The 56,029-nt window shown below is 67.8% G+C and carries 57 protein-coding genes and 2 pseudogenes (2 of these 59 cut by a window edge); 22 read left to right on the top strand and 37 right to left on the bottom strand.

Annotation, left to right across the window (positions count from 1 at the left end):
- The 3 genes in view from SROT_RS15800 to SROT_RS12885 are tightly spaced (at most 2 nt apart) and all read right to left on the bottom strand, a layout consistent with a single transcriptional unit that may run on beyond the window.
- Positions 1-552: the 5' end (the start) of an alpha/beta hydrolase gene (locus SROT_RS15800; RefSeq protein WP_013139461.1), read on the bottom strand. The gene continues 1,311 nt to the left of window position 1, outside the view; 552 of the gene's 1,863 nt are visible here — the first part of the coding sequence; the start codon lies at positions 550-552; the stop codon falls past the left edge of the window.
- Positions 549-842 carry a hypothetical protein gene (locus SROT_RS12880; RefSeq protein WP_041407329.1) on the bottom strand — a complete coding sequence of 98 codons (294 nt, stop codon included), beginning with the start codon at positions 840-842 and terminating at the stop codon, positions 549-551. The genes SROT_RS15800 and SROT_RS12880 overlap by 4 nt, the downstream gene beginning before the upstream one ends.
- A gap of 2 nt (positions 843-844) precedes the next feature.
- Positions 845-1,111, bottom strand: a complete 267-nt coding sequence (locus SROT_RS12885) for a hypothetical protein (protein WP_013139462.1) — start codon at positions 1,109-1,111, stop codon at positions 845-847.
- A gap of 198 nt (positions 1,112-1,309) precedes the next feature.
- Between SROT_RS12885 and SROT_RS12890 the strand changes: the two genes are divergently transcribed.
- The 3 genes and pseudogenes from SROT_RS12890 (at position 1,310) to SROT_RS17190 (ending at position 2,808) form a co-directional block, all read left to right on the top strand.
- A complete protein-coding gene (locus SROT_RS12890; protein WP_013139463.1) occupies positions 1,310-1,765 on the top strand; it encodes a helix-turn-helix transcriptional regulator in 456 nt (151 codons plus the stop codon).
- Positions 1,766-1,844: 79 nt separating this feature from the next.
- Positions 1,845-2,210, top strand: a pseudogene (locus tag SROT_RS17460) (DMT family transporter); the annotation flags it as partial.
- Between the two features lie 157 nt (positions 2,211-2,367).
- Positions 2,368-2,808, top strand: coding sequence for a DMT family transporter (locus tag SROT_RS17190; RefSeq protein ID WP_041407332.1), 441 nt, complete (start codon positions 2,368-2,370; stop codon positions 2,806-2,808).
- On the opposite strand, the gene SROT_RS12905 is transcribed toward SROT_RS17190, so the two are convergent.
- The 9 genes from SROT_RS12905 to SROT_RS12945 form a co-directional block, all read right to left on the bottom strand.
- Complete coding sequence (locus tag SROT_RS12905; protein WP_013139464.1) at positions 2,747-3,427, bottom strand: cell division protein FtsQ/DivIB; 681 nt, start codon at positions 3,425-3,427, stop codon at positions 2,747-2,749. The genes SROT_RS17190 and SROT_RS12905 overlap by 62 nt on opposite strands.
- A complete protein-coding gene (murC, locus tag SROT_RS12910) occupies positions 3,424-4,851 on the bottom strand; it encodes a UDP-N-acetylmuramate--L-alanine ligase (RefSeq protein WP_013139465.1) in 1,428 nt (475 codons plus the stop codon). The genes SROT_RS12905 and murC overlap by 4 nt, the downstream gene beginning before the upstream one ends.
- Entirely contained in the window at positions 4,844-5,971 is a 1,128-nt protein-coding gene (gene murG / locus SROT_RS12915) for an undecaprenyldiphospho-muramoylpentapeptide beta-N-acetylglucosaminyltransferase (RefSeq protein WP_013139466.1), read from the bottom strand. The genes murC and murG overlap by 8 nt, the downstream gene beginning before the upstream one ends.
- A complete protein-coding gene (gene ftsW, locus SROT_RS12920) occupies positions 5,968-7,449 on the bottom strand; it encodes a putative lipid II flippase FtsW (RefSeq protein WP_245535302.1) in 1,482 nt (493 codons plus the stop codon). The genes murG and ftsW overlap by 4 nt, the downstream gene beginning before the upstream one ends.
- Positions 7,446-8,786: a UDP-N-acetylmuramoyl-L-alanine--D-glutamate ligase gene (gene murD / locus SROT_RS12925; RefSeq protein WP_013139468.1), complete on the bottom strand. Its 1,341-nt coding sequence runs from the start codon at positions 8,784-8,786 to the stop codon at positions 7,446-7,448. The genes ftsW and murD overlap by 4 nt, the downstream gene beginning before the upstream one ends.
- A complete protein-coding gene (gene mraY / locus SROT_RS12930; protein WP_013139469.1) occupies positions 8,779-9,858 on the bottom strand; it encodes a phospho-N-acetylmuramoyl-pentapeptide-transferase in 1,080 nt (359 codons plus the stop codon). The genes murD and mraY overlap by 8 nt, the downstream gene beginning before the upstream one ends.
- A gap of 82 nt (positions 9,859-9,940) precedes the next feature.
- Positions 9,941-11,416: a UDP-N-acetylmuramoyl-tripeptide--D-alanyl-D-alanine ligase gene (locus SROT_RS12935; protein ID WP_013139470.1), complete on the bottom strand. Its 1,476-nt coding sequence runs from the start codon at positions 11,414-11,416 to the stop codon at positions 9,941-9,943.
- Positions 11,413-12,939: a UDP-N-acetylmuramoyl-L-alanyl-D-glutamate--2,6-diaminopimelate ligase gene (locus tag SROT_RS12940; protein WP_041407334.1), complete on the bottom strand. Its 1,527-nt coding sequence runs from the start codon at positions 12,937-12,939 to the stop codon at positions 11,413-11,415. Before SROT_RS12940 ends, SROT_RS12935 begins: the two co-directional genes overlap by 4 nt.
- Before the next feature lie 93 nt (positions 12,940-13,032).
- A complete protein-coding gene (locus tag SROT_RS12945) occupies positions 13,033-13,818 on the bottom strand; it encodes a DUF3298 domain-containing protein (protein WP_187288038.1) in 786 nt (261 codons plus the stop codon).
- Positions 13,819-13,893: 75 nt separating this feature from the next.
- On the opposite strand from SROT_RS12945, the gene SROT_RS12950 reads away from it, so the two are divergent.
- On the top strand, positions 13,894-15,312 hold the full coding sequence (locus SROT_RS12950) for a class II fumarate hydratase (RefSeq protein ID WP_013139473.1): 1,419 nt from the start codon (positions 13,894-13,896) through the stop codon (positions 15,310-15,312).
- Positions 15,313-15,405: 93 nt separating this feature from the next.
- On the opposite strand, the gene SROT_RS12955 is transcribed toward SROT_RS12950, so the two are convergent.
- The 4 genes from SROT_RS12955 to glyA are packed head-to-tail and all read right to left on the bottom strand — an operon-like array spanning position 15,406 to position 19,918.
- On the bottom strand, positions 15,406-16,209 hold the full coding sequence (locus SROT_RS12955) for a polysaccharide deacetylase family protein (protein WP_245535303.1): 804 nt from the start codon (positions 16,207-16,209) through the stop codon (positions 15,406-15,408).
- Positions 16,199-17,515, bottom strand: a complete 1,317-nt coding sequence (locus SROT_RS12960) for a PhoH family protein (protein WP_013139475.1) — start codon at positions 17,513-17,515, stop codon at positions 16,199-16,201. Before SROT_RS12960 ends, SROT_RS12955 begins: the two co-directional genes overlap by 11 nt.
- Before the next feature lie 52 nt (positions 17,516-17,567).
- On the bottom strand, positions 17,568-18,587 hold the full coding sequence (locus SROT_RS12965) for an acyl-ACP desaturase (protein WP_013139476.1): 1,020 nt from the start codon (positions 18,585-18,587) through the stop codon (positions 17,568-17,570).
- Positions 18,588-18,607: 20 nt separating this feature from the next.
- Positions 18,608-19,918, bottom strand: coding sequence for a serine hydroxymethyltransferase (gene glyA, locus SROT_RS12970; protein ID WP_013139477.1), 1,311 nt, complete (start codon positions 19,916-19,918; stop codon positions 18,608-18,610).
- 96 nt (positions 19,919-20,014) lie between these two features.
- On the opposite strand from glyA, the gene coaA reads away from it, so the two are divergent.
- Complete coding sequence (coaA, locus tag SROT_RS12975; protein ID WP_041408040.1) at positions 20,015-20,983, top strand: type I pantothenate kinase; 969 nt, start codon at positions 20,015-20,017, stop codon at positions 20,981-20,983.
- Positions 20,984-21,006: 23 nt separating this feature from the next.
- Here the strand turns inward: coaA and SROT_RS12980 are convergent, their stop codons facing one another.
- Positions 21,007-21,528 (bottom strand): hypothetical protein, encoded by a 522-nt coding sequence (locus SROT_RS12980; RefSeq protein WP_013139479.1) that lies wholly within the window; start codon positions 21,526-21,528, stop codon positions 21,007-21,009.
- 141 nt (positions 21,529-21,669) lie between these two features.
- The gene (locus SROT_RS12985) at positions 21,670-22,191 is read right to left on the bottom strand and encodes a hypothetical protein (protein WP_013139480.1); all 522 of its coding nucleotides are present in this window, start codon (positions 22,189-22,191) and stop codon (positions 21,670-21,672) included.
- A gap of 220 nt (positions 22,192-22,411) precedes the next feature.
- On the opposite strand from SROT_RS12985, the gene SROT_RS12990 reads away from it, so the two are divergent.
- Positions 22,412-23,656 carry an acyl-CoA dehydrogenase family protein gene (locus tag SROT_RS12990; RefSeq protein ID WP_041407336.1) on the top strand — a complete coding sequence of 415 codons (1,245 nt, stop codon included), beginning with the start codon at positions 22,412-22,414 and terminating at the stop codon, positions 23,654-23,656.
- The gene (locus tag SROT_RS12995) at positions 23,653-25,074 is read left to right on the top strand and encodes an LLM class flavin-dependent oxidoreductase (RefSeq protein ID WP_013139482.1); all 1,422 of its coding nucleotides are present in this window, start codon (positions 23,653-23,655) and stop codon (positions 25,072-25,074) included. The genes SROT_RS12990 and SROT_RS12995 overlap by 4 nt, the downstream gene beginning before the upstream one ends.
- Here SROT_RS12995 and SROT_RS13000 read toward each other — a convergent pair.
- The 3 genes and pseudogenes from SROT_RS13000 to SROT_RS16825 form a co-directional block, all read right to left on the bottom strand.
- Entirely contained in the window at positions 25,071-25,517 is a 447-nt protein-coding gene (locus SROT_RS13000) for a nitroreductase family deazaflavin-dependent oxidoreductase (RefSeq protein ID WP_041408043.1), read from the bottom strand. The genes SROT_RS12995 and SROT_RS13000 overlap by 4 nt on opposite strands.
- A gap of 108 nt (positions 25,518-25,625) precedes the next feature.
- A pseudogene (locus tag SROT_RS13005) lies at positions 25,626-25,859 on the bottom strand (MGMT family protein); the annotation flags it as partial.
- Positions 25,843-25,986 (bottom strand): hypothetical protein, encoded by a 144-nt coding sequence (locus SROT_RS16825; RefSeq protein ID WP_187288039.1) that lies wholly within the window; start codon positions 25,984-25,986, stop codon positions 25,843-25,845. The gene SROT_RS16825 and the pseudogene SROT_RS13005, both read right to left, overlap by 17 nt.
- A 40-nt stretch (positions 25,987-26,026) precedes the next feature.
- Here SROT_RS16825 and SROT_RS13010 point away from each other — a divergent pair, with 40 nt between their 5' ends.
- Positions 26,027-27,577, top strand: a complete 1,551-nt coding sequence (locus SROT_RS13010; protein WP_013139484.1) for an adenylate/guanylate cyclase domain-containing protein — start codon at positions 26,027-26,029, stop codon at positions 27,575-27,577.
- A 2-nt stretch (positions 27,578-27,579) separates the two neighbouring features.
- Here SROT_RS13010 and topA read toward each other — a convergent pair whose 3' ends face one another.
- The 10 genes from topA to ssd all read right to left on the bottom strand — a co-directional run bounded on the left by topA (position 27,580) and on the right by ssd (position 36,634).
- Positions 27,580-30,411 (bottom strand): type I DNA topoisomerase, encoded by a 2,832-nt coding sequence (gene topA / locus SROT_RS13015; protein ID WP_013139485.1) that lies wholly within the window; start codon positions 30,409-30,411, stop codon positions 27,580-27,582.
- Positions 30,412-30,532: 121 nt separating this feature from the next.
- Positions 30,533-30,766, bottom strand: coding sequence for a cold-shock protein (locus SROT_RS13020; protein WP_013139486.1), 234 nt, complete (start codon positions 30,764-30,766; stop codon positions 30,533-30,535).
- A gap of 160 nt (positions 30,767-30,926) precedes the next feature.
- Positions 30,927-31,922 (bottom strand): zinc-binding metallopeptidase family protein, encoded by a 996-nt coding sequence (locus SROT_RS13025; protein WP_013139487.1) that lies wholly within the window; start codon positions 31,920-31,922, stop codon positions 30,927-30,929.
- Between the two features lie 82 nt (positions 31,923-32,004).
- Positions 32,005-32,352, bottom strand: a complete 348-nt coding sequence (locus SROT_RS13030; protein ID WP_013139488.1) for an Rv3654c family TadE-like protein — start codon at positions 32,350-32,352, stop codon at positions 32,005-32,007.
- Positions 32,349-32,666, bottom strand: coding sequence for a TadE family type IV pilus minor pilin (locus tag SROT_RS13035; protein WP_013139489.1), 318 nt, complete (start codon positions 32,664-32,666; stop codon positions 32,349-32,351). Before SROT_RS13035 ends, SROT_RS13030 begins: the two co-directional genes overlap by 4 nt.
- A gap of 14 nt (positions 32,667-32,680) precedes the next feature.
- Positions 32,681-32,911, bottom strand: coding sequence for a DUF4244 domain-containing protein (locus SROT_RS13040; protein WP_013139490.1), 231 nt, complete (start codon positions 32,909-32,911; stop codon positions 32,681-32,683).
- Positions 32,912-32,959: 48 nt separating this feature from the next.
- Positions 32,960-33,538, bottom strand: a complete 579-nt coding sequence (locus SROT_RS13045) for a type II secretion system F family protein (protein ID WP_013139491.1) — start codon at positions 33,536-33,538, stop codon at positions 32,960-32,962.
- Positions 33,535-34,392 carry a type II secretion system F family protein gene (locus SROT_RS13050; protein ID WP_013139492.1) on the bottom strand — a complete coding sequence of 286 codons (858 nt, stop codon included), beginning with the start codon at positions 34,390-34,392 and terminating at the stop codon, positions 33,535-33,537. The genes SROT_RS13045 and SROT_RS13050 overlap by 4 nt, the downstream gene beginning before the upstream one ends.
- Positions 34,389-35,504 carry a TadA family conjugal transfer-associated ATPase gene (locus tag SROT_RS13055; RefSeq protein WP_013139493.1) on the bottom strand — a complete coding sequence of 372 codons (1,116 nt, stop codon included), beginning with the start codon at positions 35,502-35,504 and terminating at the stop codon, positions 34,389-34,391. Before SROT_RS13055 ends, SROT_RS13050 begins: the two co-directional genes overlap by 4 nt.
- Complete coding sequence (ssd, locus tag SROT_RS13060; RefSeq protein ID WP_187288042.1) at positions 35,501-36,634, bottom strand: septum site-determining protein Ssd; 1,134 nt, start codon at positions 36,632-36,634, stop codon at positions 35,501-35,503. The genes SROT_RS13055 and ssd overlap by 4 nt, the downstream gene beginning before the upstream one ends.
- 371 nt (positions 36,635-37,005) lie before the next feature.
- Between ssd and SROT_RS13065 the strand changes: the two genes are divergently transcribed.
- From SROT_RS13065 to SROT_RS13090, 6 genes are all read left to right on the top strand, one after another.
- A complete protein-coding gene (locus SROT_RS13065; protein ID WP_013139495.1) occupies positions 37,006-37,950 on the top strand; it encodes an ABC transporter substrate-binding protein in 945 nt (314 codons plus the stop codon).
- A gap of 34 nt (positions 37,951-37,984) precedes the next feature.
- Positions 37,985-39,154 carry an ABC transporter ATP-binding protein gene (locus SROT_RS13070; protein ID WP_013139496.1) on the top strand — a complete coding sequence of 390 codons (1,170 nt, stop codon included), beginning with the start codon at positions 37,985-37,987 and terminating at the stop codon, positions 39,152-39,154.
- Positions 39,155-39,161: 7 nt separating this feature from the next.
- On the top strand, positions 39,162-39,803 hold the full coding sequence (locus SROT_RS13075) for an ABC transporter permease (RefSeq protein ID WP_013139497.1): 642 nt from the start codon (positions 39,162-39,164) through the stop codon (positions 39,801-39,803).
- 4 nt (positions 39,804-39,807) lie between these two features.
- Entirely contained in the window at positions 39,808-40,485 is a 678-nt protein-coding gene (locus SROT_RS13080) for an ABC transporter permease (RefSeq protein ID WP_013139498.1), read from the top strand.
- A gap of 21 nt (positions 40,486-40,506) precedes the next feature.
- Positions 40,507-41,100 carry a putative glycolipid-binding domain-containing protein gene (locus tag SROT_RS13085; RefSeq protein ID WP_013139499.1) on the top strand — a complete coding sequence of 198 codons (594 nt, stop codon included), beginning with the start codon at positions 40,507-40,509 and terminating at the stop codon, positions 41,098-41,100.
- A gap of 105 nt (positions 41,101-41,205) precedes the next feature.
- Positions 41,206-41,571, top strand: coding sequence for a CD225/dispanin family protein (locus tag SROT_RS13090; protein WP_013139500.1), 366 nt, complete (start codon positions 41,206-41,208; stop codon positions 41,569-41,571).
- Between the two features lie 53 nt (positions 41,572-41,624).
- On the opposite strand, the gene SROT_RS13095 is transcribed toward SROT_RS13090, so the two are convergent.
- Positions 41,625-42,866: a mannosyltransferase family protein gene (locus tag SROT_RS13095; RefSeq protein ID WP_013139501.1), complete on the bottom strand. Its 1,242-nt coding sequence runs from the start codon at positions 42,864-42,866 to the stop codon at positions 41,625-41,627.
- Between the two features lie 18 nt (positions 42,867-42,884).
- Here SROT_RS13095 and SROT_RS13100 point away from each other — a divergent pair, with 18 nt between their 5' ends.
- The 3 genes from SROT_RS13100 (at position 42,885) to SROT_RS13110 (ending at position 46,441) form a co-directional block, all read left to right on the top strand.
- Complete coding sequence (locus tag SROT_RS13100; RefSeq protein WP_013139502.1) at positions 42,885-44,150, top strand: aspartate kinase; 1,266 nt, start codon at positions 42,885-42,887, stop codon at positions 44,148-44,150.
- Between the two features lie 138 nt (positions 44,151-44,288).
- Positions 44,289-45,314, top strand: coding sequence for a calpain family cysteine peptidase (locus SROT_RS13105; RefSeq protein WP_013139503.1), 1,026 nt, complete (start codon positions 44,289-44,291; stop codon positions 45,312-45,314).
- A 92-nt stretch (positions 45,315-45,406) separates the two neighbouring features.
- On the top strand, positions 45,407-46,441 hold the full coding sequence (locus SROT_RS13110) for an aspartate-semialdehyde dehydrogenase (RefSeq protein WP_013139504.1): 1,035 nt from the start codon (positions 45,407-45,409) through the stop codon (positions 46,439-46,441).
- A gap of 29 nt (positions 46,442-46,470) precedes the next feature.
- On the opposite strand, the gene SROT_RS13115 is transcribed toward SROT_RS13110, so the two are convergent.
- Together SROT_RS13115 and SROT_RS13120 are read right to left on the bottom strand one after the other, a co-directional pair.
- A complete protein-coding gene (locus SROT_RS13115) occupies positions 46,471-46,809 on the bottom strand; it encodes a DUF5313 family protein (protein ID WP_013139505.1) in 339 nt (112 codons plus the stop codon).
- Between the two features lie 55 nt (positions 46,810-46,864).
- Positions 46,865-47,620, bottom strand: a complete 756-nt coding sequence (locus SROT_RS13120; RefSeq protein ID WP_041407341.1) for a DUF2127 domain-containing protein — start codon at positions 47,618-47,620, stop codon at positions 46,865-46,867.
- Positions 47,621-47,774: 154 nt separating this feature from the next.
- On the opposite strand from SROT_RS13120, the gene SROT_RS13125 reads away from it, so the two are divergent.
- The 5 genes from SROT_RS13125 to SROT_RS13150 all read left to right on the top strand — a co-directional run bounded on the left by SROT_RS13125 (position 47,775) and on the right by SROT_RS13150 (position 52,634).
- Positions 47,775-48,203: a Fur family transcriptional regulator gene (locus SROT_RS13125; RefSeq protein ID WP_013139507.1), complete on the top strand. Its 429-nt coding sequence runs from the start codon at positions 47,775-47,777 to the stop codon at positions 48,201-48,203.
- An 89-nt stretch (positions 48,204-48,292) separates the two neighbouring features.
- Positions 48,293-49,753 carry a catalase gene (locus SROT_RS13130; RefSeq protein ID WP_013139508.1) on the top strand — a complete coding sequence of 487 codons (1,461 nt, stop codon included), beginning with the start codon at positions 48,293-48,295 and terminating at the stop codon, positions 49,751-49,753.
- A 36-nt stretch (positions 49,754-49,789) separates the two neighbouring features.
- Entirely contained in the window at positions 49,790-51,226 is a 1,437-nt protein-coding gene (locus SROT_RS17195; protein ID WP_013139509.1) for a methyltransferase domain-containing protein, read from the top strand.
- A gap of 436 nt (positions 51,227-51,662) precedes the next feature.
- Entirely contained in the window at positions 51,663-51,950 is a 288-nt protein-coding gene (locus SROT_RS15805) for a Rossmann-fold NAD(P)-binding domain-containing protein (RefSeq protein ID WP_148223446.1), read from the top strand.
- A 183-nt stretch (positions 51,951-52,133) separates the two neighbouring features.
- A complete protein-coding gene (locus SROT_RS13150) occupies positions 52,134-52,634 on the top strand; it encodes an Hsp20/alpha crystallin family protein (RefSeq protein WP_013139510.1) in 501 nt (166 codons plus the stop codon).
- A 118-nt stretch (positions 52,635-52,752) separates the two neighbouring features.
- On the opposite strand, the gene SROT_RS13155 is transcribed toward SROT_RS13150, so the two are convergent.
- The 3 genes from SROT_RS13155 to SROT_RS13165 form a co-directional block, all read right to left on the bottom strand.
- A complete protein-coding gene (locus SROT_RS13155) occupies positions 52,753-53,640 on the bottom strand; it encodes an SGNH/GDSL hydrolase family protein (protein WP_013139511.1) in 888 nt (295 codons plus the stop codon).
- 59 nt (positions 53,641-53,699) lie between these two features.
- Positions 53,700-55,388, bottom strand: a complete 1,689-nt coding sequence (locus SROT_RS13160) for a purine-cytosine permease family protein (RefSeq protein ID WP_041407345.1) — start codon at positions 55,386-55,388, stop codon at positions 53,700-53,702.
- A gap of 139 nt (positions 55,389-55,527) precedes the next feature.
- Positions 55,528-56,029: the end of a DHA2 family efflux MFS transporter permease subunit gene (locus SROT_RS13165; protein ID WP_013139513.1), read on the bottom strand. 971 nt of this gene lie beyond the right edge of the window; only the last 502 of its 1,473 coding nucleotides appear in the window; the start codon falls outside the window, past its right edge; the stop codon is at positions 55,528-55,530.

Here is a 56,029-nt window from a genome sequence, read left to right on the forward strand (position 1 = left end):
CACCGCGTGGCGGATCTGCTGCCCCAACTGCGCGTCAAGGCTCTCGAACTGCCCCACCAACGCCTTGACGTCCTCGGTGAGCTGAAAGGCCCTGGCCTGCAAGAGCTGCACAAGCTCCCACGGGACACCCGGCAATGGTTTGACGTGGACGGTGAAGTCGTCGGCCACCTCGAACGGGTCGCCGCAGTCATACGACCTCGACCCGTCCTCGGACTGGAAGAACATCGGCATGCCCTCGACCTCCGCGACCTTCCCCAGAATCTTCCCCTTGGCCTCGGAGAGGTGCCCCTGGGTGAGGTTGGCGATGCTCATCGCGTTGAGCAGAACCATTTGTTCTTTCCTGTGGGTGCCCTCGAAACCTGCGGCGCGGTCGTGCAACGCGTCCGCAGCAGCCCCCGTCCACCTGCCCGTGCTCTGCTGCACCAAGCCCTCCGCGAAACCTTGGGAGCGCTCCTCGGCCACCTGCGCCTGCTTGCTCAGAATATCGGCGGCTCTGGTGAACATGGCGGGGTCGAACCGCTCCAGCCTCGAACGAGTCAATGCGGCGCTCATACGCCCACCCCGGACTCTTCGATCAACGCCGCGCCGTCCTCGTCGGTCGCGCCGATCTGGTCCGCGCCGCTGACCACCGAATGGCCGAGCCATTCGTACCCGTCCGCGCACCGGCCGCAATACTCGCGGTAGTTGTCCGCCACAGCCACAAAAGCCTCCGCCGCGTCGAAACCCGCCCCGGCCTCCAACACGCCCCGAAGCGCGCCAGGCGTCGGGTCCGAACGGATCACACCCGCCCGGTCCAACGTCGCCCGCCCAGCCTTGCGAGCGTCCTCCACGTTCAGCTCCACAACTACCGCCGCCCTTCCCGCAACCTCTTCGACTCGGCCTCGCGTCGGCGCATCTCCAACGCGGCCTCACCCGAGTACACCGAGAAACGAGCACGCCCGACCTGAACAACGCCGTCGCGCTTGACCGGAGGCAGAGAAGCACGAAGCGCCTCCGCGCGTTGCCGCGCCAACGCCTCCTGGTCCGCGTCGTCTTCGTCCATGCGCCCGAACTGCCGCTCGGGCGGGCGCAAATCGACATACGCCCGCCGCTGCCCGCGATGCAACGCCATACGCCCGTCTCCTCATGCTTATTCGATATCGCCGCATGGCGATTCGGCGCTGTTGTGGGCTCGATCATACAGCACGGTTGCGGCCGTATTTGAGCCGACCCGAACAATTCGAGTCTTCACTATTCCTGCTGATTGTGACTACTTGCGCCCTGACTTCAAGCATGAGGGGGTGTCTTCGACCAGACAAACCCTCCGCTGGTGAGCCGCCGCGTCCTGCGAGGCTTCGACCCGCAAGCGTTCCGCCGTGCTCGGCTGGCCTACAGGCGCAAGGGCATCAGCCCACAAGACCTCGGCAGGCTTTCGGATGTGGGAGAGTCCACGATTTGGGCATGGGAGAACGGCACCCGCGCGCCGAACATCGACACGCTCGCCAGAGCCGCCGCTGTGCTCGGCGTTCCCCTCTCGCGAATCGTGCGAATACCGCCGCGCAAGCGGACCCTGGCGGACCTAAGAAATCTCGCCGGATTCACACAGCCCCAGCTGGCGAAAGCGGTGGGCATGACCACGACAGCGCTCTCAAAGCTCGAACGCGCCGAGACGCACCTGACCGCCGCACGCGCGCAAGCCCTCGCCCCGCTGCTCGCCGTGAGCACGGAAGAGGTCCACGCCGCATGGCAACGAGCCCGCGACCGCCCACCCGGCACACCGGCCTAGACGACAGGAGCCGAAGGCGGGCCGCGCAGGACCGCACATCGCGCGACTCTGTCAGAGCGCGCCGATAACATCGGTCTGCATGAGGTCTTTTTCCTTTGACGACGGGCGGAAAGCGGCGGTCGCGGCTGGCGCGACCGTGTTCTTCTGGGCTTCGGCGTTCGTCGCGATCCGAGCTGCGGGCAGGCAGTACGATCCTGGAGCCCTCGCGCTGGGCAGGCTCGGGATCGCGACGCTGGTCCTGCTGCCGGTCTGGGCGATCCGACGCGAAGGGCTGCCCGCGCGAAAAGCCTGGCCTGGGATCGTGGCAAGCGGCCTGCTCTGGTTCGGCCTGTACATGGTGGCGCTGAACCAGGGCGAGCGCCTCGTGGACGCGGGCACTGCCGCGATGCTGGTGAACGTGGCCCCGATCCTCGCCGTGCTCCTCGCCGGATGGCTGCTCAAAGAGGCCTTGACATGCAACATTGCGCTCGGCCTCGCGGTCGCGTTCCTCGGAACAGTCCTTGTGGGGCTGGCGACCGGCGGCCTCCGAAGCACGACCTCGTGGGACGGCGTCTGGCTCTGCCTGCTCGCGGCGTTGTGCTACGCGGTGCTACGCGCTCGGCATGGTGCTCCAAAAGCCCGCGCTGCGCCACGCCTCCTCGCTGCAAGTCACCACGTTCAGCTGCCTTGTCGGCGCGCTCGCCTGCCTGCCGTTCGCGAGCCAGCTGTGGGCGCAAACCTCTCGAGCGCCGCTTTCCGTGACCGCGAACATTGTCTACCTCGGTGTTTTTCCGACCGCGCTCGGCTTTCTGACCTGGGGCTACGCCCTCTCCCGGACGCACACGGCGAAACTCGCGGCCACCACGTACGCCGTGCCGTTCCTGGTCGTCCTGCTCAGCTGGGCGCTGCTCGGGGAAGTCCCGAACGCCTTCGCCGTCCTGGGCGGCGTCCTCTGTCTGAGCGGCGTGGCCCTCGCCCGCTCCCCACGCGCACAGCCCCCGGTCAGTTCGCCAACACCGGCGTGTTCGGGCTCGACACATTGTAGGTCTGCGCCGGTTGAGTGAGCAGGGCCAAGGCCACCTGCGCCTTGCGCGGGACGTCTTTGCTCGACCCGAAGACGACGACGCGCCCGTCCCCCAACGTGACGGACACCTCGATCTCGCTCTTCGCGTCGACTTGCGCGACTTGGGCGCGCAGCTCGTCCGGCAGTTGCGAGAGCACCGCGAGCGCCGCGGCCGTGGCCGGGTCCTTCGGGGACGGCCGGGCCACAACGAGTTTCGCGGACCCTTCCGGCGGCGTGGGAATGGTGGAGAAATCCACCCCTGTCTTGTCCACAAGGTGCGCGCCGTCCGGGCCGTCCACATACGCGACCGGCGTCCGCTCGACAAGCTCCACGCGCAACGTGTGCGGGAACTCTCGGCCCACACGCGCGCTCGCGACCACGCGAATCCCTTCGACGCGGGCTGTGGACTCGTCCAAGTCCACTCGCATGAGCGGCTCGCCCGGGGTGAGGGCGAGACGGCGCACCACTTCTTCTTTCGTGACCGTCGTGTTGCCGGTCACGACGATGGAGCGCAACGCGAACCACTGGCTGAAATACCCGGCCCACACCCCGACGCCGCCCGCGACGACCACGAGGACCACCACAGTGGTGAGCCCCCACGCCCGCAACCAGCCGGTCACGCTTCGCGCCCCGCGACAGCGTCGAGAATCTCACCGCCGAGCAACGTCACATCGCCCGCGCCCATCGTGATGACCACGTCTCCGGGCTTGGCCAAAGACGCCGCGGTCTGCGCAACAGACGAGAACATCGGCACGAACCGGGCCGGGACCGCGCGCACTTGGTCCGCGATCAGCGCGCCGGTGATCCCCGCTTCCGGTTTCTCCCGCGCCCCGTAGACGTCGAGGACCAAGACTTCGTCCGCGGCTTCGAGCGCGGCGGCGAACTCCGTGGCGAACAGCCGGGTGCGTGAGTACATGTGCGGCTGGAAGACCACGACCAACCGGCCCGAGCACGAGCCGTCCGGGTCGGTGACCAGGGCCCGCGCCCCGGCGAGCGTCGCAGCCACTTCGGTGGGATGGTGGGCGTAGTCGTCAAAGACCCGCACGCCCCGCTCGGCCCCTTTGAGCTGGAACCGCCTGCGGACTCCGGTGAAGGCGGACACGCCGCTGATCGCCCCGTCGAGGCTCGCGCCCGCGAAGACGGCGGCGAGCACCGCCCCGAGGGCGTTGCGCGCCATATGCCTGCCCGGCACGCCGATCGAGAACACGCGCTCGCCGCCCGGCTCGAACACGACCGTCAGCCGGGCCCCCTCGCCGTGCGGCGACCAGTCGGCGAGGCGAGCCGCGAGAAGCACACCCGCCGGGGCCTGGTTGGAGCCGTAGCCGAGCACCCGCGTCCCGGCGGCCGCGGCGCGCGATCCCAACGCCGCGGCGCCCGGATCGTCCACGTCCACAATGAGCGACCCGCCCGGAGCGATCTGCCGGACGAACTGGTCGAACACGGCGACATACGCCTCCGAGGAGCCGAAATGGTCGAGATGGTCCGCCTCGACGTTCGTCACCACAGCGGCGTCCGGTTGGTAGCGCAAGAGCGACCCGTCGCTCTCGTCCGCCTCGGCCACGAACGCGTTGCCGCTGCCCTGGTGCGCGTTCGTGCCTGCCTCGCCCAATTCCCCGCCGACCGCGAAGGACGGGTCGAGCCCCGCCTGTTGCAGCGCGGCGACCGTCAGAGACGTGGTGGTGGTTTTCCCGTGGGTGCCCGAAACAAGGACCCGCGTGCTGCCCTCCATCAGCGCCGCGAGCACTTGCGGGCGGTAGAGGACCGGCACGCCGCGCTTGCGCGCCTCGACGAGCTCCGGGTTGTCCTCCGGGATCGCGGCCTGGCTGACCACGACGGCTGTCGGCCCGCCGTCCAAGAAGTCCAAGGCGCGGGCGTCGTGCCCGACGAGCACCTGCGCGCCCCTGGCGCGCAGGTCGGTGATCGCGCGGCTGTCTTTGAGGTCCGAGCCGGACACCCCCGCGCCTCGGGCCAAGAGAATCCTGGCGACGGCGGACATGCCAGCGCCGCCGATCCCGACAAAATGGACTCGGCTCAGATCATCCACGACGGGCTCCCTCGGCCAATGCCAACACCGCGCGCACGATCACCTCGGCCGTGTCGTGGCTTCCTGCCCGCAGGGCCGATTCGGCCATCCTCGCGAGCGCTCCCTGTCCTGTTCCGCGCTGCTCGCAGAGCAGGCCGCGCACGATCTCGCCGAGCCGGTCAGCGGTCAGCTCGGCCTCGGGGACCAAGAGACCGCCGCCCGCCGCCACCAAATCCAAGGCGTTGAGCGCCTGCTCGCCATTGCCGTGCGGCAAGGGGACGAAGACCGAAGGCAGGCCGACGGCGGAAACTTCGGCGACAGTCATCGCGCCGGACCTGCACAACGCGAGGTCCGCAGCGGCGTAGGCGAGGTCCATCCGGGTGAGGTAGTCCACGACGACGTGGCGCACCCTGCCCTCGAAGGCGCTGGAGGGTTCCGCGGAAAGCGTCTGATTCGGGCCCTTCGCATGAAGGATTTGCACACCGGCAGCTGTGATCCGGGCCGAAGCCGCGACGACGGCCTCGTTCAAGGCGCGCGCGCCTTGCGAGCCGCCGAACACGAGGAGCGTCGGAGCGTGCGGGTCCAAACCGAAATGCTCCCTGGCGCTGGCGCGCGAGGCAGCGCGGTCCAGCTGGGCGATCTGCTGGCGCACCGGGACGCCGACCGGCGTCCCCCCTTTGAGCCTCGTCTGACCTGAAGCGGTGAACACCTGGTCGGCGAACCTGGCTCCGAGCCGGTTCGCGATTCCCGCCTTGGCGTTTGCCTCATGCACGACAATCGGGATTTTGCGCCGCCGCGCGGCGAGATACGCCGGCACCGCGACGTACCCGCCGAAGCCCACCAGCACGTCCGCCTGCACCCGGTCCAAGACGCTCGCTGCCGCCCGCACCGCGCCCGCGAGCCGGGACGGCACAGTCGCCAGGTCTCGGGAGGGTTTGCGCGGCAACGGCACCGCCGGGACCAGCTCCAGCGGATACCCTCGGGCTGGCACGAGGGCGCCTTCAAGCCCCCGAGGGGTGCCCAGCGCGGTCACGAGCGCCTGCGGCCGGGCCTGTTTGATCGTGTCGGCGACGGCGAGGGCGGGCTCGATGTGCCCAGCTGTCCCGCCGCCCGCGACAACGACGCTCAACCTGCCCGTCATCGCCCGGAACTCCGGGGCCGTCGGCTTTGTGGCGCGGACGCGCGCGCAGCGGAAGCCCGTCGCGGCTGCCGCGCGGGATCGGCGTCCCGAGCCGCCTGCGGGCTCTGGCGCTTCGCCCGGGGCCGTCGCGGCGCGGCACCGCCGCCGGAGGGCCGCTCCGCTGCTCCTCTGCCGCGCGCGGGAGACTGCGCGCGAGCGCCTTGGCCGCGCAACAGCCTCGCCTGGTAGGGCCGGACCGGCTCGGGCAGCGGCAACCGCAAGAACCGCGAGACTCGCCCGGGCGGCGCGGCGCGCAACGCGCTGACCGCGTCCGGCTCATGACGGGCCGCGTTCGCCAAAATCCCGAGCATCAAAAGCGTCACCGCGATCGAGGAGCCGCCTGCGGACACCAGCGGCAACTGCACGCCGGTCACGGGCAAAAGACCGGTCACATAGCCGACATTGATGAGCATTTGGCCCAACAGCAGCGTCGTGACGCTGGCCGCGTAGAGCCGCAAGAAGGGGTCGAGGGAGCGCTGGGCGATCCGCAGCCCCACATAGGCGAACGCGCCGAAGAGCGACAGGACGAGCAAGCAGCCGATGAGCCCGAGCTCCTCGCCGATGATCGCGAAAATGAAGTCGTTGTGCGCGTTGGGCACGTACTGGTACTTTTGCCTGCTCTGTCCGAGGCCTTTGCCGAACCACTCCCCCGCCGCCAGCGACAATCTCGCCTGCCGGGGCTGGTAGTCGGAGCCGAGCGGGTCGGCGGACTTGCCGAACAGGGTGAGCACGCGCGCGGCCCGGTAGCTCGCCGAAACCGCCAGAACCGCCGCCGCGACGACACCGACGACGGCCACCGACGCGAACACTTTGAGCGACAAACCCGAGTACCACAGGAGCGCCGCCACGATGAGGGCGAGCGACACGGCGGTGGACAGGTTCGGCTCCAAGACGATGAGCACGCACATCACCGTGGAGACAGGGATGAGCGGGACCAAATAATCGCGCAGCACAGCGGTCTCGCGCCGCCGGGAGGCGAGCACATGCGCGCCCCACACCGCCAGCGCGAGCTTCGCGAGCTCGGACGGCTGCACGGAGACCCCGGCGACTTCGAACCAGCGCCGCGCGCCCATGATCTTCACGCCGACCCCGGGCACCAGCACCAACGCGAGCGAGACGACCGCGACCACCATGCAGGGGAACGCGAGCGTGCGCAGCATACGCGGGGAGACGCGCAGCGCGAGGGCGAAAAGCATCACGCCCAGCACCACATACATCAGCTGCTGCCAGAACTTGGAATACGGGTCTTCGCCGTGGGCCACCGCTTCGGGTGCAGAAGCGGAAAGCACCATGATGAGGCCGAAGACGGACAGGAGCGCCGTGATCGTGATGACGAGGTGGTAGGAGGCCAAGGGGCGCGACAGCCAGGCGCCGACGCCGCCTTTGACGACGGCCCGCGCCGAAGCGGCAAGGGCGGGGTCCGGCATGGTCGCGGTCACCCGGACAACACCCCCCGCGCCGCGTCGGCGAAAAGCTTCCCCCGCTGGGCGTAGCCGGTGAACTGGTCGAGCGACGCGGCGGCAGGCGCGAGCAGGACCACATCGCCGGGGCGCGCATGGCGGGCGGCGTGCGCCACGGCGGCGCGCATGAGTTCCGCTGCGTCGTCAAACATGCCCCCATCGTCCCTGTTTTCCACGACAACGACGGGGACTTGCGGGGCGTGTCGCCGCAAAGCGTCCGCGAGAACACACTTGTCCTGGCCGAAGAGCACGACAGCCCGCAGCCGAGGCGCCACGCGCTCGACGAGGATGTCGACCTGCGCGCCTTTGAGCTGTCCGCCCGCGAGCCACACCACATTCTGATGCGCTTGAATGGCATTGAGCGCGGCATGCGGATTGGTCGCTTTCGAATCGTCCCGATACTCGACGCCGCCGTGTTCGGCCACGATTTCGCCTCGGTGCGCGCCAGGCGAGAAGGCCCGCAGCCCCGCCGCGACCGCCTCGGGGCTCGCCCCCCACGCCCGAGCGAGCGCGGCCGCGGCCAACGCGTCCGCTAGTCCGGCCGGGCCCGCGGGGCGGATCTGCTCGGCAGGAAGGAGCGCAACAGAGCCGAAGGCGCGGTCCACGAGCATGCCGCCGACGATTCCGAGCTCCCCCGCTGCGGGTTCCCCGAGCCGGAACCCGACTCGGCGGCCAGGGACTTCGAGCGCGGCGCACACGGGGTCGTCGAGGTTCACCACACCGATCTGGCCGCCCAACGCCCGCGCTTTCGCCTCGGTGTACGCGGCCATGCTGCCGTGCCAGTCGATGTGGTCTTCGGCGATGTTGAGCACCACCCCGGCCAAGGGCCGGATCGACGGGGCCCGGCTGAGCTGGAACGAGGACAGCTCGACCGCCAGGGTGCGAGCAGGGCCGAGCACCGCGGCGGCCACCGGGTGCCCGATGTTCCCGCAGGCCACCGCGGGCTCCGCAGCGGCGAGGAGGATCGATTCGAGCATGGAGGTGGTCGTGGTCTTGCCATTGGTCCCTGTCACCACGAGCCACCGCTTCGAGCGCTCGCCGATCTGCCAGGCCAACTCCGCGTCGCCCCACACGGGGACTCCCGCCGCGGCCGCGGCGCTCGGGATCGCAGCGGTGTTCGGGACGCCTGGGCTGACCACGACGAGGTCGTGTTCGGGCACGAGCGCGAGCGCGTCCTGTTCGCCGATGTCGGCGATCGCCGTGTTCTGATCGCTCACCAGCACGCGCGCCCCGACCGAACGAAGCGCCTCGGCGCAGGCCGTGCCCGCGACCCCGGCCCCGGCGACCAAAACCTTTTTGCCGGCAAGGTCAGGCATGGGCGTGGGAGACCCATTCCGCGTAGAAGAGCGCGAGCCCTGCCGCGCTGCTGAGGGCGGCCAAAATCCAGAACCGGACAATCACCGTGGTCTCCCGCCAACCAGCGAGTTCGAAATGATGGTGGAACGGGGCCATGCGGAAAGCCCGCCTGCCGGTGGTCCGGAAAACCGCGATCTGAATCACCACCGAAGCCGCTTCGGCGACGAAGAGCGCCCCGATCACCACCATGAGCAGCTCGGTCTGGGTGGTGACGGACAGCCCGGCGAGGAAGCCGCCGAGCGAGAGCGAGCCGGTGTCGCCCATGAAGATTTTGGCGGGCGCAGTGTTCCACCAGAGGAAGCCGACGCAGGCCCCCGCGCCCGCCGCCGCGAGGACGGCGAGGTCCATCGGGTCCCGAACGTCATAACAGCCCGTGGCCGCGACGCGTCCGCAGGCGTTCTGGTACTGCCAGACAGAGATGACTGTGTAGGTGGCGAGGGCCATCGCCATGCTGCCCGCCGCAAGCCCGTCCAAGCCGTCCGTGAAGTTCACCGCGTTCGACCACGCGGAGACCAAAAGGAAGCAGAACACCACGAACGCGAGGGCGCCGAAACTGATCGTGGTGAAATCCCGCACATAGGAGAGGTTGACCGTGCCGGGCGTGCGGCCGAGGCGGTCGGGGAATTGCAGGACGAGCCAACTGAAGGTCAGCGACGCGACGAGCTGCCCGATCAGCTTCGCGGATTTTGTGAGGCCCAGATTGCGGCGTTTGCGCAATTTGATGAAGTCGTCGAGGAAGCCGACGACAGCGAGCACAGTCACCAAGAAGAGGACGATGAGCGCCGAAACAGACACCGGCGGCAGGTGGAAAGCAGAGCCGAACAAGTGCGAGCCGAAGTAGCCGAGCCAAATCGCGGCGACGATCGCCACCCCGCCCATGGACGGGGTGCCACGTTTGGCCTGGTGGCTCTGCGGGCCGTCCACGCGGATCTCTTGGCCGAAGCCCTGCCGGGAGAAGATCCGGACCAGCCACGGGGTCAGGAGGATGCTGACGGCCATCGCGATGCCAGCAGCGAAGATAATCTCGCTCATAAGGGCTCAGATCTTGCCACACCACAGGGCACCCGCGCGACAGAACGCGGCGCCAGCAGCGCCGAAACACCATCCCCGGCCATCACAGCCCGGACCCCGCCGCATCAGAGGGCCTCGGCTCGAGGAGCGCCTCCGCGACCTGCCAAAGCCCTTCGGACTGTGAGGCCTTCACCAGCACCACGTCGCGCGGGCCCAGCTCGGCGGCGACCAGACGCGCCGCCGACTGCCAATCCGGGACCAACACGGCCTCCCCGCTCCACGAGCCTTCGAGCACCGCGCCGGTGTGCAGGGCTTTCGCCGAACGGGAGTCGCCGACCACGACGAGCCGGTCGACCGAAAGACGGACCACGAACCTGCCGAGCTGATCGTGCAAGACAATGGAGTCGTCGCCGAGCTCGCCCATCTGCCCGAGCACAGCCCAGCTGGCCCCGCCGCACTGATGCGCCATGCCGACCAACGCCCGAAGGCCCGCGCGCATCGACTCCGGGTTGGCGTTGTACGAGTCGTTCACGACCACCACGCCGTCGGCGCGCTCGGCAACTTGCATCCGGCGCGGCGAAGCCGCCTGCGCCGCCGAAAGCGCCTCTGCTGTCTGAGCAGGCGACAACCCGCACTCCGCGGCCACCGCCGCGGCCGCCAAGGCGTTGTGCGCCTGATGCTCGCCATGCACCCGCAACGTCACCGGAGCGTCGCCCTGCGGCGTGATGAGGGTGAAGCTCGCGCGAGAAAGAGGGTCGAGCCGGACATCGGCCGCGCGGACGTCGGCGCTCTCCGCCATGCCGTAGCGCACCACCCGCGCGCGGGTCCGAGAAGCCATGGCCGACACCAGCGGGTCGTCCGCGTTGAGCACAGCCACCCCGCCGTCATCGGCGCAGGGCAAAGCCTCGACAAGCTCGCCCTTGGCGATGGCGATGTTCTCCCGAGAGCCGAACACGCCGAGGTGCGCGGAGCCGACGCCAAGCACGACGCCGATTCTGGGTTGGGCGATCTGCGCGAGTTCGGCGATATGCCCAATAGTGCGGGCAGCGAGCTCTAACACGAGGAACCGCGTGTCTTGGTCCGCGCGCAGGACCGTCCACGGGTGGCCGAGCTCATTGTTGAAGCTGCCCGGAGGCCCGACTGTGGCGCCCCGCGTCGCAAGGACCTGCGTGACAAGGTCTTTGGTGGAGGTCTTCCCGCTCGAACCGGTGATCCCGACGACCGTGAGCCCGCGCGCCACGAGCGCCTGGGCGTTGGCCTTCGCCAATGCGGCGAGAGCGGCCAGCGCGAGACGGCGGGACTCCTGCGGGCCGGTCGGGTACGGCCCCGCGCCCAGGACGACCGTTGGCACGTCGAGCGGATCGCTGGACAACGTCGCGACCGCTCCCGCCGCGTGCGCGGCGGCGGCGTGCGACCGGCCGTCGGTGCGCTCGCCGGGAACGGCGAGGAACAACCCGCCGGGGACGACCTTGCGGGAATCATGCTCCAGAGGGGCTGTCACGAGCTGTTCTGGGTCGGGGACCTGATGCAGCTTCCCGCCGACCGCCGCAGCGACCTGGCGCAGGGTCCATGGGATCATCCGCGCTCCCGAATCGCCCGGGCCAGAATCTCCCTGTCATCGAAGTGGCTCTTCACACCGTTGACCTCCTGATACGTCTCATGCCCCTTGCCCGCCACCAGCACTGTGTCCCCGGCACGCGCCCAACGGACCGCGCGCGCGATGGCCTCGGCCCTGCTGGCGACCTCCCACACCTCGGCGCGGGAGGAGCCCTGCGCTCCGGCCAACACCTGCGCGCGGATCGCAGCGGGATCCTCGGAGCGCGGGTTGTCGTCGGTCACAACGACCAGCTCGGCCCCGCTGGCGCTCACCTCGCCCATCATCGGGCGCTTGCCTTGGTCCCGGTCGCCGCCCGCGCCGACCACGACCGCGATCCTCCCCGCAGTGTGCTCGCGCAACGCCTGGAGCACCTTCGCGAGCGACTCCGGCTTGTGCGCGTAATCCACAACGGCGAGGAAGTCTTGGCCCGCCTGGACCCGCTCCAGCCTGCCCGGCACCGCGATATCCGCCCAGCCGCGCACCAGCTCCTCCGTGACGCGCACACCCGTCGCCTCGGCCAACCCCACTGCGAGGACAGCGTTCGCGGCATTGTGGCGGCCGAGCAGGCCGAGACGGAACGCGAACTGGCGTTCCCGCGGGCCCCGGACGAGGACCTGCTGCGCGCCGAGCTCGTCTTCGCGCCGTTCGAGCACGGCCCAATCGGCCGCCTCGTCGCCGGTCGCGACCGTGACGCTCCCCCGCGCCACACGGCTCATCCGCTGCCCCCAGGAATCGTCCACACAGATCACCGCCCGCCGAGCGGCGACCGAGGAACCTGGTTGGAACAGCTTCGCCTTCGCCTGGAAATACGACTCCATGTCGCCGTGGTGGTCGAGGTGGTCGTGGGAGAGGTTCGTGAACCCGCCTGCCGCGAACCGGGTCCCGTCCACCCTCCCGAAATCCAAGGCGTGGCTCGAGACCTCCATGAGGACGACCTCGACGCCCGCCTCCGCCATGACGGCGAGCAGGCTTTGCGTCTGCGGCGCTTCGGGCGTGGTGAACGAGCTTGCGACGCTCTGACTGCCGATTCGCGTCTCAACGGTGCCGATGACGCCTGTGGCGCGGCCCGCCGCGCGGAAGAGCGATTCCAGAAGGTACGTCGTGGTGGTTTTCCCCGCCGTCCCGGTGACCCCGACGACGGTCAGTCGAGCGGACGGGTCGCCATAGACCAACGCGCAGAGCGCGCCGAGGCTGGCCCTGGGCGCGGCAGCGACCAGCACGGCCATCGCGTCTGTGCCGCCGAGGCAGGCGGCTCCGGCTTCGTCGGTGAGCACAGCGGCCGCGCCCCGCTCTTGGGCGACGGAGATGAAGTTCGCGCCGTGCGTCCTCGCCCCCGGCAGCGCCACAAAAAGATCGCCCGGCTCGACGGACTGCGCGGCCTGGGCGACCCCGCGAACACGTCCGCGCTCGTCGCCCGCGAGGACAACCGCCCCGGCGACATCAGCGAGCTCGCTGATCGCAGCACCAGGATGGCGCTTTGGACGCAGCTCGGCCGACACACTCACCCTGGCAGGGTAGCAGCCGCCCCAGGCCTTGGCGGCGAAGCGAATCGGCGCTCGGAGGACTCGGCGGCCCAAGGCAGGCGGCGCGGCGCCGGGTCAGCGGTACTCTGGCCGCAGCATGTCCCTGAGCGAGGAAAGCGGGATATGGGCCTCGATCATCGCCGATCCGGGCTCGCCGCTGCGCACCTGCGGCATATACAGCACCAGCTCGTCCGCGCTCACCACGAACACCGGGTAGCTGCCCGGGTTCAACAACCCGCCGGGGTCGAAGTCTTCCGCTCGCAACGGCGGCTGGTTCTCCCCGGCGCGGACCTCGTTGACCGGCTCCAACTGGCTCTGCACAGTCGGGCGGGCGAGCCGGGCGAGGTCGGACAGAGCCCGCTCGCCCGATTGGAACAGGTCGGGCAGGGCCAGCGCCCTGCCCTTGGCCGCGTCGAAGGTGAAGCTGGTGAGCTCCTCAACCGGGTATTTTGCGTTGCCGGTGTAATAAATGTTCGAGAACAGCACCGATGTGAGCGCGGGCGGGTGCTCGAACTGCCGGTAGCGCAGGGTCGCCCCGCCATCCGTCGCCCTGGGGTCGTCTGTGACTTTGGAGAACCTGGCGATGAAGTCTTTGAGGTATTTCTGCAGCGCAGAGCCAGAAGCCCCGCTTTCCACGAGGTCCGCGGGGTAACGCGCCTCCAGCACCGTCTTGGTCTGATTGGCGTTGACCACCACTTTCCCGCAAAACTGCTCGCCGACGCTCCAATTCCCGCCGAGCTGGGCGCAGACGTCGGCGGGCGCGGCCGAAGCGCTCGGGCAGTGCGGCACGAAAACGGCCGCGAGCGCGCCCGACCACCGGAGGAAAGAGCCCGCTCGAGGCGGCAATCGGGCGACAAACACAGGCAACAGAATAGTCTCGGACATCTACCCCTATGCGCCAGCTCGCCGTTTCGAGGCATATGGCAAAGTAAAGCTGTGAGCACTGACCCTGCCAATGACACCTCCGAATTCCGCGTCGAGCACGACACCATGGGTGAAGTCCTCGTCCCGAAAGCCGCTCTCTGGCGCGCGCAAACCCAACGCGCCGTCGAGAACTTCCCCATCTCCGGCATCACCCTCGAGCGCGCGCAAATCCGAGCGCTGGGCCTGCTCAAAGCCGCATGCGCCAAGGTGAACCTGGAACTGGGCGTCCTGCCGGAGAACCTCGCGAACCCCATCATCGCCGCGGCTGAGGAGATCGCCGAGGGCAAACACGACGACCAATTCCCCATTGACGTGTTCCAGACCGGTTCGGGCACGAGTTCCAACATGAACGCCAACGAGGTCATCGCCTCCTTGGCCGCCAAAGCCGGAACAACCGTGCATCCCAACGACCATGTGAACGCTTCGCAGTCCTCGAACGACACGTTCCCGACTGCGACCCACCTGGCCGCTTCTGAGGTCGCGGTCCGCGACCTGCTGCCCGCTTTGGAGCATCTGCACAACTCGCTGAACGAGAAAGCCGAAGCCTGGTCGCTCGAGGTCAAATCAGGCCGCACCCACCTCATGGACGCCGTGCCGGTGACCTTGGGCCAGGAGTTCTCCGGTTACGCGCGACAGGTGGAGAACGGCGTCAAACGCGTCATCGCCACGCTGCCCCGGTTGGGCGAGCTCGCCATCGGCGGCACCGCCGTGGGCACCGGCCTGAACGCTCCGGACGGTTTTGGCGGCAAAGTGGTCGAGGTGCTGCGCGAACGCACCGGCCTCACCGCGTTGTCCGAAGCGGTGAACCATTTCGAGGCGCAGGCCGCGAGGGACGCGCTCGTGGAGACTTCCGGCGCGCTGCGCACGGTCGCAGTGTCCCTCACCAAGATCGCGAACGACATCCGTTGGCTCGGCTCCGGGCCGCTCACCGGGCTCGGCGAGATCCAGTTGCCAGATCTGCAACCGGGCAGCTCCATCATGCCGGGCAAGGTCAACCCCGTGATCCCCGAAGCAGTGCTGCAAGTCGCGGCGCAGGTGGTCGGAAACGACGCGACGATCGCCTGGGCCGGCTCGCAAGGCTCCTTCGAGCTCAACGTTTCGATCCCGGTCATGGCGCACAACGTGTTGGAGAGCCTGCACTTGCTGAGCAACGTCTCGCGCATCTTCGCCGACAAGTGCGTCAAGGGCCTGGTCGCGAACACAGAGCGGTTGCGCCACCTGGCCGAGGCTTCGCCTTCGATCGTCACGCCGCTCAACAGCGCGATCGGCTACGAAGAAGCCGCCGCCGTCGCCAAAGAAGCGCTCAAGCACGGCAAAACCATCCGCCAAGCGGTTTTGGACCGAGGCCTCGTGCCGGAAAAGATCACCGAAGAAGAGCTGGACAAGCGCCTCGACGTGCTCGCCATGGCGAAGGTGCGGCCGAAGGGCTGAGCGCGAGCCGCCGCGCCCTTCGGCGCAAACTCCGCCGCGTGGCGCTGGGACAGGATCCGGCGCGCTTGGCCGCCCGAGTCCTCTTTGCCCGGCTCAGCCCTGCTTGGCCGGGTCGAGCTGGCCCGAGTCGCGGTCCCAGTACCGATGGCCCGGTTTCGGCCCGGCTCCGGTCTTCGCCCGGATCAGCCGGTCGACAGTGACGAGGACATAGCCCTGCCGTTTCAGCCATGGCACGGCCTCGGCCATCGCTCGGACCGTGCCCTCGTGCACGTCGTGCAAGAGGAACACCGCGCCAGGCTGCGCGTACTGATGCACTGCGGCCACGGTCAGCTCCGGCTGGGCGCTGTGCTCCCAGTCGTAGGCGACAACGTTCCAAAGGATCTCGGACAGGCCCAGCTCGCCCTCGATTTTCAGGATGTCCGGGGTGGACAGCCCTGCGGGCGGGCGATAGACCGTTGCTGTGACCCCCGTCGCCTTCTGCAACGCATCCACAGCTTTGACCAGCTGTTGACGCGCTTCGGGAAGCGATTGCAGCGTCATATACGGGTGGCTCCAGGTGTGGACGCCCACCAGCATGCCGGCTTTGACGACATTGCGGGACCAATCCGGATGTTCTGCGATGCGCTCCCCGATCTCAAAAAACGTGGCTTTCGCGTGGTAGGACTGCAAGATCCAGAGGAGCTTGGAGGTGTACGGGCCAGGGCCGTCGTCAAAGGTGAGCGCGACACACCGCACCTTGTTGCAGTCCGCCGTGTCAGGATCGATGTCGTTCGCCGCGCGTCCTGACGCGTTTCCGGCTTCCGGCAGCGTCAGGACACCCGCGACCAATGCGATCGGCAGCGCCCAGCGCAGCACGCGCATCAGGCGCGCGGCGAACCAATCCCGGCTAGCCGACACCGTCGTCGAGGAGGCGTGTGGCGAGGGCGGCCACCGGGCTGCGCTCGGAGCGGGTCAACGTCATATGCGCGAACAGCTCTTCGCCCTTGAGCCGTTCCACCACTGCGGCGATGCCGTCGCGACGGCCGACCCGCAAAGAGTCGCGCTGCGCCACATCGTGCAAGAGGAAGATCCGGCTGCCTTCGCCGAGGCGGGTGATGGCGGTGAGGATCGTGGAGCGCTCCAAGTTCTGCGCCTCGTCCAAAAGGACGATGGTCTGCGGCCCCAGGGTGCGGCCCCGGATGTGCGTGAGCGGCAGGATCTCCAGCAAACCGCGCGAGCGGACTTCGTCGATCACCTCTTCCGAGGTGATCGACCGCAGCGCGTCGATCACCGCCGCGCTCCACGGGTTCATCTTCTCTTCCTCGTTGCCGGGGAGGTAGCCGAGGTCCTGGCCGCCCACCGCGATGATCGGCCGGAAGACGATGATCCGTTTCGCGGTGCGCCGCTCCAGGACCGCTTCGAGCGCGGCGGCGAGCGCCAACACCGACTTGCCGGTGCCCGCGGGGCCGCCGAGCGAGACGATGCCGATCTCATTGTCCAGCAGGTGCGAGAGGGCGATCCGCTGCTCGGCAGAACGCCCGTGCAGCCCGAAGGCGTCCTGGTCGCCCCGGACCAGGTGGATCTCTTTGTCCCTGCCGACCCTCCCGAGCGCGGTGGCGCGCGAGGCGGTCAGCACGACGCCGGTGTTCACATGCAGATCGTGGGTGGCCGCGACCTGGCCGTTTTTATACAGCTGGTCGAGTTCGTCGTCGGTGATGGCGAGCTCCGAAAGACCGGTGAAGCCGCTGTCCGGCACCTGCTCGTGCAAGTACTCCTGAGCAGGGATGCCGAGGCCGCCGTGGGACAACAGCCGCAACGGGAGGTCCTTCGAGACCACCGCGACGTCCTCGCCGGCTCGGCGCAGCGCGTCGGCGACAGACAAAATGCGGGTGTCGTTGGAGCGCTCGGCGCGAATCGCGTCCGGCAAAGCCGAAGAGTCCACATGGTTGATCTCGATGCGGACAGTCCCGCCCTCTTCATTGACCGCAACCCCGTGGCGCAGATCGGCTCCGGGCTGGCAGCGAAGCGCTTCGAGCATCCGAAGGACTGTGCGAGCGTTGTGGCCGAGCACAGGATCATGGCGTTTGGCCTCAAGCTCTTTGATGACCACGATCGGCAGCACGACATTGTGCTCGGCGAAACGGGTCAGAGCACCCGGATCGGAGAGCAGCACGCTGGTGTCGATCACATAGGTCTTGAGCGATCCGGGCCCGGTCTGGCTCATATAGCTCCTTATTGGTTGCGCCGGATTTACTTTCTCATTGGTTGCGCCGGATTTACTTTCTCGCCGCGTACTCCCGCAGGAAGGACGCTGCTTCAAGGCCAGCATCGCTGAGGCCGTCGGTGATGTCGAGGATCCCCCACTCGGCAAGCGCCGAAACATTCGACGCGCGCTGGGTGGCCTCGCTGTGCACGCCCGCGTCGGCGAGCTGGGAAAGCTGGTGTTCGAAGTCGTCGATGTCGCTGCCGATGATCTCGGAGCCCGCTTCCCGCAGATGCGCGGCGAAGGCGATGACGAGCTGGTCCGGCGAGACTTCCAGGCCTCTGCGGATGACTTTCGCGAAAAATGCGGCGTGGTGCACCTCGTCCTCAGCGATGCGTTGGAGCAGCTGTTCGAGCACTGGCTCCTCTTCGGAGGCCTTGGCCATCGAACGGGCCAAGTCCAGGGTGGCCCGCTCATGCAGCGCGGCGAACGCCAACGTCTGCAACGGGGTGCCGCCTGGGTAATCCACGCCCTTCCAGACATGGGCCAGGCGGCGCTTCTCCAAGAGGACCGGGTCCGTCGCGCCGGTCACCACGAGGTAATCGCGCAGGGCGATGGCGTGCGCGCCCTCTTCCGAAGTCCATTGGCCGATCCACTTCTCCCAGCCCTCGCGCAAATGCATGTGGCTGGTGAAGATGCGGTTGTAGGAAGGCAAGTTGTCCTTGTCCAGGAGCAGCAGGTCCAGACCGGCGACAATCGGTTCGGCGAGCTTGACCCTGGACGGGTCCCAGTCCTTCCCGCCGAGGAAGGCGAAAGTCTGGCCCTCCTCCCACGGGATGTAGTCGTGGAAGAACCATTCCTCTGTGGCCTCGAGGTGCTCGCGGTAAGCATCGGGAAGAACGTCCCGAAGCTCCCGCAGCAGTTTGCGCTCAAGCAGGTCGGTCGTCGTGAATGTACTCAGTGCTGTGCTCTCCGTCGTGCAATTGTCATCTGGTCGCCAGCGGCCTGCGCCGCCTCCGGCTTTTCGCTTCTGCCTTTGCGTGAGCCGAGCATAGCCCTCAGGCCTCAGCGAGAGGGCCGAAGCGCTCGCCACGGCGAGTCTACCAGCCTTGCTCAGTCGCTGAACTTCCAACGCTCCAGGTCCGGGTAGAGCGGGAAGTCGTTCGCCAAGCGCTTGACCCGCGCGGACAAAGCGTCCACATCCGCGGTTGCGGTGAGCGCGCCCGCGATGATGTCGCCGACCTCGGCGAACTCGGCGGCGCCGAAGCCTCGGGTGGCAAGGGCCGAGGTGCCGATCCGGACGCCCGACGGGTTGAGCGGCGGCCGAGGGTCGAACGGCACCGCGTTGCGGTTGACGGTGATGCCGATCTCGTGCAGTTTGTCCTCCGCGTCCTGGCCGGAGAGCTGCGAGTCGCGCAGATCCACGAGCACGAGGTGCACGTCGGTGCCGCCGGTCAGCACAGAGACCCCGGCGGCCTTCGCGTCGGGCGCGCCGAGGCGCTCGGCGATGATCCGGGCCCCCTCGACGGTGCGCTGCTGGCGCTCGGCGAACTCCGGCGTGCCCGCGACCTTCAACGCGACCGCCTTGGCGGCGACGACGTGCATGAGCGGCCCGCCTTGCTGTCCGGGGAAGACCGAGGAGTTCAACGACTTGGCGTGCTCGGATTTGGCGAGGATGAGGCCGGAGCGCGGCCCGCCGAGAGTTTTATGGACTGTCGTCGAGACTACTTCCGCGTGGGGCACCGGCGAGGGGTGCAGTCCCGCGGCGACCAGCCCGGCGAAGTGGGCCATGTCGACCCACAGTCGCGCGCCGACCTCTTCGGCGATCTGCGCGAACGCCGCGAAGTCCTGTTGCCGCGGATACGCGGACCACCCCGCGATCAGCACCTTCGGGCGGACTTCCAGGGCGCGGGCGCGCACCTGGTCCATGTCGATCAGGTGGGTCGCGGGGTCCACGCCGTAGAAGTTCGCCTGGTAAAGCTTGCCGGAGAAATTCAGGCGCATCCCGTGGGTGAGATGGCCGCCGTGCGCCAGGTCGAGACCGAGGATCGCGTCGCCAGGTGTGGCCAAAGTCATAAGGACTGCCGCGTTGGCTTGGGCCCCAGAATGCGGCTGGACATTCGCGAATTCCGCACCGAACAGCGCTTTTGCGCGATCACGGGCGAGATCTTCGACAACATCGACATGCTCGCAACCGCCGTAGTAACGCCGCCCCGGGTAGCCCTCGGCGTACTTGTTGGTGAGCACGGAGCCCTGCGCTTGCAGCACTGCCCTCGGCACGAAGTTCTCGGAAGCGATCATCTCCAGCGTGTCCCGCTGACGAGCCAATTCGCCGTCAACAACAGCCGCGACCTCGGGGTCGAGCTCGGAGAGCGAGGCGGTGAAGGCGTCCACGCCGGTTTTTGGTTGGGCTGGGGTGCTCATGGCTCCACTCCTTTGTCAGGCCCCTCACGCGGGCTCGCACAGTCTACCGCCCCGACAACCCCCGCCCGGCACGAGAGGAGCAAACTAGAGGGCGTGATCGCACGAACTGCCGAGCTTTCGTTCAAAGCGCTCCCGAAAGGCGTCTCCCAGGCCGGGCCGTTCGTCGAATTCGACCGCACCGCGTGGCGCGCCCTGCGGGAAGCGACGCCGCAAGTGCTCACCCAGGAGGACCTGACCAGTCTTCGCGGCATCCGCGAGCACCTCGACCTCGAAGAAGTCGAGGAGGTCTATTTGCCGCTCACCCGTCTCATCCACCTTCGGGTGGCTTCCAGCGCCCAGCACTTCGCGGCGATGTCCACCTTCCTGGGCGAGCAGGCGTCGCTCAAGAAGGTGCCCTTCGTGATCGGCGTCGCGGGTTCGGTCGCAGTGGGCAAATCCACAACCGCCCGCGTGCTCGCCACCCTGCTCGCCCGCTCGGAAGGCAACCCGAAAGTGGACTTGGTGACCACGGACGGATTCCTCATGCCCAACGCGGAACTCGCCCGACGCGGGCTCACCGCCCGCAAAGGCTTCCCCGAAAGCTACGACCGGCGCGCGCTTTTGCGGTTCGTCGTCGACGTGAAATCAGGGGTGCCCGAGGTCTGCGCCCCCGTGTACTCCCACGTTCTCTACGACATCGTGCCCGGAGCCGCGCACACCGTGCGCAGCCCGGACATCCTGGTCGTCGAAGGGCTCAACGTGCTCCAGGCGGGGCATCGGCTCATGCTCTCGGACCTGTTCGACTTCTCGATCTACGTGGACGCGCGGACCCAGGACATCGAGTCCTGGTACGTGGACCGGTTCCTCGCCCTGCGCGGGACCGTGTTCTCCGACCCCCGCTCGCACTTCCACCACTACGCGGGACTCTCCGACGCCGAGGCGGTGGACGAGGCTCGACAGGTCTGGCGGACCATCAACGAGCCGAACCTGGTGGAGAACATCCTGCCCACCCGGCCGAGGGCAACGCTCGTCCTGCGCAAAGACGCGGACCACTCGGTGGACCGGGTGCTGTTGCGCAAGCTGTAGCGGCGCTCAGGCCGGTTCCTCGCTCAGGCCCGTTTCTTGTACTGGACAGAACAAAGGCCTTTCATGGTTTGTTCTGCGACGACCTCGCCGTCCACGGTGATGCGGCAGGTGTAGGCGCTGCTGCGCCCCGCGCCGCCGGTCCATGAGTTCCACGCCTCCGGGCCCTTGATGATCCCCCCGTCGTCCGTCATCGAGTTGTCCAAATCCATCCCATCAGTCGAGATGGCGGTCAGCCCCAGGTCCAGGCCTTTGAAAGGCTTCGAGTCCGGCGCGGAGCCGGCGCGGGCGAAATCCGACTCGCCGACTTGCAGCTCAAGAGTCCACGGGAGATCGACCTGGTCCTCCTGGAGGTGTTTCTCGGTCGCGTCGGCATGATTGCGCAGATCCGTGGTGTAACGCGCTGTCGCGGCCGACGCGCCGCCGACCGCCTCGATAGAGTACTCCACTGTGTGATAGGCGACATTGGCCGACGCAGGCAGCGCGGGCACGATCAGCCCGGCGAACACTGCCGCCACAACGATCCCAGTTCTGACGCGACCAAGCATGCCGTACTCCATTCCTTCGCAACACGAGCAACAAAAAGCGTGGGCATCATGGTGGCACAAAAAGGGAGGGGGCGCATTTTTTCGCGCGCGGATCACGCTTCCCGCGCGCCGCGGACAAGCAGGAACAGCCCGCGTGAGCGGCTACGGCGTCGTTGTCGTCGTGTCCGCGGCCTTGAACTCGTCCTTGGCCGAGGGGCACACCTTCCACTGGTCGGCCTCTTTGCGCAGGTAGACGGTCCAGCCTTGCCCCTTCGGATCGGTGAAGCCCACCGCGCCGAGGCTGTTGATGACATGCGCGCCCTTGATGTCGATCGGCCCGGGGGCGACTTTCTGGTCGGCTTCGATGATCTCGGCCGCCTCGCCGGCGTCCGCCGAGCACAATATGCCAGCAAGCTTCGCGGCGTCCTTGGCGTCTTCCGCGGCCCTGTACTCCTGCGTCACGGCGCGGACCTGCTGCACGCCGCTCTTGGGGCTGAAAAGCATCGACCACAGGAAAAACCCGAGGCCGCCGCCGCAGACGAGGAGCGCGCCCACGGCGCCGAGGACGACCCACAGCACTTTGTTGCTCTTCTTCGGCGGCGGATTCTGGGGCTGGGGATGCTGGGGCGGCCCGTATTGGGGCGGCGGGTAGTTCGGGGGCGGGGGCGGGGGCGGGTAGGTCACGGGGAGCTCTCCAAATCTCGTTCTCTGTCGTCTTCTGCTGGGCCGTCTTCTGCTGGGCCGAGCACTGGCGCTGAGCCTACTCCGCACTTTTGCTCACGCGGAATCTCATCGGCAACAACCCATGAAAATGCTTGCGAACTGTGGAAAGAGCCAAAATTTTGCGCGCAGCCGCCCGCTTTGGCCGCTGGTCGCCGGGCCAGCGGCGCCTAGCATTGCGGACATGTCCACTGCTGTCTTCTCCCCGGCTCCAAGCGACACGGAGCTGAGCGCCCGATTCCGTCCGGTCTTCGAAGAAATCGCCAAAGGCGCCACGGAGCGCGAGCGCGAGCGCAGGCTCCCCTTCGCGGAGGTCGAGCTGCTGCTCGAGGCGGGGTACACCCGGCTTCGGGTGCCACAGGAGTTCGGCGGCCTCGGCGCGAGCCTGCCCCAACTGTTCCGCCTGAACATCGAACTGGCCGAGGCGGAGTCGAACCTGCCCCAGGCCTTGCGCGTGCACACCGGCTTCGTCGAGGACCTCCGGTTGGACACAGACCCGCAGCGCCGTGAGCATTGGCTGCGAAAAGCCGGGGAGGGCGCGATCTTCGGCAATGGGATCACCGAGCCCGGAGCGGGGTTCCACGACCGGTACCAGACGACGCTCTCGCAAGACGGCGCGCACTGGCGCTTGGACGGCGAGAAGTTCTACTCCACAGGCAGCCTGTTCGCCGACCACATCCTGGTGGCCGCGCAACGAGGCGACGAGCGCGTCGGCGTGCTGGTGGACGCGGACCAGCCGGGGGTCTCCCAACAGGACGACTGGGACGGCTTCGGGCAACGGCTCACCGCAAGCGGCACCTCCCGGTACGCGGGGGTGCAGGTGGCGGCGGACCGAGTCTTCGAAGGCGGCTACGGCACTCCGGGCAAAGGCCATCAGGCCGCGCTTTTGCAGCTCGTCCAGCTGTCGGTGCTCGCAGGGATCGCCAAACGCGCGGTGGCCGACATCGTGGCAGTCACCCAACAACGCACCCGGACCTACAACCACGCGCTCGCCGACCTGCCGAAGGACGACCCGCTCGTGCAGCAAGTGATCGGACGGGGCGAAGGGGCCGCGTTCGCCGCCCGAGCGACCGTGCTCGCGGTCGCGGAGCTGCTGGGCGAGATCCTGGACCGGTTGAACGCGGGCGAGGACGTCCCCCCGCAGGCGTACGACGAAGCAGAGCTCGCCGCTGCGAAGGCGCAAAGTTCCGTGATCCCCCTCGTGCTGCGCTCCGTCACAGACCTCTTCGAAGTGGGCGGGGCTTCGCTCACCCGCTCTGGCGCCGCGCTGGACCGGCACTGGCGCAACGCCCGCACGATCTCGCTGCACAACCCGGTGATCTACAAAGAGCAGCGCGTCGGAGCGAACCTGCTGGTCGGCGAAGCGCCGCCCTACGCGTGGACCGTCGGCGAACGCAACCTCCCCGCGGACAAAGGAGCACTTCAGTGACGCAGTCGAGAAAAATCCGGTTCAACGCCTTCGACATGAACTGCGTCGCGCACCAGTCCCCCGGCATGTGGCGGCACCCGGAGGACGAGGCGTGGCGGTACAAGGATCTGGACTATTGGACCGAACTGGCGAAACTGTTGGAGCGCGGCAAGTTCGACGGCCTGTTCATCGCCGACGTGCTCGGCACGTACGACGTGTACGCCGGGAACGACCAGGCCGCGATCAGCGAGGCGGCGCAGGTGCCGGTGAACGACCCGCTCCTGTTGGCCTCCGCGATGGCGCTGGTGACCAAAGACCTCGGCTTCGGCGTCACAGCGGGCACCGCCTTCGAGCACCCCTACCCGTTCGCGCGGCGCCTCTCCACCCTCGACCACCTGACCAAAGGGCGCATCGGCTGGAACGTGGTCACCGGGTACTTGCCCGCCGCGGCGCGCAACATGGGCCAGGAGCACACTGAGCACGACGCGCGCTACGAGCACGCGGACGAATACCTCGAAGTGCTCTACAAACTCTGGGAAGGGTCCTGGGAAGACGACGCGGTGGTCCGCGACCGGGAGCGCGGAGTGTTCACGATCCCCGAGAAAGTCCACCACATCGGCCATCACGGGAAACACTTCTCAGTGCCGGGGATGCACCTCTGCGAGCCCTCGCCGCAACGCAGCCCGGTCATCTACCAGGCCGGAGCCTCCACACGAGGCGTGCAGTTCGCCGCCCAGCACGCCGAAGCGATCTTCCTCGCCTCGCCCACGAAGGCATTGCTCAAAGAACGGGTCGCAACAATCCGGTCCGAGCTGGTCAAAGCAGGACGGGACCCGTACTCGGCCCGGATCTACACGCTTCTGACGATTGTCACCGACGAGACCGAAGCGCTCGCGCACGCCAAACACAACGACTTCCTCAAGTACGCGAGCGCAGAAGGCGGGCTCGTGTTGATGTCCGGTTGGACCGGGGTCGATTTGTCGAAATACCACCCCGACGAACCCATCGGGAACGTCAAATCGAATGCGATCCACTCCGCCGTCGCGGCCCTGCAGGCCCCCGACGAACAGGGCAAGGAGTGGAAAATCGGGGACATCGGGCGCGCGGCGGCCATCGGCGGGCTCGGGCCCCGGCTGGTGGGCTCCGCGAAGCACGTCGCGGATGTGCTGCAGGACTGGGTGCAGGAAACAGACGTAGACGGTTTCAACCTCGCCTACGCGGTCACACCGGGCACCTTCGAGGACATCGTGGCATTCGTCATCCCCGAACTCCAGGGGCGCGGCCTGTTCCAAGAGGAATACGCGCCGGGCACACTGCGCAACAAGCTCTTCGGCAAGGGCGACCGACTGCCCGAGGAACATCGCGGCAGCCAGTACCGTATCGGCGGCCCGAGGTCGACGGCCCAGCGGAGACGAGTCGAGGAGCCGGTCGGCGTCTAGACCTTGGTCAGGGTGAAAAGCGGGAACTCGCGATCCGTCTTCTTCGTGTAGTCCTGGTAGGGCGGATACGCCGCCACTGCGCGCTCCCACCATGCCGCCCGCGTCTGCGCGTCCTTGATCTCCTCCGCGCGCACGGTGAAAACCTGCTCTTTGTCGCGCAGCTCGAACACCGGGTTGGCGCGCAGGTTCGCAACCCACGCCGGGCTTTTCGGCGCGCCGCCGTACGAACCGACCGCGAGGTACACCCCGTCGTGCTCGACGCGCATCAGCGGAGCCTTGCGAATCTCGCCGGACTTGGCGCCGATCGTGGAGAGGATGACCGTCGGCATGCCCTCCAACGTCGTGCCTTTGGCGCCGCCCGAGGACTCGTACACCTCGATCTGTTCTTTGACCCAGGTGTTCGGATGCTGTTTGACGTATTCGAAAGTGAACTCTTCGGGCATGCGAGGTGCAACCAGCCATCCGCCGTTCGTATTCCCGCCCGGGCCGGGGAAAACATGGCGCCGCTCGCGCAAAGAAATTCTCCCGCCTGAAGCAAGGACCCCCTCCGACCGAAGCCGCGCGAGCTGTTCTGCCGTCAGATGCTGCGCGGGCCGCCCCGACGCGCCGACGACCCGGTGCCACGGCAGATCCGCGGAGTCCTCGCGCAAGATCCAACCGACCTGTCTCGGGTTCGTGAGCCCGACAGCTTTGGCGATATCGCCGTAGGTCGCCACCTTGCCCTCGGGAATCGAAGCCACAAGCGCGCGGACGCGCTCGAACTGCTCGTCAGTGACGGCGGGCACGCGGAGCCGACCCTGCAGCGACGTGAAGGACCACCTGCGGCGCGAGCGGCACGGCCGCCCAAAGACACTGCCGGGTCACCGCGCCGCCCAGGTCTGGCCGCGCGGCGCCGAGCTGCTTGTCTGCCATAGCGAGAGTCTACGCACAGGCTATCCGCTACTGTGGTCGAATGCGCCAAGGCAGATTTGCCGAGCTGGGGTTCACACCCCGTGGGATCCTCAATCTCCTCCGCTGGCTGCCCCGCACCCGCTGGCCGCTGATCGTGCTGTACGTCGTCTACGCGAATGTGCTGGGGGCGTTGATCGTCTTCGGATTCCTGCAGTTCGGGTTGCCGCCCGAGGACGCGGTCTCCTACACCGACCTCGGCGATTGGCGCTCGCAACTGCTCTTCCTCGGTCTGCTCAGCCTGGGCATCGCCGTCTCCAGCATGGTCAATCTCGGCTACGCGGTTCCGACGCTGATCTGGAACCACAGTCGCGAGCATTCGGCGAACGCGCAGCGCGCCAAAGACCGGGCATTGCGCCTGCCCTCCTGGCAGATGTGGACGTCAGGATCGCTGTGGTTGTTCGGCTCGCTGGTCTTCGTCGGGTTCATCGCCCGCCATTCGCCGCGGCTCGCGCTCATCGGGGCCTTCGGCGCGGTGCTCGGCGGCTCCGTGGTCTGCATGATCGTCTATTTGCGCTCCGAACAGGTGCTCCGCCCCATCATCAGCGAGGCGATCGCCGACGGGGCGGAAGCCAAACGCGCGAGCAAGGTGTCCCAGCGCGTGCAACTCGTGTGGCTGCTGTGCTCCGGCATACCCGCATTCGCGATCTTCGGCATCACGACAGGCCACGAGCTCGGCATCCTGCACGGCAACCCGAAGCAGCTCATGTTGCCCGTCTCGATCCTCGCCGCCTTGACCATCGCCGTCGGCCTGCTCGCGGCCAATCAGCTCGCCAAGGGCATCGGCGTGCCGATCCAGGCCCTGCGCGGCGCGATGCGCCAAGTCGAGCAAGGCGACCTGTCCGCCCATGTCGAGGTGAACACCACGACCGAACTGGGCCTGTTGCAGTCCGGGTTCAACGACATGATCCAACAGATCCGCGGACGAGAACAACTGCGCGCCCTCTTCGGCCAGTTCGTGGGCTCCGAGGTCGCGCAACGCGCCGTCGAGGACGGCGTCCAGCTCGGCGGCGAGGAGCGGCTCGTCGCCGTCCTCTTCGTGGACCTCGTCGGGTCCACGCGGCTCGCGTTCCACCTGGGCGCTCCCCGCGTGGTGAAACTGCTCAACGAGTTCTTCCACGCCGTGGTGGACGTGGTGGGAGCCGAAGGCGGGTACGTGAACAAGTTCCTCGGCGACGCGGCCCTGGTCATCTTCGGGGCCCCGCTGGAACTGGAAAACTTCGCCGGGCACGCCTTGCGCGCGGCGCGCGCGCTGCACGAAGTGCTGGCCGGACCGCTGCATGAGACGAACGTCGGCATCGGCGTGTCCGCCGGTTTGGTCGTCGCCGGGCACATCGGGGCGGACGAGCGGTTGGAGTACACCGTCATCGGCGACGCGGTGAACGAAGCCTCCCGGCTCTGCGAACTCGCGAAACTCGAACCAGGCGGGCTGCTCACCTCAGAACGGGCCGTGGGCCTCGCCGATCCAGAAGAAGCACAGCACTGGGAGCTCGGCGAAGAAGTCTGCGTGCGCGGACGAGAAGCGCCGACCCGGCTGGCCCGCGCCCGAAGCTGACCTCAGCTCGTCGGTTTCTTCGTCGTGGTCTTGCGGGCCGTCGTCGGCCGTTTGGCCGTCGTGCTCTTCGCCGGAGTCCGGCGGGCGGCGGGCTTCTTCTTCGCCGGACCAGCAGCACGACGCTCGGCAAGCAGCTCCGCCGCGCGCTCGTCGGTCAATGATTCCACTTCGTCGCCCTTGCGCAGGCTCGCGTTCGTCGTCCCGTCCGTGACGTACGGGCCGAATCGGCCGCTCTTGACCACCATCGGCACACCGCTGACCGGATCGACACCGAGCTCCCGGAGCGGCCCGGCCGCCGCTTGGGCTCCGCGGCGCTTCGGCTCCGCGTACAGCGCCAAAGCCTCGTCCAGCGTGACCGTGAACAGCTGCTCCTCGTTGGCCAAAGACCGTGAGTCAGAGCCGCGTTTGAGGTACGGCCCGAACTTCCCGTTCTGCGCGGTGATCTCCTCGCCGGTGTTCGGGTCGGAGCCGACCGTGCGGGGCAAGGACAACAGCCGCACAGCGTCCTCGAGGGTCACGCTCTCAGGGGTCATGGACTTGAAGAGCGACGCAGTGCGCGGCTTCGGGGCAGCGGCGTTCTTCCCCCCCTTGGCCTTGGCCTTCTCCTCTTGCTGGGCAACCACCGCAGGTGGCAGCACCTCGGTCACATACGGGCCGAACCTGCCCTCTTTCACAACGATCTCGTGGCCGGATTGCGGGTCGAAGCCCAGCACCCTGCCTTCGCTCGGGGTGGCGAACAGCTGCTCTGCCAGCTCAGGGGTGAGCTCGTCCGGCGTGAGGCCCTGCTGCAAGTTCGCCCGCTGCGAGACCAGCTCGCCCTGGTCGTCCTTGACCATCCGCTCCAGGTACGGGCCGAATTTGCCCACCCGGACCCAGACCTGACGCGCCTCGGAGTCCTCGAACACCGGGATCGAGTTGACCTCCCGAGCGTCAATGGTCTCCGCGTTCGCCCCGACGAGGCGTTTGAGACCGCCCGCGCGGGCGACTGATCGCACAGGTCCGTTCTCGTCGCCGTAGTAGAACCGGTTGAGCCACGGGGTGCGGTGCTCGCGGCCAGCCGCGATGGCGTCGAGCTCGTCCTCCATGTGGGCGGTGAACTCGTAGTCCACGAGCGGGTCGAAATACGCCTCCAGAAGGCCGACGACCGCGAACGCCACCCATGCAGGCACCAACGCGGCGCCCTTCTTGTACACGTAACCGCGCTCTTGGATGGTGTCGATGATCGACGAGTACGTCGACGGACGGCCGATGCCGAGGTCTTCGAGCGCCTTCACCAACGAAGCCTCGGTGTACCGGGCGGGCGGCGAGGTGGCGTGCTCGGCGGGCGCCGCCTCCCGCGCGGCGACCTGCTGCCCCTTCGCCAGCTGCGGCAGGTGGCGCTGGGCGTCGTCGGCCTCGCCGCCCGCGAGCTCGTCCACTGTCTCCACGTACGCGCGCAGAAAGCCCGGATTTGTGATGACCAGTCCCGAAGCCGCGAACACGCAATCACGCGCCGAGGCGGTCCCCGCGGTCGTCGTGGTGGCGAGCCGAAGGCTCGTGCTCGTGCCGCGAGCGTCCACCATCTGCGAGGCCACGGTGCGCCGCCAGATCAGCTCGTACAGCCGCAGCTCGTCCTGGTCGAGCGCCTGGGCGAGCTGCTCCGGGCGGACGAAGGAGTCCCCCGCCGGGCGGATCGCCTCATGGGCCTCCTGCGCGTTCTTCGCTTTGCTCGCGTACTGGCGGGGAGCCTTGGGCACCGAGTCCGATCCGAACAGCGCGGCGGCCTGCGAACGCGCGGCCTCCGTCGCTTGCTGGGAGAGCGTGACCGAGTCGGTTCGCATGTAGGTGATGTGGCCGTTCTCGTACAGCCGCTGGGCGATCCGCATGGTCCGGTCGGTGGAGAAACGCAGCTTGCGGCTCGCCTCCTGCTGGAGAGTGGAGGTCATGAACGGCGGATACGGCTTGCGCGAGTACGGCTTCTCCGCCACGTCGGCGACGTCCAGCTGTGCGCCGACAAGCGCCTCGGCGAGCGCCCGGGCCTCAGCCTCCCCGACAATATGCACCCGGTCCGGGTTCGCAGGCTCGCCTTGCGGGGTGAAGTCCCGGCCCGAAGCCACCCGCAAACCGTCGAGCTCGACCAGCTTCGCGGAGAACTCCGGCTCCGTCCCCACGGTCACCGACAGATCCCAGTAGGAGGCCGAACGGAACGCCATCCGCTCACGCTCGCGCTGCACGATGATGCGCGTGGCCACCGACTGCACCCGGCCGGCGGAAAGCCTCGGCATCACCTTCTTCCACAGCACCGGGCTCACTTCATAGCCGTAGAGACGGTCGAGGATGCGCCGGGTCTCCTGGGCGTCCACGAGGTCCGTGTCCAGATCGCGGGGGTTCGCCGCGGCGGCGAGGATAGCCGGCTCGGTGATCTCGTGGAACACCATCCGGCGCACCGGCACCTTGGGTTTGAGCGTCTGCAGCAGGTGCCAGGCGATCGCCTCGCCCTCCCGGTCGCCGTCCGTCGCGAGATACAGCTCGTCGACATCCTTGAGCTTGTCTTTCAGCTCGGTGACCGTGGCCTTCTTCTCCGGGCTCACCACATACAACGGGTCGAAATCCGCCTCCACATTGACCCCGAGCCTGGCCCACGGCTCCGACTTGTATTTGGCCGGGATGTCCGCAGTGCCCCTCGGCAGGTCGCGGATATGCCCCCGTGAGGACTCCACGACGTACTCCCCGCCCAGGAAGGACGCGAGCTTGCGAGCCTTGGTCGGGGACTCGACGATCACCAATCGCCGGAGCCTGTCGCTCTGAGAACCACGCGCGCCGTCGGCGCTGCGCCGTGCTGCCACCGTTGCCATACCTTCCCGGTTGTGCTGTTCGCGCGCTTGGCTTGCGCCGCGAGCCGTCACACTCTCTTCATCTCAGACCTAAGATAACCTGGATCTCAGGTGTTCCGGCGTGTCAGCCTAGCCGCGCTGGTCACTGGCCCTGATGCGGGAGCCGGGCCTGGGCCGCCGCCCGCACAGCGGTGGCATGCAGGTCCTTGCCGACCAGCGCGGTCTCGAACTCGACTTTCTGATTCTCCACCAGTTTCCGAAAGCCGCTGCCCTCAATGGCGGTGTACCGGACGAACACCTCGGCGGAACCGTCGTCCGGAGCGATGAACCCGAAACCTTTCTCGGGGTCGAACCACTGCACGGTTCCCAATGCCATAGCTGGCGTTCCTCCTTGTCGGCATATCGGGCGAACTCGCTCTCGTCCTTGTAGTAGAGCACACTGCGCAAGCTGGGCACCACCGCACGGGCCCCGCGTCGCCTCGCGGAGGGTCGCGCGGGCATCCTCCTGCCCCGCTTGGAGCGGCGCCCGGCGCGCTTTAGCTGTTCCCCTGGCCGCGCGCCGCGACGAGCTCGTGGACGAACGCCATCTTGTCGAGCACCTTCGGCGCGAGCACGAACGGGTAGAGGTCTGGGTGCCCCATAGACCGGTTGACCATGTTCAGCGACCAGGCCAGCGGCAGCCAATGCTCAATGAGCTGGTCAAAACCCACTCTGCCGGGTTTCGGCTTGTCGATGGACACCCCGGCCGGGGCGAATCCGAACGCGGCAGCGGTGTCGAGGGTGTCCCGGATGTGCAGGTAGTGCGCGAAAGTCTCGGCCCAGTCCTCGGCGGCGTGCATGGTCGCGTACGACGAGACGAACTCGTCCTCCCAGCCAGCTGGCGCGCCCTCGGAGTAATGGCGGTCGAGCGCGGCCTGGTAATCGGCGTCTGGGTCGCCGAACAGCTGCATGAACTGCTGTTTGACGGTGTCGTCGGTGACGAGGACAGTGTAGTAGTAATGCCCGCTCTCGTGCCGGAAGTGCCCGAGCAGCGTGCGGTACGGCTCGGCGAGCTCGGCGCGCATCTGTTCGCGGTGCGCGTCGTCGCCCTCAGCGAGATCGAGCGTGATGACGCCGTCCGCGTGCCCGATCACCACGTTCTCGGTCGCGCTCGACAGCAAATCGAACGCGAGGCCCCCCTGCGGGTCCTCCGCCTTGCCGACCAAAGGCAGACCAAGATCGTGCAGTTCCGCGACGAGGCGCCGCTTCGCCGCCTCGGCCTCGGCGAACAACGCGAGGAACTCGGTGTCCGTGTCCGCCGGCCTCGTGCGCGTGAGCGCGCACGACTCGCACAGCCCCGCTTCGTACCCGGCCGGGACCAGCCAGTTGCAGGCCGCGAGGTTCAGATTCGCGCACGGCTGGAATCGGCTTGGGTCGATGACGAGCACATCGTGATCGGCGAGGCTGTAGCCGACCGGGCTGTCGCAGTTCAGACAAACCGAATTCTCGAAGACCAGTCGTTGCCCGCAAGTGTGGCATGCAAAGTCACGCATGCTTCTGATAGTACGCACGCCCCGTGAAGAACACAACGGGCCGCTGCCGACCGGCTGGCCAACGCCGCACGCAGAGCAGGCGCTATCCGGGCGCGGGCCCTGCGCGGGCGCCCGCCCGCGCAGGGCCGAACGAGAAACCCGCAGCCGCGACGTCCACCTCGACCACGACAAGGACGTCCAGATCCGCCAACCGGCACGAAGCGAGGCGCCCTGAGGACTGAGCGGCGAGAGCTCGCGCCGCAGCGCATGCGGCCTCCTCGCCGTCCAAAGCCCGGTACGCCCCCGCCAAGGCGGCGAGATCCGCCTCGGACTGCGCCCGATGCCTCGCCGAGACGGCGGCGCAGAGCCAACTGAGCAGCAGAACGAACATCATCAAGGCGGCGATGGCACACGCGCTGAGCAAAGTTGTGGCACCTTGCTCGTCCTTCATGGGCCAGCCACCGGTTCGGGAGCGGCCGCCGCGCTCGCCCCGAGGTCCACCGTCGTCAAAAACGGAGCCCGGAACGTCACCGTCGCCACGATCATCCCCGAACGGTCGTCAATGGCGATCTGGGCGCCGCGCGGGCCGATCCGCTCCGCCGAGGAGCGAGCAGCGCGCGCATCGCCCCTCGCGGCCAGCCGCGCCGCCTCGCGCGCGGCGTCGACACAACGGATGTGGTCGCCGACCGCGAGCAACGCGAGCGCCGAGCCGAAGAGCACGAACACAATGGCGGCGACTCCGAAAGCGGATTCCACGGTCACCATGCCCGCCTCGCCTCTCACACACTGGTCGTGAGCGCTTTTTCTATGATTTTTTGCAGGAAAGAGGCCACCGAGCCACCGGTGAGCACGGTGTACAAGAGCGCCCCGAACGCTGCCGCCGCCACGGTGCCTATCGCGTATTCGACGGTGCTCATGCCTTCCTCTTCGCCGCCGAAGGCGGCAATCCGGCAGAGCAGCGCGACTCCTCGCTGCCGCAAAATTTCTCGTTGTTCGTGCGGCCACCACATGCGGCCTCCTTTCTCTGATTCCGCCCGACGTTCGGGCGGAAGTTGTCATCACCATGCGTCCCTCATGACTCCTGATCCCAAACCGACGATCACCGGCATCACCCCGAGGCAGAAAAACGCTGGCAAAAAGCACAATCCGAGCGGTCCTGCGAGCAGGACCGCGGCGCGGCTGGCTTCGGCCGCCGCTTGGTCGAGCGCTTCCGCCCGGGCTCCTGAGGCGAGTTCGCCCAAACCTTCCGCCAACGCGGTCCCGCTCCGCGCCGAGCGTATGGCCATCCGCGCGAGCGGCGCGGTGACCTCCAGCGCAGCCGCCTCCTCCCATGCTGTTCGCGGGCCTGCGCCGAGAGCGAGCAAAGAGGCGGCCTTGGCGAGAGCGCCCGCGAGCGGCTCCGGGGCGGACTGCGCCACTGCCCGCATGGCAACGGATGTCGGCAGACCTGCCCGCAAGCTGACGGCGAGCAAGTCGTAGCTCGCGGCCAACCCAAGCTGGTCCAAGCGGGCTGTTCTCCTGCTCGCACCCGGGACGCACACCGGCTGCGGTCGGACCCGCAAGAGCCAGAGCGACGGGCTCGGGGCGACAAGCAGCGCCAATGCCAGACTGGCAGCGGAGCAAGCACACCACGTCATCGGTCTCCTCCTGCGGTGATGCGCCTGGACCAGGCCAGGCCCGCACAGAGGAAACCGCACCCGATCATGAGGAGGAACGACCCCGAGTCCGAGAAGAGAACACGCAGCGGCTGCGCCCCCAGGGACTGCCCGAGCACCACGCACAGCAAGGGCAAACCGGAAAGGATCTTCGCCGTCGCCCGCGCGCCAGCGAGCGCCGCGTCGGCCCGTTCGGCGAATCGGACCCGTTGCACCGCATCGGCCCGGACAGAGCCCAGCACCTGAGCGATCGGCACGCCTTCTTGATGCGACAGCTCCCAACAGGACGCGAGCCGTTCCCAAAAGGCTCCGCCGAGGCCGAGCCCCGCAGACCGGGCCGCAGCAGCCCGTCGGCGCAGCCCTTGGCCGACGTCCCCGCCAAGCCGGGCCCGCGCGGCGACTTCGCGCATGGTCCGCGCAACTTCCCTTCCGCCGCAGGTCGCCGCCAAAGCGCCCTCCTGCGCGGCGGACGCGAACGCATGGGCGGGATGCGCGCCGACACGAAGCTCGTCCACCACCGCCATGAGCGCCGCTTGGACGGCAGCCTCGTGCTCCCGCCGCCGAAGGCGGCGGACACGGGCGCGCCATGCCGCGCGAGCGCTGGCCGCGAGCAGCAACACTGTGCAGCCAAGCGCAGGATGCACAAGGAGCGCGCCGCCGCCGGGAGCCCACCAAAACTTCTCCGCAAGGCGTGCCAAGCCCGCTGTTCGAACCCGGCGCGCGTGCTCCCCTGCACAGGTCTTCGGGCGCAGGAGCGCGCGCGTCCGGCTGGCCGCGGCCGAGGAAGGCCACACAGCGAACGCGCACGAGACGAGCAAAACTGCCATGGCCGTCATCGCGCGGACCACAGCTCCCGCGCGATGACGCCGCCAGCCTGAGCGTCCAGCCGCGCGATCTCCACGAGCGTCCTGGCGCCAGACGGAGCCGTCCTGCGCATATGGAAAAGAAGCCGCACCGAGGCAGCGAGCTGGCCGTGCAGGCCCGCGCGGTCCAAGCCGCCCATGGCAGCGAGCGACTCCAGCCGCGCGGGCAGCTCGCGCGGGGAATTGCAGTGGACGGTGCCCGCGCCGCCGTCGTGGCCGGTGTTGAGCGCAGAAAGCAGGTCCACGACTTCGGCGCCGCGAACTTCGCCGACCACAACCCGGTCTGGCCGCATGCGCAGGCTCTGGCGCACCAATTCGCGAACCGTGATCTCGCCAGCGCCTTCCACGTTGGGTTTGCGGGCCACGAGCGAGACCACATGCGGGTGCGCGGGGGCGAGCTCTGGGGAGTCTTCGACCAGCACGATCCGCTCATGCTGGCTCACCTGCGCCAAGAGCGCGGAAAGCAGGGTCGTTTTGCCCGATCCGGTGCTTCCGGTCACTAGAAAGGAGTGCCGTTCGGCGACCGCGCGCCGCACAAGAGCGGCTGCCTCGGGGGGCACCGATCCGCGCTCCACCAGCTCGTCAAGACTCTGGGTGGCGGGCCGCAGCACGCGCAACGCGATGGACGTCCCCCGCGCCGCAAGCGGCGGGAGCACCGCGTGCAACCGGACATCGCAGCCCCGGCACCCGAAACCAGGCAGCTTGCCGTCGACGAACGGCTGGGCTTCGTCGAGCCTTCTGCCCGCGGAAAGCGCCAAACGGCACGCCAGCCGGCGCACAGCGGCCTCGTCGGGGAACGTCAGCGCGGATCGGACAAGGCCCTGGCCTCGGTCGGTCCAAACCTGATCGGGACCGTTGACCAAGATGTCGCATAGGTCCGGTTCGTCGAGCAGTTCCTCCAAAGGCCCGGCGCCGAGGAATTCCACCCGCAAGGCGCGGACGGCGTCAAGGACGTCGGTGTCCCCGAGCAGTCCTCCTGCCTCAGCGCGGACAGCCTGGGCGAGCACCGCATAGGTGATGTCGCCGCCGCGGCGGGCGAGGCGTTCGCGTACCCGCTCGACAACCGGCCCGGTCATCGTCCTCATCGCCGAACAGCCTTCGCGGGGCCGCGTCCGAGCACCGCCGCCGCGGCGCGCAGCACGCTTGAGCGCGCACGCAAGACAAGCCCGTGGCGCTCCAGACTGAGCGCGATCGGCGGCTCGTCGTGCATGGTCGCGATGAGCGGGACGCCCGCGTGCTCCGCCGCGCGTGAAAGACGCAGCCCTCCAGGAGACGGGCCGCGCACGACCGCGCCCACGCTCGCGCACTCTCGGCAGAGAGCAAGCGCGAGAGAGCGACCCGCTGCGATCGCCCGCAACTCCGCGGGGAGGACCAGGATCGTGGAATCGGCTGTTGCCACGACCGCTTGCTGCAGATCCCCCCAATGCCGAGGCAGGTCGACGACGACGGCGTCCCCCGCCGAACGGGTGCTGTCGAGCACCGCGAGCGCCGCCTCCGGCTCGATGGCTCCTCTCGGAGCGCTCAGATCGGCCGAACCCGCGCCGAGCACAGAGAGATTGCCGGACCGGCTGGGCAGCGCCTCGTGCAGAGCCGCCGCTGACACCCGGCCGCCGACGAGGGCGAGGTCCCCCCACCGCAAACCTGGCTCCCGCTCCATCCCGAGCACCACATCCAACCCGCCGCCGAGCGGATCAAGGTCCACAGCGAGCGAACGCAACCCGGACCTGGCCGCGACGAGGGCTGTGGCTGCGACCAATGTGGAGACCCCGGCCCCGCCGCGCGCCCCGATGACCGCGATGATCCGTCCCGCGCCGACCCGGCGCTCGACTGCTTCGCCGACGACCCGCACGAGATCCCGCTCCTGCTCGGGAAGGGCGAGGACATGGTCGGCTTTGACGCGCACCGCCAACTGCCACGCAGCCGGGGAGGCAGGCCCCGTGCAGACCAGCGCCGTCGCCCCGTCCCGGGCAAGGCGTTCGCCCGCGCAGGCCCGCGCTGTCTGCTCGTCCAACAGCACCATGCCCGCGCTGCGCCAGACTCGTCGGTCGCGCTGCGGCGGCGATTCGACAAGCCCGCGCCCGGACGCGGCGACGACGTGTCGCACATGCTCCATGAGCACAGGATCGGCGATGGCGGCGAGGACTTCCGGCGCTTCGGACGCGACGAAGCTTCGGGGTGGCCTCGTGAAGCCACGGGACGGGCGAAACAGTCTCATGCGGACCATGCTGCCCCCGGAATGCGCGCGCCCTGCGCGATTTCCGGGACTTGTGGAGAAAGGATTTCCACGCTCCACAACCTGGCGCGCACTCGGGCGCCCGGGCGGGCGCGCGACGGAAGAAAAAACGCGAGAACAGGAAGAATCACGAAGAAGACAGGACGGTCCTAGCGTGTTCGTGGGGGGAGGGATACTAGGACCGTCGCGCTCAGCCCCGGGGGGTCAGGCTGAGCGCCCCCGGAATCGAGTCCGGGGTGCTTATATACTACACATGCACGGAAGATCCGCAAGCGTTGCGCGCACCCGAAGACGCACGCGCCGAGGCGCATCACCCGTGCGGGACTCGGCGGCAGACCAGGAAGGATACCGCCATGCGATCACGGACCGGTTTCGCGGCGACCGTCACGGCGCTCGCGCTCCTCAGCGCCTGTGGGACCTCCTCGGACCCGTTCTCCTCGGGCGCAGAGACCGACTCGGACCCCAGCACCATCACGGTCGGCTCGGCCGCGAGCCCGGAATCAGAGGTCATAGCCGACATCTACATCCAGGCGTTGCGGGCCAATGGCTTCCACGCGGGCGGCAAACAAGGCGTGGGGCAGCGCGAAGGGTACATTCCGGCGCTCAGCTCCGGTGAAATCAGCGTCATCCCGGAGTACACGGGCAATCTTCTGCGCTATGTGAACAAAGCGGCCAAAGCCGTCACGGCGGAGCAGATCAAAATCGAGCTCGACCAAGCCCTCGTCTCGGTCAAACTGGTCGCCTACACGCCCGCGCCCGCGTCCAACACGGACAGCATCACCGTCACCAAAAAACTTGCGCAAAGCTGGGGCTTGTCCTCGATCGCCGATCTGGCCGCGCACGTCGCGGAGTTCGAAGTGGCAGGCAACGCGGAATTCCAGCAGCGCCACGAAGGCCTCGCGGGGCTGAAGGACGTCTACGGCATCGACGTCCCTGCGGACCACTTCATGGCGATCAATGACTCCAGCGGACCGGCCACCATCGAAGCGCTGCGGAAAAACCAGGCGCAGGGAGCCGACGTCTACACCACGACCCCGGCCCTCGCCGAAGGCGACCTCCTCGTGCTCGACGACCCCAAGGGCCTCTTCCCGCCGAACAACGTCGTGCCTGTGGTGAGCTTGCGCAAAGACTCCCCCAAGCTGCGCCGCGTGCTCGACGCGGTGTCGGCCCAGCTCACCACGCAAGACCTGACCATGCTGAACCGGGCGATCTCCGGGCAGGGCGAGCAAGAGCCGGAGGACGCGGCGGCGGCATGGCTCAAAGCGCACAGCCTCGACCATCGGTTGGCCGAAAAATAAGTGCTGGCCGACGCCAGGGAAGGAGCCACCCAACATGCCTGAGAGCGCCGCCGCGCCGCCCGCGATCGCATTCGAAGCCATGTCCGTCCGTTTCCCGAACGGCGCCCAAGCTGTGCAGGAGCTGGACCTGTCGATCCCGGAAGGCTCGTTCACGGTGTTCGTCGGGCCGTCCGGCTGCGGGAAGACCACATCGATGCGGACGATCAACCGTCTCGTGGAGCCAACCGAAGGCCAGGTGCGGGTCGACGGGAAGGACGTGCGCGAACTGGACCCGGTGAAACTGCGCCGAGGCATCGGCTACGTGCTCCAGCACGCGGGCCTGCTGCCGCACCGCACCGTGGCGGACAACATCGCGACGGTCCCCATCCTCAACGGGACTCCCAAGCGCGAGGCACGATCTGCCGCGTTGGACCTGCTCGACCGGGTCGGGTTGGACCAAAGCCTCGCGACCCGCTACCCGAGCCAGCTCTCGGGCGGACAGGTCCAACGAGTGGGCGTGGCAAGGGCGCTCGCGGCGGACCCGCCCGTGATGCTGATGGACGAGCCGTTCTCCGCCGTGGACCCCATGGTGCGCGACAGCCTGCAAACCCAGGTGAAAGCTCTCCAGGCGGAGCTGAAGAAGACCGTTGTCTTGGTCACCCACGACATTGACGAAGCGCTTTTGCTCGGCGACCGGATCGCCGTGTTCGGGCCGGGGGGCAAGCTGCGCCAGTACGCCGCGCCCGAAGAGCTGCTCACCTCGCCCGCCGACGAGTTCGTCGAATCTTTCATCGGCCGGGACCGGGGTTACCGGGCGCTCGGCTTCGACCAGGCGCGGGGCGTGGAGCTGGTGCCCATCGAAACCTCGGCCGAAGACGACCTCGGCCAGTTGCGTCTCGCGCCGCAGGCCTGGCGGCTCGTGGTCCAGCAATCCGGGGAGCCGCTCGGCTGGATCAACGACCGCGGCCTGCGCGCCTTGGCGCAAGGCGCGAGCCTCGCCGAGAGCATCACCGCGGGCGGATCGCTCTTCCGGCCGCAGGACAGCCTGCGCCAAGCCCTCGACGCAGCGCTCTCGTCCCCCTCTGGGCTGGGCGTGGCCGTGGACGAGACCGGGTCGGTCATCGGCGGCGTGGACCCCCGCCAAGTGCTCGACCTCGCCGAAGCCGGGCGGCGCGAGCACGAGGGGCACCGCTGGGCGGGCTCCGCGAGCGGCCTCGAGGCGTAGGGCTCGCATGAACTGGCTGGCGCATCATTGGGACAAGGCGCGGCCGATGGCATGGGAACACGCCTGGCTGTCCCTGCTGCCGATCGTCATCGGCGTCGCGGTCGCGCTGCCGATCGGCGCCGCGGTCGCCCGCGCGCCTTGGGCGAGGCGGTTCTCGGACGCGTGCAGCAACATCGTCTTCACCATTCCGTCGCTCGCGCTGTTCGCTGTGCTGCCCGGCGTGCTGGGCTTCGGCTTCCTCAGTCCGCTTAACGTGGTCGCCGCCCTCACCCTGTACACCGCGGCGATGCAGGTCAAGACTATCCCTGAGGCATTGGCGGCGGTGGACCCCGACGTGCTGGCGGCCGCGGACGCGGTCGGCTGGTCGCCGACAGCCCGGCTGGTGCGGGTGGACTTGCCGCTCGCCGCCCCCGTGCTTTTCGCGAACCTGCGGGTGGTCGCGGCGGCGAACATTTCGATGGTCGCGGTCGGATCGGTGATCGGGGTTGGGGGGCTCGGCCAGCTGTTTCTGAGCGGCTACCAGCGCGACTACCCGGATATGATCGTGGCCGGGATCATCGCGGTCCTCGTCCTCGCGCTCGGCGTCGACGCAGTCCTGGTCGTGTTGGGGCGCGCCCTCACCCCGTGGACTCGGGCAAGGAGGCAGTAGCGGCATGTTGCATTGGATTGTCGCCGCCTGGCACGTGATCGCCGCCCCTGAACGTTGGCAGACGCCGCAAAGCTGGTGGAGCGGGGCCAGCATTCCCGCTCTGCTTTTCCAGCATCTCGCGTACACCGTGCTCGCCGTCGGCCTTGCCGTGCTCATCGCGGTGCCGCTCGGCTTGGCGGTGGGGCACACCGGGCGGGGCGGGGCGCTGGTGGTCGGCGCGGTGAACACGTTGCGCTCTATTCCCACACTGGGGGTGCTGCTCCTCGCGCTGCTGTTCGTTGGCGTCGGCTACACGCCGCCGATTTTGGCGCTGACCCTGCTCGCGGCAGCTCCCGTGCTGGCCGGGACCTACGCGGGGATCTTGAACGTCGACCCGGCGGTCGTGGACGCGGCGCACGCTATCGGCATGCCCAGACGCGATGTGCTCGTGCGCGTGCAGCTGCCGCTGGCGCTGCCCCTCGTGCTCGACGGGGTGCGCGGCGCGACGATGCAGGTGGTCGCGACCGCGACCGTCGCGGCGTACGCCGGGCTCGGCGGCCTGGGCACCATCCTGATCGAAGGGGTGCAGCTTCGCCGCTACGACCAAGTCCTGGCGGGGGCGGCTTTGGTGACCGCGCTGACGCTGCTGCTGGACGCAATGCTCTCCTTGGCGGTGCGGGCCAGCGCGGCCAGAAAGCGGTGACCACGCTACAGTGAGGGGAGTATGAGCGTCCCCGATCCGATCCCCAGCACACACGAATGGCCAGCGATGCTGACGTGGCAAAGCAGCGACGCCACGCGGCTTGAGTCCGTCCGAGTGAACCTCTCCGGCAGCCGCGTTCGCGCCTACGGGCGGATCATCGCAGCGGCGAACGAGGACCACGAAGCGTTCTCCGCCTCGTACGACCTCGTCACGAACGATGAAGGCATCACCGAGCGGCTTTCGGTGAGCGTGCTGCGCGCCAGCGGCGACCAGCAGGTTTCGATCACCAGGGACGCGCAGGGCGGCTGGCTCGTGCAAACGATCAGCAGCGCGGTCAAGTCCGGCTTCAACGGCGCGCTGGACGTGGACATGCAGTTCTCCGCTTTCTTCAACACATTGCTCTTGCGCCGCGCCGGGCTGCACCAGGGCCCGCAAGACCTGGATGTTCCGGTGATGTACCTGCGTGTGCCCGAACTCGAGCTCTCCGAAGTGACGCTGCAGTACCGCGCCGACCCGAACGGCGTCCGTGTCGTCTCGCCGGTCTCGGAAAGCGTGGTCGTGATCGATTCGGATGGTTTCATCCTGGATTATCCGGGTCTTTCCCGCCGAGTTTGAGCGGTCTGCCCCTGTGCGTGCGCGCGGCAGGAAGATCACCAGGAGGTAGTGTGGGGGCGACAGTGGCGCCGCGCGGGCGGCAGGAGCGATGATGGAGCAGCTGAGATGACGAACCCATACGAACAGTCCTTCCCGAACGCAGGGGCGAGCCAGTCGGGCTCGGCGCCGGGCACGCCCAACGCGGGGGCGAACCCTTACCCGTCCTCAACGCCGCCGCCGAACAACCTCGGCTGGGCGATCGCGGGGGCGTTCTTCCTGCTTCCGCTGGCCCTCGCCGCGTTTTTCTCCTCGTCCAAGGTGGAAATCCTCTGGCGGCTGGGCGACTTCGAAGGCGCGCAGAAAGCCTCGGCGGACGCGAAGAAATTCGGCAGCCTCGCCCTGTGGATCGGGTTGGGCCTGATCGCGCTCGGCTGCATCAGCTACATCGGCATCATCGCGGCGACCATATCGTCGATCAGCTCGACGCACTGATTCGCCGAGTTCGCTGGGGCTCCGTCGAATCCGGGGCTCCATCGAGTGCTGGTCTAGATCGAGTGCGGGTAGATCGCGACCATGTACGCGCCGAACCACGCGGACAGCAGAACCGCCGCCGCGCCCATGAGCCACTGCGTGCGGGGACGCGTCTGCGCCAAGGCTTTCGCAAGCGGCAATGCCAGCACGAAAACCGGGAGCAACAGCCTCGGCCTGCAATGCATGAGGCCCGCCGAGGTCGCTGTCGACGCGAACATGAGCACGCCGTAGAGCTTCAGCTCCCACGGCCAACGCTGCGCGAGCAGCATGACGAGGAGCACGAAAGCGGCGATCAAGATGAGCGCCGTGGCGGCGTCCACGATCTCCCTGCCCTCGACGAGCACGGCGTTGAGATAGACCAGCGTGGCCTTGCCGTAGTCGGTCGCGGTCCCCCAGCCTCGGCGTTGCACGTTGAACCATCCGGCCACATCATGGGTTCGCACGCTCACCCAACAGATGTAGCCGATCATGCCGAGCGGGGCGAGCGCCGCCGCGGACCACGCTCGCGCCCGGCCGCCGGTCCCACCCGAAGCCTTGCGGCGCGTGTTGGCCAGCACCGCGACGATGAGCACGACGATGATCGCCAAAGCGGTCGGTCGCACGAGCCCCACCGCGCACGCGCACATGCCCGCGCGCAGCCACCGACGCTCGAAGAGAGCCACCAACCCCCATGAGGTCAACGCGCAAAACAGGGCCTCGGAATACGCCATCCAGAGAACAACGCTCATCGGCGCGGCGGCGAAAAGCAGGACGAAGAGCAGACCTGTCCGCGGTGCGCGCGCGTCTGTCTGCGATTGCGACCGGGCGCAGATCTCGCCGAGGCGGGCCACCCCTGCGGCGGCGAACACACTGGACACCACGCTGATCCCGACCGCGGCCTGGGCGGCTGTCACGATCGGGATCTTGGAGAGCAAGCCGATCAGAGCGGGATAGCCGGGGAAGAAGGCGTACCCCGTGAACGCGTCGCGATGGTAATGCGCGTCATACAAACCCGCGGGCAAACGCTCATAGCCGTGCTGGGCGATCGAAACGAACCAGCGCCCGTCCCACTCGGTCAGCCTGCTCATCAGGGTCCATCCGCGCAGGGAGGCGACCCTTGCCAGGAGCAGCATCCCCACCGCCCGCACGACAAGGAAGAGCAGCACTGGAGCCACCCAACCGGGGAGCTTGCGCCGCGCGCCCGCCGCCGCGCCGCTCGCAGCGGCGACCTCGTCGCCGTCGTGTGGAGCTTGCAGTGTTACTGTCACGCACTGCATGGTAAAGGAGAGACAGACGTGGCCCTCGTAGTACAGAAGTACGGCGGCTCTTCCGTGGCGACCGCAGAGCACATCAGACGGGTCGCCGAACGCATTGTCGCCACCAAACGCGCGGGCAATGACGTGGTGGTCGTGGTTTCGGCGATGGGCGACACGACTGACGAACTCCTCGACCTCGCCAAGCAGGTCTGCCCCGCGCCGCCGCCTCGGGAGCTGGACATGCTCCTGACCGCGGGCGAGCGGATCTCCAACGCGCTGGTCGCCATGGCCATCCACTCGCTCGGAGCCGACGCGCGATCGTTCTCCGGCTCACAGGCCGGAGTCATCACGACAGGCTCGCACGGGAACGCGAAAATCATCGACGTCACCCCGAGCCGAGTGCAGGCGGCGCTGGCCGAAGGCAGCATTGTGATCGTCGCGGGATTCCAAGGCGTGAGCCAGGACAGCAAAGATGTCACCACGCTCGGCCGGGGCGGTTCGGACACGACCGCGGTGGCGCTCGCCGCCGCGCTGAACGCGGACGTCTGCGAGATCTACACCGATGTGGAGGGCGTGTTCACCGCCGACCCGCGCATTGTGCGCGACGCCAAGCGCCTCGAATCGCTCTCCTTCGATGAAATGCTCGAACTCGCCGCGTGCGGCGCGAAAGTACTGATGCTGCGGTGCGTGGAGTACGCCCGCCGCTACAACGTGCCCATCCGGGTCCGTTCCTCGTTCTCCCATCACGAGGGCACCATCATTCAAGGATCGATGGAGGACATTCCTGTGGAAGAAGCCCTGCTCAGCGGCGTAGCCCATGACCGAAGCGAAGCGAAAGTGACCGTCGTGGGCCTGCCCGACGAGCCCGGTTACGCCTCTCGGGTCTTCCGGGCTGTCGCGGACGCGGAGATCAACATCGACATGGTCTTGCAGAATGTTTCCAAGGTCGAGACGGGCAAGACCGACATCACGTTCACGCTGCCCCGCGAGCTCGGGCCGACTGCCGTGGAGAAACTTTCCAGCCTGCAGCAGGAGATCGGTTTCAGCCAGCTGCTCTATGACGACCACATCGGCAAAGTCTCGCTCGTCGGCGCGGGCATGCGCAGCCACCCCGGGGTGACAGCGACGTTCTGCGAGGCGCTCGCCGAAGCTGGCGTGAACATCGAGCTGATCTCCACCTCGGAGATCCGCATCTCGGTGCTGTGCCGGGACTGGGAGCTGGACACCGCTGTGCGCGCCCTGCACGACGCCTTCGGCCTCGGCGGGGACGAAGAGGCCATCGTCTACGGCGGCACCGGCCGCTAAGTTCGACACGGGCTGCGCGCAATGGGCCGCTGCGCCCGCGCACCAGGCACAGGACGCCCAGCCCCGCCATTGGTCACAAACATTTAACACCGCTCGGCGAGCGCCGTGACCATATCGCGTCTAAGCTCACCTCACACTATGACTGCGTTCAGAAAATCGGCACTTGCCTTGGTGGTCGCCGCAGGCGTGTGCGCTCTTTTCGTCTCCGCGGACAAACTGCCGGCGAACGCCGCGATCCGCAGCGCGCCCGCGCCGCTCGCCGCAGCGGCGACGAGCACGCCTGCCACTGCGGACCAGCAGCACTTCACCGCCGCCAATCTCTGGTCGAGCGCCGGGCCGAGCCCCGAGGACATCCGTCAGAAGAACATCGGCGACTGCTATTTCGACTCCACGTTGGCCGCCGTGGCGTTCGCCCAGCCCGAGCGCATCGTGCGAGCAATCAGCTTCGACCCGGACATCGACGTCTTCACCGTCCGCCTCTATGACTACGCCGAAGGCCGCGACTATATTCCCGGCACCCACGGCGACGGGAATCCGTGGCCCGCGGGAACCCCGGTGACACCGACGACCATCGCCGTCACCCAGCACGACATCCAAGAGGACATCCACGCCGCAGGCGCGAGCAGCGTGCAAACCGGCACGCCCGGATACATCTGGCCCGCGGTCATGGAGGCTGCCTACGCGAAACTGCTCGACGGGGAATACGCGCGCTACACCGACGTGAAGAAATTCATGAACCCGGTCGAGCTCGGGCTGAAAATCGCAGAGGCTTCGAACGAGAAGAACCCGCTGTGGGCCGGGGGCGACGTCGACCAGGGCATGGCTTCGGTCACGGGGGAAACCGGCTCCTACGTCCCGGCGGCGCTGTCGAGCTACGACGCGATCGCCTCGGCGATCGCTGAGCGCCGTCCGGTCACGATGGGAACCAGGCCGTCCACGCAGACCTTCCAAGACCGGCTCGTCTTCAACCATCAATACACCGTGCTGGGCATCGCGAAAAACGCCAACGGCGAGGTCACGCTGACGGTGCGCAATCCTTGGGGGACCAACGAGGGCGTCCCTGGTGTGCCGAAACCCTCGGACGCGTCGGTCGCCGTGGATCTGCGACAGGCCCTCGCCGACAAAGTCATCGGCAGTTTCGACATCGGCCCGCTCCCGCGCTGACGCGCGTTCGGGCGGTCTGGCAGAAATTCGGGCGGTCCGCACGAGGGGCTTCGCGCCCTCAGCGCGCCGGACGCATCCCGTACACTGGAGCGATGAACGCGCGAGTCGGAGTTGTCGGAGCCACAGGCCAGGTCGGCGAACTGATGCGAGCCATTCTCGCGGAACGCGCTTTCCCGATCAAGGATCTCCGGTTCTTCGCCTCGGCCCGCTCGGCGGGGAAAAAGCTCGATTTCCAAGGCCAGCCGATCCTGGTGGAAGACGTCGCCGAGGCGGATGCGCGCGGGATCGACATCGCGCTCTTCTCCGCCGGGGCGAGCACGTCGCGCGCCCACGCCCCTCGCTTCGCCGAGGCCGGGGCGGTCGTGGTCGACAACTCCTCGGCGTGGCGCTCGCATCCTGATGTGCCGCTCGTGGTGAGCGAGGTGAACCCGCACGCCATCGCGGCGCGCCCGCTCGGCGTCATCGCGAATCCGAACTGCACGACGATGGCGGCAATGCCGGCGCTCAAGCCCCTGCATGACGAGGCCGGGCTGGTCCGGCTTGTGATCTCCACGTATCAGGCCGTCTCAGGGGCCGGGGTCGCCGGGGTCGCGGAACTGGCCGCGCAGCTGCGCGCGGCGGCGGACGACCTTGAGGCGCTGGTGCGCGACGGGAGCGCCGTCGCCTTCCCGCCGCACGCCGCCTTCCCCGCGACCATCGCCCTCAACGTCGTCCCTGAGGCGGGAGCCTATGTGGACGACGGTTCCGGCGAGACGGTCGAGGACCGCAAGCTGCGCGACGAGAGCCGCAAAATATTGGAGATCCCCGCGCTCAAGGTCGCTGGCACCTGTGTGCGCGTGCCCGTCTTCACCGGGCACTCCTTGTCCATCAATGCCGAGTTCGAGCGGCCCATCACGCCGGAGCGGGCGCGGGAAGTCCTCGCCGCGGCGCCGGGCGTCGCGCTCAGCGACCTGCCGACGCCGCTCGCCGCGGCAGGCACGGACCCTTCGCTCGTCGGCCGGGTCCGCCAGGACCCGACTGTGGACGGGGGACGAGGCCTTTCGCTGTTCGTCGTGGGCGACAACCTGCGCAAGGGCGCGGCCTTGAACACCGTGCAGATCGCCGAGCTCATCGCAGCCGGAGGCTGAGCCGGTCCCCTCCCGCAGAAGGCAGGCCCCTACCAGAAGCCTTGGTCCATGGCCTCGTTGTAGGGCAGCCCGTGCTGTGTCAGTTTGCCTCGGCGGCTCATCGGCATCAGATAGAACGCGAACTGCAACGCCAGACCGGAGATGAGCGCGCTCACCGCGCCGCCGATCCACCATTCCCCCGGCACGAACCAGGCCCCGACGATGAACGGCAGCCACGGCACCAGGGACCGCACGACATGCCGAGGCACCGCGTGTTTGCCAGTCAGGTCGTTGAGCACCCAGGACCGCATGGAGTCCGGGAGCGCGCGGCCGAAGCAGTAGCCGAGCCACTGCAACGGGGTGGGCCGCCGACGTTCGGGCTTGGCCATCGATACACGCTCCTCAGAAGCTCGTCGCAACGCCGCTCCCCCGTTCAGGGTACCTTCAGACCCCGGCGGTGGCGCGTTCCACGGTCAGCAAGCTTTCCGCGCTGTGCTCGGCGTGGTAGGCGGCCGCGCCGCCGCGCACGCCGAACAGCCGCTTGCTCCAGACCAGCCAGAGGACGGCGATGACGTTGACGACGAGGGCCGCGATTTTCAGCGGTGTGACGCGCTCGGTGAGCTCGTAGACCTCCAGCGGCAAGAAAACGCTGGTCGCCACCACCGCGAAATACTCGCCCCAACGCTTGACCTGCCACAGGCCGACGCCCTCGATGATCTGCAAGGCCGCATAGACGAGGACGGCGAGGGCGATCCACCGCATCGCGGCGCTCGACAACCCGAGCACCGTGGAGATCCCGTGCAAGACCTTCGACGTGCCGAGATTCCAACCGAGCTGCTCGGCGAGCGGTTTGAGCAGGGGAAGGTCGGTCTCGAAGGCCCGCTGCGCCTGTTCCCTGGCGAAGCTCAAATGCAGGACGGCGTACGCGCCCGCGAGGAGCACGACGGAGCGCAACCAGCGTTCGACCGCGAGCGCGCGCATGATCCAGCGGTCCCGCAGCAGTCTGCCGTGCGGCACTTCGGGGGCGTGGTCGGCGGGGCCGCTGCGGCGCGGGGAGCCGGGAACGAAGTCGCCGCACCGCAGGCAGCGCCACGCTTCGCCGAGCGCTGTCATGACCATCAGGCGCGCGCGCAGCGCTGTCTCGTCCGGGGCGTACGTCTCATGGCCATGCCAACTGCAATACCGGAGCGACCAATCCATAGGGGAAGAATACGCGACGACGGGTTTGCGCACTGGTCCTCGAGGAGCCGGACAGCCCGTCCTGCCCCAGGAACACGCGCGGGACCGGCCCAGAAGTTAAATTGATCTATACCGTTTATTGACTTATTCCAGAAAATAGTGCATACTGGACGCTATGAGCACCACCGTCCCGCCCGCCCGGCAATTCCTGACGGACGCCGGCCTGCGCGTGACCGCGCCGCGGGTGGCAGTGCTCGAAACTCTCACCACCACCCCCCACGCCACCGCGGACCAAGTCGCCTCAGAAGTGCGCGCGCGACTCGGCACGGTCTCCACCCAGGCGATCTACGACGCGCTGCGCACCTTCGAGGAGAACGGGCTCGTCCGGCGCATCGAGCCAGCAGGCTCCCCCGCGCGCTATGAGACCCGCGCGGGCGACAACCACCACCATATCGTGTGCCGCGACTGCGGCAAGGTCGCCGACGTCGACTGCGTGGTCGGCCACGCGCCCTGCCTCGAACCGGCGCACGACGCCGGGTACCTCATCGACGAAGCCGAAGTGGTGTTCTGGGGCCTGTGCCCCGATTGCCAGCCCGCCAACTGAACAACCCCGACCCGCGCCCCGCGGAATCGGCGGCCGAGCAGCTCCTTTCAACAACCCAGCCCATATTGAGATGAGAGTAGGATCACATCATGCCCAACCACCAGATCCCAGCCACCACCACAGACGCAGGCATCCCGGTTCCCAGCGACGGAGATTCGCTCACCGTCGGCCCGGACGGCCCAATCCTGCTCCAGGACCACTATCTGATCGAGCAGATGGCCAACTTCAACCGCGAGCGCATCCCCGAGCGCCAGCCCCACGCCAAAGGCGGCGGCGCTTTCGGGCGCTTTGAGACGACCGGCGATGTGAGCGCCTACACCCGCGCGGCGGTGTTCCAGCCCGGCACGACGACCGAAGCCCTGGCCCGTTTCTCCACCGTCGCGGGCGAGCGAGGCAGCCCGGACACCTGGCGCGACCCGCGCGGCTTCGCGATCAAGCTCTACACCAGCGAAGGCAACCTCGACATCGTCGGGAACAACGTCCCCATCTTCTTCATCCGCGACCCGCTGAAATTCCAGCACTTCATCCGCTCGCAAAAGCGCCGCCTGGACAACAACCTGCGCGACAACAACATGCAATGGGACTTCTGGACGCTGGTGCCCGAGTCGGCGCACATGCTCAGCTGGCTCATGGGCGACCGGGGCATCCCGAAAACCTGGCGGCACATGAACGGCTACGGCTCGCACACCTACAGTTGGATCAACGCCGACGGCGACATCTTCTGGGTGAAATACCATTTCATCACGAACCAGGGGATCGAGTTCCTCACCCAAGCCGAGGCGGACCACCTCGCCGGCGCGAACGGCGACGTGCACCAGCAAGACCTGTTCGAGTCGATCGAACGCGGCGATCACCCGAGCTGGACGCTCAAAGTGCAGATCATGCCGTTCGAGGAAGCGAAAACATACCGCTTCAACCCGTTCGACCTGACCAAGGTGTGGCCGCACGCGGACTACCCGCTGATCGACGTCGGGACGCTGACGCTCGACCGGAACGTGAGCGACTACCACACCGAGATGGAGCAGGCCGCTTTCGAACCGAACAACCATGTCCCCGGCACCGGCCTGAGCCCGGACAAAATGCTCCTCGCCCGAGGCTTCTCGTACTCCGACGCGCACCGCGCCCGGCTCGGGGTCAACTACCGGCAAATCCCGGTGAACAAACCGAAAACGCAGGTGCACAGCTACTCCAAAGACGGGGCTATGCGGATGGAGAACGCGAAGGACCCGGTGTACGCGCCGAACTCCTACGGCGGCCCGCAGGCCGACCCGGCCCGCGCGGCCGAGGTGCGTTGGGCCGTCGACGGCGAGATGACCCGCGCCGCCTACACGCTGCGCGCCGAGGACGACGACTACGGCCAAGCCCGGACCTTGGTCCGCGAGGTGTTGGACGAAGCCGCGCGTGATCGCCTGGTGAGCAATGTGGTCGGCCACGTGTTGGGCGGGGTGCGAGAACCGGTGCTCTCTCGTGTGTTCGAGTACTGGGCCAACATCGACCCCGAGATCGGCAAGAGGATCGAAGAAGGCGTGCGCTCCGGGCAGAAAGACTGAGCGAGACGGGCGCGGTCGCACGAGAAGGGACGCGCCATGACCCTCCCCCAGCCGAAAGCGCCGCTGCTCTCCATGTGGAGCAAAGGCCGGTCGGCGACGGCAAGCTTTTTCGAGACCGCGCCGTTCAAGGTCGTGTTCGACGTGCGAGTCGCCGCCGCGCCTGAGGAGATTTGGGCCGACCACGTCTCAGACGCGCCGCTCGCTTGCCGCACTGGCCTCACGGCGCGGTGGACCTCGCAGCGCCCCTTCGGGGTCGGGGCCAAACGGACAGCGACCGTGCTCGGCGTGATGCAGGCGCGGGAGCACTTCTTCCTCTGGGACGAGGCTAAACGGCTGTATGCGTTCCAGTTCGAGGAGTGCAACTCGCCACTGATCCGAACCCTGGCAGAACGCTATCAAGCGGTTCCTCCGGGCTCCGGCTCGCGGTTCCTGTGGACTGTCGCGTTGGAGCCCGCCTGGTTCGCCAAACCGCCTCTGCGGCTCATCGAGAAGCTCGGCCTGTTCTCGCTCGTGGAGCGGTACTGGCGCAAGAAGACCGTCCCGCGCTTCGGCGCGCCGAAGGACGAGCCCCGGCGTCGAGACCGGGAAGATCTCCGATGGCACGGCGCGGCGGTCGGGCCAGTCCTGCCACGCGACGCCGGGACGGGCTCCTCGCCGCCGAACCTGAGAACAAGCGACGCCAAGGCTGAGAAGAGGTTCGCAACGCCTGAGAATATGGCCCCGACGACTGAGAATACGGCCAGATCGGTTGCGGCCAGCCCGGCGGGCGCGCACGATCGGGTCATGCCACTTTTTCACGTTGAAACCGCCGATTGGAACAAAATCTACGAGGGCGAGGGCGAGGCGCATGCCGAAGTCTCCCCATGGAACATCGGGGAGCCGCAGCCCGAGTTCCAAGCGTTGCGCAAACAGGGCGAGATAAAGGGCTCGGTCCTCGACGCCGGTTGCGGCGTCGGGGTCACCTCCGTCTGGCTCGCAGAGCAGGGCCACCCGGTCGTCGGGCTCGACCTGTCGTCCGTCGCCGTCGAGCGCGCACGCCGCCTCGCCGCCGAGCGCGGGGTCGTCGCCGATTTCGAAGCCGCGGACCTCAGCGAGTTCACCGGCTTCGACGATCGGTTCGACACTGTGGTCGACAGCGCCGTGTTCCACTCCATGCCTGTCGCCCTGCGCGAGCCCTACACCCGCCGCCTCGCCGCCGCGATGCGCCCTCACGCGCGTTTCTACGCCCTTGTGTTCTCCGCCGAGGCCTTCCCGCCCCATGAGTACGGCCCCCGCGCCTTCACCGAGGACGAGCTGCGCGCCGCTGGCGGAGCCCATCTCGTGGTGGACGAGGTCCGCCCCGCGCGGGTGCACCTGCTGGCGCCCAAACCCGGCGCGCTGCCGGAGGGCTTCGAATGGCGCGGGGTCGTCATCGGCTCCAGCGGACTGGCCCAACTCCCCGGCTGGCTCCTCGTCGCCCACCGCCCAGCCTAGCGAGAGACAGCCATGCGGCGACCCAGCTTCCCTGCGGGCCGCCGCATGGCTGCCAACACCAGCGATCCGACGAGCTTTCGCCCTGCGCTCGGCACGCGTGGAACGAGTCGCTCGCCTGGGGCGATGACCGCTCCGAAGATCGCCGTGGCCGGAGCCACCGGACTGATCGGAACACTGCTGATCGCCGAACTCCAAGCCCGCAAAGTGCCCGTCGTGCCCATCGCACGCTCGCTCGGCATGGACCTTCTGAGCGAGGACTCCCCGCAGGGAGGAGCCCCCAGCCTCGCCGAAACTCAACTGGCTGGGCTACTCCGCGGGCAAACGCGCGCAAGAGGCTCTGGTCTGCGCGAACGACGTTCCCTATTCGATCCTGCCCTCAGCGCAGTGGTTCGAGTTCGCCGACAACATTCTGAACGGATTCGCCAAAGGCCGCTTCGTGCTGGCTCCGACGTGGCGGATTCGTCCCGTTGCCGCGAAAACTGTGGCCCAAAAACTGGCCGGCCTCGCCTTGGGCGAGCCTCAAGGCATTGAGCCGCATCTGGTCGGACCTGAGGCCATGCCGCTCAAGTCGCTCGTCCGCGCCACCCTTGAGCACCGAGGCCAGGAGAAGACCTTGCTGCCGCTGCCGATGCCAAGGACCGAAGCCTTTCTCGGCGGCGAGCATCCCGAAATAGCTGTTCCGACGCTCGCGGAGTGGCTCGCGCAACAGCCGCGCGGGGCCTGATCGCACAGGCGGGGCCAGCACCATTCCGCGCGTCCGCCCAACGCCGCTTTGTTCGCCCAAAGCGAAATCGGCCACTTTGCGAAAAAAGACACTTGAGCGAAGTACGCTCATGTTGTATATACTTGAGTACGGAACGCTCAACAAGGGCGTGACGCACGAAGAGAAGACGAGAGGAGAACAACCATGAGCAACATGACCGTGTGGACTCGGCGCAACCCCTTCGCAGAATTCGACGCACTGGTGCGGAACGCATTCGGGCCGACCGAGAGCTGGCCGACCGAGACCGCGTTCACTCCCGCGACGGAAATCGTCCGCGACGGCGACGACGCCCTGGTTCGTCTCGACTTGCCGGGCGTGGACGTGGAGAACGACGTGACTGTGGAAGTGCACGACGGGCAGCTGGTTGTGCGCGGCGAGCGCAAGTCCGAGCACAGCGAGGAGCACGAGGGCCAGAGCATGCGCGAAGTGCGCTACGGGTCTTTCCGCCGCACTTTCAAACTGCCGACCAGGTCGACCTCGGACGACATCAGCGCGAACTACGACTGCGGCGTGCTCACCGTCCGCGTCGCCGGGGCGCACAAGAGCATCGAGCCGCAGCGCATCTCGGTCGGCCGCCAAGCCCAGCGCGCCGCGGTGGACGGCCAGACGGCTCCGGAACAGCCAGCCGTCGAATCCGCCGAGTGAGCTCACTGCGGCAACGACGAGAAGGGGCCGGAACCCATATGGGTTCCGGCCCCTTCTCGTCGCACAGCCACGCGCCGCAGCGCGCCTCGGCGCTGTGTTCGATCAATGCCGGGTTCGGTCAATGCCCGCTTCGCACAGCGCTGAGCACGAGACGCCCGACGCCTTCTGAGCCCGCGGGCAGCGGGTGGTAGGGCAGCGCCTGGCCGGGCGCGGGAAGAATACCGGCGATCCATGCTTGCGAGCCCGCGCAGATGCCATTGCCCAGAGACTGGGAATACACGTCCACCAGCTGCGCGCCGCCCTGGGCCGCGGCGGCGGCGAGCTGCGCGTTCAGCCTGCGTTCGATCGAGTCGAGCCAGGTGGAGTCACCAGCGGTGACTGCGCCGAGCTCGCCGCACTTCACACCAGAGGTGAAAAGTCTGGGGTAATTGACCACAAGCACTCTCGCCTTCGGAGCGCGTTGGCGGACGGCCTGAATGATGTGCACAAGACCGGAGCGCACGACGTTCAAGTTGTCTTCCATGCCCTGCGCGGAGAGCACCGGGCGCTGCTCGCCGCCGTGGTCCGCGCAAGGGGTGCCGATGCCGAGCACGTCCGTGAGCCCCAACGTGTTGCAGACCAGCACCACGTCCAGGAAGAGGCCGCCGTTGTCCCCGCCAACGGTGACGGTGACCAAGTCGGTGTCGGGGGTGACCGCGTCGAGTTGCGTGCTCAGCACGTCTGTCGTGGTCGAAGCCGAGCAGGAGACGTCCACGTAGGAGTCGTCGTCACGGCTGAGCCCCAAGCCTTCCGCGACGACGGCGGGGTAGTTGTGCGCCGAGCGGTTGCACGGCCCAGTGTCCACAAAGGGGCCCTGGCCCGCCGCCGAAGCGTAGGAGTCGCCGAGAGCGACGTACTTGCGGGCGCTCGGCTCGGCGCCGGCCACGCTGGCGGACAAGGAGCAAGCGACCAGTGCCGCGCACGTCGCCACCGGCAGGGAAGATCGGATCTTGGACAACAAACGCACAGCACTGAGCCTAGTCACTCATCCTGGGAACACGCTGTCCGGCAACAGTGTGATTGCCGTCATCTTCCCATCGGCTTTTGCGCCGAGACTGGCGGATCGGCGGGAAGGATATGGGCGCCGGTCTTGTCGCACGAGAGGGCGAGCGAACTGATGTAGCGCACTTCCCCGTCCGGTCCGGGCACCGCCGACGCGATCATGTCCGGCCGCTCGAACTGCATGCCTGTGACATGGCAGTGCAGCAGTTCCGAGGAGGGGTTGCCGTGCTCGTCGAACATGGGCACAGCGATGCCGTCGTCTTGGCGGCGCAAATAATGCCGCCCGCCGGTGGCGAGCGCGAGCACCGGCGGGAGCACGAGCGCGAGGACGGCGGCGACCAGGGGCGAATACGGCTGGATCGCAGATCCCAGCGCGCCGAAGTAGGCGAGGATCGAGACGCCTGCGGCGATCATCATGGAGCCGAAGCCCACGGGGCAGAAGTCGTACAGCATCCCCCTGCGGAACTCGGGGACTTTGGGGGAAATCTTGAGCAGGTGCTTGTTGATCGCGATATCGGAAGCCACGGTCACGATCCAGGCGATGCCGCAGTTGGCGTAGAAGCTCAAGATGTTGTTCAGGAAGGCGAACATGTCCGCCTCCATGAGCGCCAAAGCGATGCCGACGTTGAGCACGACGAAGAGCAAGCGGCCAGGATAGTGCTTGGTGACCCTGGTGAACGAGTTCGTCCACGCCAGCGATCCCGAGTACGCGTTGGTCACATTGATCTTGATCTGGCTGATGACCACGAGCACGACCGCCAAAGCCATCGCCGCCCACGGCGGCATCATGTTTTGGTAAATCGCCAGGAACTGATGCACTGGCTGGTTCGCGACCCCAGGATCGACAGCGCCGCCGATCAGGTAGACCGCCAGAAAGAGGCCGACGACCTGTTTGACCGCGCCGAACACGACCCACCCTGGTCCGGCCAACAGCACCGCCGACCACCACGTGCGGCTGTTCTGCGGGGTCTTGGGCGGCATGAACCGCAAATAGTCGGCCTGTTCCGCGATCTGCGCGATGAGCGAGAGGCAGACGCCCGCGGCGAGCATGGACCCCGCGAAGCTCACGCCGCAATGGTCCTTGCCCGCGTACGCGAAAAACGCGGAAGCCGATTCCGGATGGCGCCAGAGCAGGTAGCCGAACGGGGCCACCATGAGCACCAGCCAGATCGGCGTCGTCCAGACCTGGAGCGCCGAGAGTGCTTTCATCCCGTACATCACCAGCGGGATGATGAGCGCCGACGAGAACAGGTAGCCGAGCCACAGCGGGATCGACAGGCCCAGTTTGAGCCCTTGCGCCATGATCGAGCCCTCGAGCGCGAAGAAGATGAACGTGAAGGTCGCGAAGATGATGTTGGTGACGACGCTGCCGTAATAGCCGAACCCGCTGCCCCGGGTCACCAGGTCCAGGTCGATGTTGTAGCGCGCGCAGTAGTAGGCGATCGGGAAGCCGGTCAGCATGATGACGACCGCGAAGATCCCGATGCCGATCAGCGCGTTGCCCGTGCCGTAGCTGATGCCGATGTTCGCGCCGATGGCGAAGTCGGCGAGATAGGCGATGCCGCCGAGCGCGGAGACCGAAACCGTCCACACCCCCCAGCGCCGGTAGCTGCGCGGGGCGAACCGCAGCGTGTAGTCCTCAAGCGTCTCATGCGCCTTTGACCTTGGGGCCGGCTCACAAGAGCCAGGGGCGGGCGGCCCTTCGGCGAGCACGGGCTCTTCTACAGGTGGTGCGGACACGGGGCGGCTCCTTCGCGGCTCTCTCCCCTCTCAGTGACCCATGGCCGTATTTCCGATATGTTTCCTCAGCGTTGTCGCCGAATGAAACTGCGCCGTCCGCGTTCTCATCCGATCACACAGCGGGCGCGTCCGCCGCGCCCGGATCGCCAGAAGACGTGGCCCGCGCGCTCGGATAACAGACCGCCCCGAGCGCGGCGAAGGCGAGCACCACGACGCAGAGCAGCATCGACTGGCTCATCGCCGAGGAGAACGCCGGGCGCAAAAACACCGGCAGCTCGCCCGCAAGATCTGATGGACGGGCGGTCCCCTGGCCCGGCAGCTTGTCCGCGACCAGCATCTGCATGAGCCCGCCGACAGAAGCTGCGCCCAGCACCGAGCCGACCATGCGGGTGGTGTTGTACACCCCCGCCCCGGCGCCTGCGGCGTGCGCGGGCAGGTTCCGCGTCGCGGCGGCGCCGAGCGGCGAGTACGTCGCCCCGACTCCCGCGCCGACCACGGCCATCGGAGCCACGAGTTGCCACTGGCTCGCGCCCGCTGTGGCGACGGCCGCGAACCAGCAGATGCCCGCGCCCAACAGAACAACGCCAGAGCCGATCACGGCCATCGGGCGGCAT

The sequence above is a fragment of the Segniliparus rotundus DSM 44985 genome, from assembly GCF_000092825.1.
In the GTDB taxonomy this organism is placed as follows: Bacteria; Actinomycetota; Actinomycetes; order Mycobacteriales; family Mycobacteriaceae; genus Segniliparus; species Segniliparus rotundus.

Bases quoted from the DNA above. Each gene is read 5' to 3' on its own strand.
- SROT_RS12885 (WP_013139462.1), bottom strand. From the start codon at position 1,111: ATGGCGTTGCATCGCGGGCAGCGGCGGGCGTATGTCGATTTGCGCCCG.
- SROT_RS17190 (WP_041407332.1), top strand. From the start codon at position 2,368: ATGGTGCTCCAAAAGCCCGCGCTGCGCCACGCCTCCTCGCTGCAAGTC.
- murG (WP_013139466.1), bottom strand. From the start codon at position 5,971: ATGACGGGCAGGTTGAGCGTCGTTGTCGCGGGCGGCGGGACAGCTGGG.
- murD (WP_013139468.1), bottom strand. From the start codon at position 8,786: ATGCCTGACCTTGCCGGCAAAAAGGTTTTGGTCGCCGGGGCCGGGGTC.
- mraY (WP_013139469.1), bottom strand. From the start codon at position 9,858: ATGAGCGAGATTATCTTCGCTGCTGGCATCGCGATGGCCGTCAGCATC.
- SROT_RS12935 (WP_013139470.1), bottom strand. From the start codon at position 11,416: ATGATCCCATGGACCCTGCGCCAGGTCGCTGCGGCGGTCGGCGGGAAG.
- SROT_RS12960 (WP_013139475.1), bottom strand. From the start codon at position 17,515: ATGAGCCAGACCGGGCCCGGATCGCTCAAGACCTATGTGATCGACACC.
- glyA (WP_013139477.1), bottom strand. From the start codon at position 19,918: ATGAGCACCCCAGCCCAACCAAAAACCGGCGTGGACGCCTTCACCGCC.
- SROT_RS12980 (WP_013139479.1), bottom strand. From the start codon at position 21,528: ATGCTTGGTCGCGTCAGAACTGGGATCGTTGTGGCGGCAGTGTTCGCC.
- SROT_RS12990 (WP_041407336.1), top strand. From the start codon at position 22,412: ATGTCCACTGCTGTCTTCTCCCCGGCTCCAAGCGACACGGAGCTGAGC.
- SROT_RS13000 (WP_041408043.1), bottom strand. From the start codon at position 25,517: ATGCCCGAAGAGTTCACTTTCGAATACGTCAAACAGCATCCGAACACC.
- SROT_RS16825 (WP_187288039.1), bottom strand. From the start codon at position 25,986: ATGGCAGACAAGCAGCTCGGCGCCGCGCGGCCAGACCTGGGCGGCGCG.
- SROT_RS13010 (WP_013139484.1), top strand. From the start codon at position 26,027: ATGCGCCAAGGCAGATTTGCCGAGCTGGGGTTCACACCCCGTGGGATC.
- topA (WP_013139485.1), bottom strand. From the start codon at position 30,411: ATGGCAACGGTGGCAGCACGGCGCAGCGCCGACGGCGCGCGTGGTTCT.
- SROT_RS13020 (WP_013139486.1), bottom strand. From the start codon at position 30,766: ATGGCATTGGGAACCGTGCAGTGGTTCGACCCCGAGAAAGGTTTCGGG.
- SROT_RS13025 (WP_013139487.1), bottom strand. From the start codon at position 31,922: ATGCGTGACTTTGCATGCCACACTTGCGGGCAACGACTGGTCTTCGAG.
- SROT_RS13030 (WP_013139488.1), bottom strand. From the start codon at position 32,352: ATGAAGGACGAGCAAGGTGCCACAACTTTGCTCAGCGCGTGTGCCATC.
- SROT_RS13035 (WP_013139489.1), bottom strand. From the start codon at position 32,666: ATGGTGACCGTGGAATCCGCTTTCGGAGTCGCCGCCATTGTGTTCGTG.
- SROT_RS13040 (WP_013139490.1), bottom strand. From the start codon at position 32,911: ATGTGGTGGCCGCACGAACAACGAGAAATTTTGCGGCAGCGAGGAGTC.
- SROT_RS13045 (WP_013139491.1), bottom strand. From the start codon at position 33,538: ATGACGTGGTGTGCTTGCTCCGCTGCCAGTCTGGCATTGGCGCTGCTT.
- SROT_RS13050 (WP_013139492.1), bottom strand. From the start codon at position 34,392: ATGACGGCCATGGCAGTTTTGCTCGTCTCGTGCGCGTTCGCTGTGTGG.
- SROT_RS13055 (WP_013139493.1), bottom strand. From the start codon at position 35,504: ATGAGGACGATGACCGGGCCGGTTGTCGAGCGGGTACGCGAACGCCTC.
- ssd (WP_187288042.1), bottom strand. From the start codon at position 36,634: ATGAGACTGTTTCGCCCGTCCCGTGGCTTCACGAGGCCACCCCGAAGC.
- SROT_RS13065 (WP_013139495.1), top strand. From the start codon at position 37,006: ATGCGATCACGGACCGGTTTCGCGGCGACCGTCACGGCGCTCGCGCTC.
- SROT_RS13070 (WP_013139496.1), top strand. From the start codon at position 37,985: ATGCCTGAGAGCGCCGCCGCGCCGCCCGCGATCGCATTCGAAGCCATG.
- SROT_RS13075 (WP_013139497.1), top strand. From the start codon at position 39,162: ATGAACTGGCTGGCGCATCATTGGGACAAGGCGCGGCCGATGGCATGG.
- SROT_RS13080 (WP_013139498.1), top strand. From the start codon at position 39,808: ATGTTGCATTGGATTGTCGCCGCCTGGCACGTGATCGCCGCCCCTGAA.
- SROT_RS13085 (WP_013139499.1), top strand. From the start codon at position 40,507: ATGAGCGTCCCCGATCCGATCCCCAGCACACACGAATGGCCAGCGATG.
- SROT_RS13090 (WP_013139500.1), top strand. From the start codon at position 41,206: ATGACGAACCCATACGAACAGTCCTTCCCGAACGCAGGGGCGAGCCAG.
- SROT_RS13095 (WP_013139501.1), bottom strand. From the start codon at position 42,866: ATGCAGTGCGTGACAGTAACACTGCAAGCTCCACACGACGGCGACGAG.
- SROT_RS13105 (WP_013139503.1), top strand. From the start codon at position 44,289: ATGACTGCGTTCAGAAAATCGGCACTTGCCTTGGTGGTCGCCGCAGGC.
- SROT_RS13110 (WP_013139504.1), top strand. From the start codon at position 45,407: ATGAACGCGCGAGTCGGAGTTGTCGGAGCCACAGGCCAGGTCGGCGAA.
- SROT_RS13115 (WP_013139505.1), bottom strand. From the start codon at position 46,809: ATGGCCAAGCCCGAACGTCGGCGGCCCACCCCGTTGCAGTGGCTCGGC.
- SROT_RS13120 (WP_041407341.1), bottom strand. From the start codon at position 47,620: ATGGATTGGTCGCTCCGGTATTGCAGTTGGCATGGCCATGAGACGTAC.
- SROT_RS13125 (WP_013139507.1), top strand. From the start codon at position 47,775: ATGAGCACCACCGTCCCGCCCGCCCGGCAATTCCTGACGGACGCCGGC.
- SROT_RS13130 (WP_013139508.1), top strand. From the start codon at position 48,293: ATGCCCAACCACCAGATCCCAGCCACCACCACAGACGCAGGCATCCCG.
- SROT_RS17195 (WP_013139509.1), top strand. From the start codon at position 49,790: ATGACCCTCCCCCAGCCGAAAGCGCCGCTGCTCTCCATGTGGAGCAAA.
- SROT_RS13150 (WP_013139510.1), top strand. From the start codon at position 52,134: ATGAGCAACATGACCGTGTGGACTCGGCGCAACCCCTTCGCAGAATTC.